Annotated in this window: 56 protein-coding genes, 1 pseudogene and 1 other annotated feature (1 of these 58 running past the window's edge); of the genes and pseudogenes, 11 read left to right on the top strand and 46 right to left on the bottom strand. The window is 42.5% G+C overall.

All coding sequences use genetic code 11. The features are described 5' to 3' along the window. A protein-coding gene (locus AC1DVK_RS01755; RefSeq protein ID WP_089361718.1) for a LutB/LldF family L-lactate oxidation iron-sulfur protein crosses the window boundary here: on the top strand, positions 1–1100 show its 3' portion. Its footprint begins 331 nt before the window's first position; only the last 1100 of its 1431 coding nucleotides appear in the window; its start codon lies off the left edge, out of view; the stop codon is at positions 1098–1100. Next, positions 1094–1798 (top strand): LutC/YkgG family protein, encoded by a 705-nt coding sequence (locus AC1DVK_RS01750; protein WP_289321191.1) that lies wholly within the window; start codon positions 1094–1096, stop codon positions 1796–1798. Before AC1DVK_RS01755 ends, AC1DVK_RS01750 begins: the two co-directional genes overlap by 7 nt. A 60-nt stretch (positions 1799–1858) precedes the next feature. Here the strand turns inward: AC1DVK_RS01750 and AC1DVK_RS01745 are convergent, their stop codons facing one another. Together AC1DVK_RS01745 and AC1DVK_RS01740 are read right to left on the bottom strand one after the other, a co-directional pair. Then, a complete protein-coding gene (locus AC1DVK_RS01745) occupies positions 1859–2944 on the bottom strand; it encodes a M42 family metallopeptidase (RefSeq protein ID WP_318682307.1) in 1086 nt (361 codons plus the stop codon). 64 nt (positions 2945–3008) lie between these two features. Further along, the gene (locus tag AC1DVK_RS01740) at positions 3009–3497 is read right to left on the bottom strand and encodes a dUTP diphosphatase (protein WP_477625715.1); all 489 of its coding nucleotides are present in this window, start codon (positions 3495–3497) and stop codon (positions 3009–3011) included. 109 nt (positions 3498–3606) lie between these two features. Between AC1DVK_RS01740 and AC1DVK_RS01735 the strand changes: the two genes are divergently transcribed. Beyond that, positions 3607–3984, top strand: a complete 378-nt coding sequence (locus AC1DVK_RS01735) for a hypothetical protein (protein WP_061464338.1) — start codon at positions 3607–3609, stop codon at positions 3982–3984. A gap of 54 nt (positions 3985–4038) precedes the next feature. Here AC1DVK_RS01735 and AC1DVK_RS01730 read toward each other — a convergent pair whose 3' ends face one another. The 13 genes from AC1DVK_RS01730 to speD all read right to left on the bottom strand — a co-directional run bounded on the left by AC1DVK_RS01730 (position 4039) and on the right by speD (position 14132). Continuing rightward, positions 4039–4608: a TVP38/TMEM64 family protein gene (locus tag AC1DVK_RS01730; protein WP_061464339.1), complete on the bottom strand. Its 570-nt coding sequence runs from the start codon at positions 4606–4608 to the stop codon at positions 4039–4041. Positions 4609–4668: 60 nt separating this feature from the next. Next, the gene (locus AC1DVK_RS01725; RefSeq protein WP_089361720.1) at positions 4669–4944 is read right to left on the bottom strand and encodes a DUF1294 domain-containing protein; all 276 of its coding nucleotides are present in this window, start codon (positions 4942–4944) and stop codon (positions 4669–4671) included. Positions 4945–5013: 69 nt separating this feature from the next. Beyond that, entirely contained in the window at positions 5014–5373 is a 360-nt protein-coding gene (gene rplT / locus AC1DVK_RS01720) for a 50S ribosomal protein L20 (RefSeq protein ID WP_034309067.1), read from the bottom strand. A gap of 35 nt (positions 5374–5408) precedes the next feature. Next, positions 5409–5609, bottom strand: coding sequence for a 50S ribosomal protein L35 (gene rpmI, locus AC1DVK_RS01715; RefSeq protein WP_034309070.1), 201 nt, complete (start codon positions 5607–5609; stop codon positions 5409–5411). A 34-nt stretch (positions 5610–5643) separates the two neighbouring features. Then, positions 5644–6144, bottom strand: a complete 501-nt coding sequence (gene infC, locus AC1DVK_RS01710; RefSeq protein ID WP_057911473.1) for a translation initiation factor IF-3 — start codon at positions 6142–6144, stop codon at positions 5644–5646. Positions 6145–6242: 98 nt separating this feature from the next. Further along, positions 6243–6379 (bottom strand) — a sequence feature (ribosomal protein L20 leader region). 125 nt (positions 6380–6504) lie between these two features. Next, positions 6505–6999, bottom strand: a complete 495-nt coding sequence (locus AC1DVK_RS01705) for a GNAT family N-acetyltransferase (protein WP_410861170.1) — start codon at positions 6997–6999, stop codon at positions 6505–6507. Between the two features lie 51 nt (positions 7000–7050). Further along, positions 7051–7221 (bottom strand): hypothetical protein, encoded by a 171-nt coding sequence (locus AC1DVK_RS01700; RefSeq protein ID WP_155727366.1) that lies wholly within the window; start codon positions 7219–7221, stop codon positions 7051–7053. A gap of 94 nt (positions 7222–7315) precedes the next feature. Beyond that, positions 7316–9247 carry a threonine--tRNA ligase gene (thrS, locus tag AC1DVK_RS01695; RefSeq protein ID WP_061464342.1) on the bottom strand — a complete coding sequence of 644 codons (1932 nt, stop codon included), beginning with the start codon at positions 9245–9247 and terminating at the stop codon, positions 7316–7318. A gap of 414 nt (positions 9248–9661) precedes the next feature. Then, entirely contained in the window at positions 9662–10498 is an 837-nt protein-coding gene (gene ytxC, locus AC1DVK_RS01690) for a sporulation protein YtxC (RefSeq protein ID WP_477625714.1), read from the bottom strand. A 121-nt stretch (positions 10499–10619) separates the two neighbouring features. After that, complete coding sequence (dnaI, locus tag AC1DVK_RS01685; protein WP_061464344.1) at positions 10620–11558, bottom strand: primosomal protein DnaI; 939 nt, start codon at positions 11556–11558, stop codon at positions 10620–10622. Next, positions 11545–12969, bottom strand: a complete 1425-nt coding sequence (locus AC1DVK_RS01680; RefSeq protein ID WP_477625713.1) for a replication initiation and membrane attachment family protein — start codon at positions 12967–12969, stop codon at positions 11545–11547. The genes dnaI and AC1DVK_RS01680 overlap by 14 nt, the downstream gene beginning before the upstream one ends. 52 nt (positions 12970–13021) lie before the next feature. Next, a complete protein-coding gene (gene nrdR / locus AC1DVK_RS01675; protein WP_034309080.1) occupies positions 13022–13483 on the bottom strand; it encodes a transcriptional regulator NrdR in 462 nt (153 codons plus the stop codon). Positions 13484–13751: 268 nt separating this feature from the next. After that, complete coding sequence (speD, locus tag AC1DVK_RS01670; protein WP_034311443.1) at positions 13752–14132, bottom strand: adenosylmethionine decarboxylase; 381 nt, start codon at positions 14130–14132, stop codon at positions 13752–13754. A gap of 536 nt (positions 14133–14668) precedes the next feature. Between speD and AC1DVK_RS01665 the strand changes: the two are divergent. After that, positions 14669–14900 (top strand): annotated as a pseudogene (locus tag AC1DVK_RS01665) (IS5/IS1182 family transposase); the annotation flags it as partial. 142 nt (positions 14901–15042) lie between these two features. Here the strand turns inward: AC1DVK_RS01665 and AC1DVK_RS01660 are convergent. The 13 genes from AC1DVK_RS01660 to AC1DVK_RS01600 all read right to left on the bottom strand — a co-directional run bounded on the left by AC1DVK_RS01660 (position 15043) and on the right by AC1DVK_RS01600 (position 30734). Then, positions 15043–16080 carry a glyceraldehyde-3-phosphate dehydrogenase gene (locus AC1DVK_RS01660; protein WP_089361725.1) on the bottom strand — a complete coding sequence of 346 codons (1038 nt, stop codon included), beginning with the start codon at positions 16078–16080 and terminating at the stop codon, positions 15043–15045. A gap of 158 nt (positions 16081–16238) precedes the next feature. Then, entirely contained in the window at positions 16239–16838 is a 600-nt protein-coding gene (gene coaE, locus AC1DVK_RS01655; RefSeq protein ID WP_477625712.1) for a dephospho-CoA kinase, read from the bottom strand. A 24-nt stretch (positions 16839–16862) separates the two neighbouring features. Further along, positions 16863–17495: a sporulation membrane protein YtaF gene (ytaF, locus tag AC1DVK_RS01650; RefSeq protein ID WP_089361726.1), complete on the bottom strand. Its 633-nt coding sequence runs from the start codon at positions 17493–17495 to the stop codon at positions 16863–16865. Between the two features lie 79 nt (positions 17496–17574). Beyond that, positions 17575–18405 carry a DNA-formamidopyrimidine glycosylase gene (gene mutM / locus AC1DVK_RS01645; RefSeq protein ID WP_089361727.1) on the bottom strand — a complete coding sequence of 277 codons (831 nt, stop codon included), beginning with the start codon at positions 18403–18405 and terminating at the stop codon, positions 17575–17577. Between the two features lie 19 nt (positions 18406–18424). Continuing rightward, positions 18425–21049: a DNA polymerase I gene (gene polA / locus AC1DVK_RS01640; protein ID WP_477625711.1), complete on the bottom strand. Its 2625-nt coding sequence runs from the start codon at positions 21047–21049 to the stop codon at positions 18425–18427. A gap of 128 nt (positions 21050–21177) precedes the next feature. Next, positions 21178–22110, bottom strand: a complete 933-nt coding sequence (gene hflC, locus AC1DVK_RS01635; RefSeq protein WP_061464352.1) for a protease modulator HflC — start codon at positions 22108–22110, stop codon at positions 21178–21180. Beyond that, positions 22107–23141, bottom strand: coding sequence for an FtsH protease activity modulator HflK (hflK, locus tag AC1DVK_RS01630; protein WP_089361777.1), 1035 nt, complete (start codon positions 23139–23141; stop codon positions 22107–22109). The genes hflC and hflK overlap by 4 nt, the downstream gene beginning before the upstream one ends. Positions 23142–23396: 255 nt before the next feature. After that, positions 23397–25175: a two-component system histidine kinase PnpS gene (pnpS, locus tag AC1DVK_RS01625; RefSeq protein ID WP_477625710.1), complete on the bottom strand. Its 1779-nt coding sequence runs from the start codon at positions 25173–25175 to the stop codon at positions 23397–23399. Continuing rightward, the gene (locus AC1DVK_RS01620) at positions 25172–25891 is read right to left on the bottom strand and encodes a response regulator transcription factor (protein ID WP_061464354.1); all 720 of its coding nucleotides are present in this window, start codon (positions 25889–25891) and stop codon (positions 25172–25174) included. The genes pnpS and AC1DVK_RS01620 overlap by 4 nt, the downstream gene beginning before the upstream one ends. A 255-nt stretch (positions 25892–26146) precedes the next feature. Then, positions 26147–27082, bottom strand: a complete 936-nt coding sequence (mdh, locus tag AC1DVK_RS01615; RefSeq protein ID WP_061464355.1) for a malate dehydrogenase — start codon at positions 27080–27082, stop codon at positions 26147–26149. Positions 27083–27205: 123 nt separating this feature from the next. Next, entirely contained in the window at positions 27206–28522 is a 1317-nt protein-coding gene (gene icd / locus AC1DVK_RS01610; RefSeq protein ID WP_286140741.1) for an NADP-dependent isocitrate dehydrogenase, read from the bottom strand. Between the two features lie 93 nt (positions 28523–28615). Next, positions 28616–29731, bottom strand: coding sequence for a citrate synthase (gene citZ / locus AC1DVK_RS01605; protein ID WP_061464357.1), 1116 nt, complete (start codon positions 29729–29731; stop codon positions 28616–28618). Between the two features lie 541 nt (positions 29732–30272). After that, entirely contained in the window at positions 30273–30734 is a 462-nt protein-coding gene (locus AC1DVK_RS01600) for a DUF441 domain-containing protein (RefSeq protein ID WP_089361733.1), read from the bottom strand. Between the two features lie 194 nt (positions 30735–30928). On the opposite strand from AC1DVK_RS01600, the gene ytvI reads away from it, so the two are divergent. Continuing rightward, a complete protein-coding gene (gene ytvI / locus AC1DVK_RS01595) occupies positions 30929–32056 on the top strand; it encodes a sporulation integral membrane protein YtvI (protein ID WP_477625709.1) in 1128 nt (375 codons plus the stop codon). Positions 32057–32148: 92 nt separating this feature from the next. Here the strand turns inward: ytvI and aceA are convergent, their stop codons facing one another. The 10 genes from aceA to dnaE form a co-directional block, all read right to left on the bottom strand. Next, entirely contained in the window at positions 32149–33432 is a 1284-nt protein-coding gene (gene aceA / locus AC1DVK_RS01590) for an isocitrate lyase (RefSeq protein ID WP_477625708.1), read from the bottom strand. 38 nt (positions 33433–33470) lie between these two features. Then, positions 33471–35063: a malate synthase A gene (gene aceB, locus AC1DVK_RS01585; RefSeq protein WP_477625707.1), complete on the bottom strand. Its 1593-nt coding sequence runs from the start codon at positions 35061–35063 to the stop codon at positions 33471–33473. 399 nt (positions 35064–35462) lie between these two features. After that, positions 35463–35855, bottom strand: coding sequence for an FxsA family protein (locus tag AC1DVK_RS01580; RefSeq protein WP_477625706.1), 393 nt, complete (start codon positions 35853–35855; stop codon positions 35463–35465). Between the two features lie 81 nt (positions 35856–35936). Then, positions 35937–37697 carry a pyruvate kinase gene (pyk, locus tag AC1DVK_RS01575; RefSeq protein ID WP_410861163.1) on the bottom strand — a complete coding sequence of 587 codons (1761 nt, stop codon included), beginning with the start codon at positions 37695–37697 and terminating at the stop codon, positions 35937–35939. A gap of 118 nt (positions 37698–37815) precedes the next feature. Then, positions 37816–38775 (bottom strand): 6-phosphofructokinase, encoded by a 960-nt coding sequence (gene pfkA, locus AC1DVK_RS01570; RefSeq protein WP_061464364.1) that lies wholly within the window; start codon positions 38773–38775, stop codon positions 37816–37818. A 279-nt stretch (positions 38776–39054) separates the two neighbouring features. Further along, entirely contained in the window at positions 39055–40053 is a 999-nt protein-coding gene (gene accA, locus AC1DVK_RS01565) for an acetyl-CoA carboxylase carboxyl transferase subunit alpha (protein ID WP_410861162.1), read from the bottom strand. Then, complete coding sequence (accD, locus tag AC1DVK_RS01560; RefSeq protein WP_410861160.1) at positions 40050–40913, bottom strand: acetyl-CoA carboxylase, carboxyltransferase subunit beta; 864 nt, start codon at positions 40911–40913, stop codon at positions 40050–40052. The genes accA and accD overlap by 4 nt, the downstream gene beginning before the upstream one ends. A 90-nt stretch (positions 40914–41003) precedes the next feature. Continuing rightward, on the bottom strand, positions 41004–41633 hold the full coding sequence (locus AC1DVK_RS01555) for a FadR/GntR family transcriptional regulator (RefSeq protein WP_089361739.1): 630 nt from the start codon (positions 41631–41633) through the stop codon (positions 41004–41006). Between the two features lie 5 nt (positions 41634–41638). Beyond that, on the bottom strand, positions 41639–42880 hold the full coding sequence (gene ystJ, locus AC1DVK_RS01550; protein WP_061464367.1) for an NADP-dependent malic enzyme: 1242 nt from the start codon (positions 42878–42880) through the stop codon (positions 41639–41641). A gap of 112 nt (positions 42881–42992) precedes the next feature. Beyond that, a complete protein-coding gene (dnaE, locus tag AC1DVK_RS01545) occupies positions 42993–46391 on the bottom strand; it encodes a DNA polymerase III subunit alpha (RefSeq protein ID WP_477625705.1) in 3399 nt (1132 codons plus the stop codon). 143 nt (positions 46392–46534) lie between these two features. Between dnaE and ytrH the strand changes: the two genes are divergently transcribed. Both ytrH and ytrI read left to right on the top strand, forming a co-directional pair. After that, complete coding sequence (gene ytrH / locus AC1DVK_RS01540) at positions 46535–46870, top strand: sporulation membrane protein YtrH (protein ID WP_061464368.1); 336 nt, start codon at positions 46535–46537, stop codon at positions 46868–46870. Continuing rightward, positions 46867–47370: a sporulation membrane protein YtrI gene (ytrI, locus tag AC1DVK_RS01535; protein ID WP_089361740.1), complete on the top strand. Its 504-nt coding sequence runs from the start codon at positions 46867–46869 to the stop codon at positions 47368–47370. Before ytrH ends, ytrI begins: the two co-directional genes overlap by 4 nt. 100 nt (positions 47371–47470) lie before the next feature. Here the strand turns inward: ytrI and AC1DVK_RS01530 are convergent, their stop codons facing one another. After that, positions 47471–48409 carry a DHH family phosphoesterase gene (locus tag AC1DVK_RS01530; RefSeq protein ID WP_061464370.1) on the bottom strand — a complete coding sequence of 313 codons (939 nt, stop codon included), beginning with the start codon at positions 48407–48409 and terminating at the stop codon, positions 47471–47473. A gap of 171 nt (positions 48410–48580) precedes the next feature. Here AC1DVK_RS01530 and AC1DVK_RS01525 point away from each other — a divergent pair, with 171 nt between their 5' ends. Further along, positions 48581–48883: a YtpI family protein gene (locus AC1DVK_RS01525; RefSeq protein WP_061464371.1), complete on the top strand. Its 303-nt coding sequence runs from the start codon at positions 48581–48583 to the stop codon at positions 48881–48883. A gap of 32 nt (positions 48884–48915) precedes the next feature. Here the strand turns inward: AC1DVK_RS01525 and AC1DVK_RS01520 are convergent, their stop codons facing one another. From AC1DVK_RS01520 to AC1DVK_RS01510, 3 genes are all read right to left on the bottom strand, one after another. Further along, on the bottom strand, positions 48916–50235 hold the full coding sequence (locus AC1DVK_RS01520) for a DRTGG domain-containing protein (RefSeq protein WP_061466161.1): 1320 nt from the start codon (positions 50233–50235) through the stop codon (positions 48916–48918). Positions 50236–50306: 71 nt separating this feature from the next. Then, entirely contained in the window at positions 50307–50531 is a 225-nt protein-coding gene (locus AC1DVK_RS01515) for a hypothetical protein (protein ID WP_317776915.1), read from the bottom strand. 216 nt (positions 50532–50747) lie between these two features. Beyond that, positions 50748–51428, bottom strand: coding sequence for a metal-dependent hydrolase (locus tag AC1DVK_RS01510; RefSeq protein WP_317776916.1), 681 nt, complete (start codon positions 51426–51428; stop codon positions 50748–50750). Positions 51429–51544: 116 nt separating this feature from the next. On the opposite strand from AC1DVK_RS01510, the gene AC1DVK_RS01505 reads away from it, so the two are divergent. After that, positions 51545–52642 (top strand): M24 family metallopeptidase, encoded by a 1098-nt coding sequence (locus AC1DVK_RS01505; RefSeq protein WP_477625704.1) that lies wholly within the window; start codon positions 51545–51547, stop codon positions 52640–52642. 87 nt (positions 52643–52729) lie between these two features. Here the strand turns inward: AC1DVK_RS01505 and bamE are convergent, their stop codons facing one another. Then, complete coding sequence (gene bamE / locus AC1DVK_RS01500) at positions 52730–53032, bottom strand: outer membrane protein assembly factor BamE domain-containing protein (RefSeq protein ID WP_410861150.1); 303 nt, start codon at positions 53030–53032, stop codon at positions 52730–52732. Between the two features lie 208 nt (positions 53033–53240). Further along, complete coding sequence (locus AC1DVK_RS01495; RefSeq protein ID WP_477625703.1) at positions 53241–53426, bottom strand: hypothetical protein; 186 nt, start codon at positions 53424–53426, stop codon at positions 53241–53243. Between the two features lie 353 nt (positions 53427–53779). Here AC1DVK_RS01495 and AC1DVK_RS01490 point away from each other — a divergent pair, with 353 nt between their 5' ends. After that, entirely contained in the window at positions 53780–54226 is a 447-nt protein-coding gene (locus tag AC1DVK_RS01490; protein ID WP_410861247.1) for a universal stress protein, read from the top strand. A gap of 47 nt (positions 54227–54273) precedes the next feature. Here AC1DVK_RS01490 and argH read toward each other — a convergent pair whose 3' ends face one another. Then, the gene (gene argH / locus AC1DVK_RS01485) at positions 54274–55653 is read right to left on the bottom strand and encodes an argininosuccinate lyase (RefSeq protein WP_477625702.1); all 1380 of its coding nucleotides are present in this window, start codon (positions 55651–55653) and stop codon (positions 54274–54276) included. Continuing rightward, positions 55650–56858 (bottom strand): argininosuccinate synthase, encoded by a 1209-nt coding sequence (locus AC1DVK_RS01480; RefSeq protein WP_061464377.1) that lies wholly within the window; start codon positions 56856–56858, stop codon positions 55650–55652. Before AC1DVK_RS01480 ends, argH begins: the two co-directional genes overlap by 4 nt. 214 nt (positions 56859–57072) lie before the next feature. On the opposite strand from AC1DVK_RS01480, the gene AC1DVK_RS01475 reads away from it, so the two are divergent. After that, complete coding sequence (locus tag AC1DVK_RS01475) at positions 57073–57387, top strand: hypothetical protein (protein ID WP_477625701.1); 315 nt, start codon at positions 57073–57075, stop codon at positions 57385–57387. Positions 57388–57671: the final 284 nt, after the last annotated feature.

The raw sequence follows: 57671 nt of genomic DNA, 5'->3' as shown, positions 1-57671 counted from the left end.
AATCCAAATCGATGGTCACGGAAGAGATCAATTTGAATGCAACTTTGGAAGCAGTTGGCCTCGATGTCGTTGAAACGGACCTTGGTGAATACATTTTACAAGTGGATGATCATGATCCCCCTTCCCATATCGTGGCACCTGCTCTCCATAAAAATAAAGAACAGATAAGAGATGTTTTTAAAGAGAAGCTTGCGTATACGCAAACTGAAAAACCGGAAGAGCTAACCGCCCATGTCCGGGGCATTCTCCGGAAAGATTTCTTAAACGCCGATGTGGGAATTACCGGCTGCAACTTTGCGATTGCGGAAACGGGCTCGATCGGTTTGGTGACGAATGAAGGAAACGCCGATTTGGTCACTGCCCTTCCAAAAACGCAAATCACCGTGATGGGAATGGAACGGCTTGTGCCTACATTCGATGAATTCGAAGTCCTTGTCAGTTTATTGACAAGAAGCGCTGTCGGTCAAAGATTGACCAGTTACATCACCGCACTTACCGGTCCGCGTGATGAAGGCGATGTAGACGGACCTGAGGAATTCCACCTTGTGATCGTAGATAATGGACGTTCCTCCATTTTAGGAACTGAATTTCAATCCGTTCTTCAATGTATTCGCTGTGCTGCCTGTATAAATGTATGCCCGGTCTATCGCCAGGTTGGCGGCCATTCATATGGTTCAATATATCCTGGACCAATCGGTGCTGTGCTTTCACCCTTGCTCGGAGGGTATGATGATTTCAAGGAGCTGCCGTATGCCTCAACCCTTTGTGCTGCCTGTACTGATGCCTGCCCGGTAAAGATCCCTCTTCACGATTTACTGAGGAAGCATCGTGAAGTCATCGTTGAAAAGGAAAAAATGGCGCCATTTACAGAAAAGATGGCCATGAAGGCTTTTGGAATCGGTGCGGCCTCGCCTATGCTTTATAAGTTCGGTTCCAAAATGGCCCCATCAGCGATGTCTCCTTTTAAAACTGGGGATATCATCTCAAAAGGACCGGGACCACTCAAAACTTGGACAGAAAGCCGCGAGTTCCCTGCTCCAGGGAAAGAGAGCTTTCGGGACTGGTTCAAAAATCGGGAAACAGGAGGGAAACCATCATGAATGGAACCATCCACAATGAAGGGACATTTTTAAACAATATAGCCAAAAACCTGGGAAGGGCTCCTATTACGGAAGGCATTTCCGTTCCCGTATGGAAACATGCCCCCCAAAAAGAAGTTTTGAAACATGCGACACCAAATGATCTTGTCGCGGAATTGGAGGAGCAATGTAAACGGGTACATACTCAGTTTCACCTTACCGACTCCAAGCAAGTGCTGCAGTGTTTAAAACAGGTGATCGAGGAACTTGGAAATGGCCCCTTGATCATCCCTAAGGACGATCGATTTTCTGCCTATAAGTTAGAGGATATCTTAAAGGAAAAAGATGTCCATGTATGGGATCACCAAGCAGGGAAAGAAAATATCGAGAAAGCCGAGAGTGCTAACATTGGAATCACATTCAGTGAAATGACACTAGCTGAATCAGCGACCGTCGTCTTGTTCAGCGACAAGGACCACGGCCGTTCCATCAGCTTCCTTCCTTCCTGCCATGTTTCCATCATCCCAAAAAGCACTATCGTTCCGCGAATGACCCAAGCTGCGGCGGCCATTCGTTCGAAAGTAACCCGGGGCGAAATCGTTCCTTCCTGCATTAATTTCATAACAGGACCGAGCAATTCCGCCGATATCGAAATGGATCTTGTCGTAGGCGTCCATGGGCCCATCAAAGCAGTCTATATAATCGTCGAAGATAAATAGAAATGAGGAAAAAATGGAGAGGACCTAATTAGGCCCTCTCCATTTTCATATTTCACTATCTTACTCGTAAATGATTCGATCTACCGCTTCACGGTCCAGCCGTTTGATCACTTCGACAATGAGCTTAACGGCATTCTCATAATCATCCCTGTGAAGCATTGCTGCGTGTGAATGAATGTAGCGTGTGGCAATCGTGATCGCCAGAGCAGGTACTCCATTTGCCGTCAAATGGATGGAGCCGGCATCCGTCCCACCACCTGGAATCGATTCATATTGATAAGGAATATTCATTTCATCAGCCGTGTCGGTGACGAAATCACGTAATCCCTTATGTGCCACCATCGATGAATCATAGATGACGATTTGCGGGCCTTCCCCCATCTTACTCATCGCTTCTTTTTCGGTTACCCCCGGTGTATCACCAGCTATGCCGACATCGACGGCAAAACCGATATCCGGCTGAATTTTGAATGTGGATGTTTTAGAACCACGCAGGCCGACCTCTTCTTGCACCGCTCCAATTCCATAAACTACATTAGGATGGTCGCTATCTTTCAGCTGTTTAAGCACATCAATGGCAATTGCACAGCCAATTCGATTGTCCCAGGCTTTGGCAAGCAGCATCTTTTCATTATTCATGACCGTGAATTCAAAATATGGCACAACCATATCCCCTGGCTTCACACCCCATTCGCTAACTTCTTCTTTGCTTGCTGCACCAATATCAATAAACATATCCTTAATATCAATCGGCTTTTTCCTCGCCTCCGCTGACAGGATATGTGGTGGCTTGGAACCGATAATTCCAGTTACATCACCTTTACTTGTAACGATCGTCACGCGTTGGGCCAGCATGACCTGTGACCACCAGCCTCCTACCGGCTGAAAACGCAAAAATCCTTTATCATCAATCTGGGTAATCATGAAACCGACTTCGTCCATATGCCCCGTAACGACGATTTTCGGACCTTTTGCATCTCCCGTTTTCTTCGCAATCAAACTTCCCAGGCCATCTGTCGATATTTCATCAGCAAATGGTGTTATGTATTCGGTCATCACTTTTCTTACTTCACTTTCATTTCCTGCAATGCCCTTAGCATCCGTTAAATCCCGCAGCATTCTTAACGTTTCATCTAATTGAACCATGTTTTTACCTCCCTATTAATTACATTATAAGAATAATTATACAGAAAATCGATTGCATTAACAATCAGTAGCCTTGCTTTTGCCGTTCATAGTTCACTTCATTTTTACTTACATATGCTTTTTCCACATCCATTGCCGAAAATCCAAGCAACTCCCCTAAATGCAAATACTCAGCAAAAACCTTTTGGAAAGATGACTCTGTCAATTGCGTGCGAAATTCACTGATATAGCCGTAAATGGCAGTAAATTGAGCTGTCAAATCCCTATGCTGCACCTTGAGGGAAGATGGGACATCCGGCACGAATCCCCGTTCGATCCCGAGTGACAAAATGAAATGAATGCCATCCACATATTCAGCTAAAATCGTTTCTTTATCAGATGGGCCTTTTAGACTCCAGAATTTAAAACATCTCGTTTCATTAGCCAGCTCGCCAAGCTCCACTAAAAGGGCAAGTATCTTACGTTCGACCAAGTCTTCAGCACCCAAATCATGCTTGGATTGTATATGCTCATCTAAAGCCGCCTGCATGTCCAATAATTTACCTATGTTCATTATCATCACTACTTTCTATCGTCTTCCTTTAAATTATATCAAATAAATGAAACTTATTAAAAAGCCATACGTAAATGAAGGGAATCACTCTGTTTAGGGAGGTAGCTCCATGGTACTGATCATGCGGTTCATTATTTTGGCTCTCATCATCTTCTTAATATATACAGTCATCAAATACCTATTTAATCCGAAAAGAAAATTAGAGCTGGCACATGAACAGAAAAAATTCTTTTTGCTCGATGATACAGCCAATATACGAAAGAATTTTTTACTGACATACAACGGGGTGATGTTTGAAGGGGAAAAGTATTTAGGTACGACGGAACGCTCCTTTGAAGTCATCTCCATCTTCATATGGCCGAAAAAAGTGGCAGGCCTGAAAGGCTTGAAGCGAAATGACTTTTTAAAAATCGAGGCAGCCATAAAAAAACAATATCCAGATGCCGTCATTGATTGGAAAAGCCCAGTTAAGGAATTTTTGGAATAGTGAAAAATACCGCGCGTTATGAAGAGCCTTGAGAAACGAACTCAAGGCTCCATGTTAATCATGTGAACGGAAAAATTCCTTCCATGGTACGACCGTCTGCTTCTCCCTCAATAAATATAGCAATAAGGTCAATGATAATAAAATAATGACGATCAGAGTCGGACTGAAATCTGCAATATAGTGGCCAAAAACCGTGTATACGAAGGCTACGGGGATATTAGTCATGAAGGATAGATAAAAATAGTTTTTCAATCCTTTATTGGATTCCAATAAGCAAAGCGACAAAAGATAAAAATGTATGAATGGTATTAGTCTCAGTACTGCAATTTGCCGGCTGTTTAGCTTTCGGTTTCCAAACAGCTTATTCTTAAGGCGCAGCAGCTTATCCTTTGTTTTCGGAAATTTGCCGATCACGAAATAAAAGGCCATACTGGACAACGTCAAACCGATTACGGAATATATGGTTCCTAAAGCTGCCCCGAATAAAACTCCGCCGGACATGCAAACCACAATGACGGGAATGAATAAAAATTGCCTTAATAGATGAAAAGTGATAAAGATCAACGGTGCAAACACGCTGCCAGATTGAACGTAGCTCATCACAAGTGTCAGTTTATCATTCATGCTCTCCCTCCAGCTACTCTTTGCTGCTTCTACAAGCATATACATCATACGGGCTACATATTACCATTGTATGAATATCTTAATCAATAAGCCTATTTGAAGAATCATCAATATCGGCAGGCCCCACTTGAAAGCGGCATGCTTCGTCTTATGGCGGAAATGCTTCATCCCAAGAAATGACCCTGTCCCTCCACCTATGACCGCCCAAAACCAAAGTGTCTTTTCGCTGATCCGGTATTCCCGATTACGCGCTTTCCTTTTGTCTACTCCCATTATGGCAAACCCGATGATGTTCGTGATGATCACATATGCTACAATGAACCATGCTACTTGCATCCTCATCCCCTCCTTTAACTATGTAAAAAGCCACCCTCTTGAAAAGAGAGTGGCTGATATCAGTCAGACTTATTTGTCTAATTGTTGTTTAGCAGCAGTTGCTAATTGAGCAAAAGCTTGTTCGTCAGCAACAGCAAGATCTGCAAGCATTTTGCGGTTCACTTCGATACCAGCAAGCTTTAGACCATGCATTAAACGGCTGTAAGAAAGACCGTTGATGCGTGCTGCAGCGTTGATACGAGTGATCCAAAGTTTGCGGAAATCACGTTTTTTCTGACGACGGTCACGGAAAGCATAGTTTCCTGACTTCATTACTTGTTGGTTAGCTACTTTGAAAAGAATATGTTTCGCGCCATAGTAACCTTTAGCTAATTTTATTACCTTTTTACGACGTTTGCGAGTAACAGTACCGCCTTTTACACGTGGCATGTTATTTCCCTCCTATTTAACTCGATAAATCGAACTTATTTAATATTGTCTAGCATATGACGAATACGTTTGAAGTCACCTTTGCTTACAAGGCTAGCTTTGCGAAGCTTACGCTTTTGCTTAGTAGATTTGTTAGCAAATAAATGGCTTGTGTAAGCGTTAGAACGCTTAAGTTTGCCGGATCCAGTCTTTTTGAAACGTTTAGCAGATCCGCGGTGAGTTTTCATTTTAGGCATAAGGTATTCCTCCTCATTACAAATTACTTTACAATTACTTTTCAGCTTTTGGTGCTAAGATAATGAACATGCTGCGTCCGTCCATTTTTGGATGTTGCTCGATTGTAGCCACTTCTTTACATGCTTCAGAAAAACGAACGAGTACACGTTGACCAATTTCCTTATGTGTAATGGCACGTCCTTTGAATCGGATAGAAGCTTTTACCTTATCGCCTTTTTCAAGGAATTTAATACCGTTGCGAAGCTTCGTATTGAAATCATGTTCTTCAATCGTCGGGCTCAAACGAACCTCTTTAAGACTGATGACCTTTTGATTTTTACGTGCTTCCTTGTCTTTCTTTTGCTGCTCGAAGCGGTGTTTTCCGTAGTCCATGATCCGGGCTACCGGAGGCTTTGCATTTGCAGCAACTAAAACTAGATCAAGATTTACACGAGCGGCAATTTCCAATGCTTCGAATTTCGTTTTAATTCCAAGTTGTTCTCCGTTTTGGTCAATAAGACGAACTTCACGGGCTCGGATGCCCTCGTTTACCATCGCGTCTTTACTAATAGTTAGCCACCTCCAAAGATATTGGCGAATACGAATATTTGAATCAATTCGGTCACGCTCACAACTCGCTTACAGGATTTAATCATAATAAAAAAGTGTGGATGCATGCTGCACCCACACTGATAGACTCATTCAGAAAGATCCAAATAATCAAATCATGACCTGTTAACTGCATTGCTTGCGTCAACCAGGTGAGAAGCGGGTGCTTCTTCTTTTCCTCAAACACGTATTCAATTCACTTTAGAAATATATCATAAACACTGATGACTTGTCAAATGCTATTTTATACGTTTTTCACAACAAAATTAATATTATCAGACATTCTGTTATTTGACAATACGTTTTTTAAAGTAATTTAGACAAATAGTATTCGTCATGATAGCTATCATCGAAAAATAATGAGTCCCGTTTCGTTCCTTCTAGTTCAAAACCCATCTTTTTATAAAGGGAAAGTGCCGGTTCATTGTTGGCAATAACGGTCAATTCAAGGCGCCGGATTTCATATTCAAGTGCTTGCTCCTCCATTTTTTGAAACAGCTTCGTACCGACTCCTTTTCCTCTCTCTTGTTCGGAGATGCCGATAACAATTTTGGCAGAATGCTTTGTTCTGCTAAGATTATTGCCCAATAAGATGAGATACCCTATCAAGTTGCCGCCGCTTGCTGCAACGAGGAAAACGGAGCGGGGGCTACTTTCAATTTGCTCGATTTGCCTCTCCAATTTACTCTCCGTTGCTTTTCTTTCTCCCGGATTGTACAACATGAACCCGGAATCTTCAACATGATTGATCAGAGCTGCCAATTTCCCGGCATCTTGCCTTGTAGCCTTTCGAATTTCCATCTCTTCCACTCCCTCTTTTTTTACAGTCCCTACGGATAGAACCATCAAAAGTTAAGAGTTTTCTTTCGCCTTTTTCCTTTTCTCAATGGTGTCCCAAGAATATAGAGCTATCCAAAAAATCAGGACCGGGACAATCGCATATTGCCGATAACCATCCAATAACAATAAGATGATGATGGCAAGGAATGTTGGCCCAAATAGATAAGAAAATTTCTTTTTCATGCTGACCCTCCTTCTGGACATTCACATGATGGTTTCATTTTATCATGCCTTAATTAAAAAGAGGGGCACAACGATATGTGCCCCCCTTTTGCTGTTAACGGCTTACTTCCGCTTTAATCGCTGCAACAAAATCTTCAAAAGCGATTGTTTCCGATTTTTGTTCACCGTATTTTCGTACATTCACACTGCCTTCTTTGGCTTCATTGTCTCCAACAACCAGCATGTACGGGATTTTTTGCATTTGTGCTTCACGGATTTTATAACCGATTTTCTCGTCACGTGTATCCAGGTCGACACGAATGCCTTGCGCTTTAAGTTTTTCCTGCACTTCTTTCGCATAATCCAGGTGCACTTCAGGTGAGACCGGAATCACTTGTGCTTGGATAGGTGCCAGCCAAGTCGGGAATGCTCCCTTGTATTCTTCGATCAAGTAAGCGACGAAACGTTCCATTGTGGAAACGACCCCGCGGTGGATTACAACCGGACGGTGCTGCTTGCCGTCTTCACCGACATAATTAAGATCAAAACGTTCAGGGAGCAAGAAGTCAAGCTGAACAGTGGAAAGCGTTTCATCTTTCCCTAAGGCAGTACGAACCTGGACATCAAGCTTAGGACCGTAGAATGCCGCTTCACCTTCCGCTTCAAAATAATCAAGACCAAGTTCATCCATAGCACCTTTTAACATGCTTTGTGCTTTTTCCCACATGGAATCATCATCGAAATATTTTTCTGTATCCTGCGGATCGCGATATGACAGACGGAATGAATAATCCTTGATATCGAAATCTTTATATACTTCCTGAACCAGGTTCACAACACGCTTGAACTCTTCTTTGATTTGATCTGGACGGACGAATATGTGCGCATCATTCAATGTCATCCCACGTACACGCTGAAGGCCGGAAAGGGCACCTGACATTTCATAGCGGTGCATCAAGCCAAGCTCGGCAATCCGGATTGGCAGTTCGCGGTAGCTGTGGATGCTGTTTTTATAGACCATCATGTGATGCGGACAGTTCATCGGACGCAGGACAAGCTGTTCGTTTTCCATTTCCATGACAGGGAACATGCCGTCCTGGTAATGATCCCAGTGTCCAGAAGTTTTATAAAGGTCCACGCTTCCCATTACAGGTGTGTAGACATGGTCGTAACCAAGGCGTTCTTCCTTATCCACGATATACCTTTCGATTGTCCGGCGGATTGTCGCGCCTTTTGGCAACCACATCGGCAATCCTTGCCCCACTTTTTGTGAGCTCATGAACAAGTTCAATTCTTTGCCGATTTTACGGTGGTCACGTTCCTTCGCTTCTTCGAGGAAACGCAGGTGTTCGGCTAAATCTTCTTTTTTATAGAAAGCCGTTCCGTAAATGCGCTGAAGCATTTTGTTTTTGCTATCGCCTCTCCAGTATGCACCAGCGATGCTCAATAGCTTGAATTCTTTGATTTTTCCAGTTGATGGAACGTGAATTCCACGGCAAAGGTCAAAGAATTCCCCTTGTTCATAGAGCGTTACTTGCTGATCGGCTGGAATCGCATCGATCAACTCCAGTTTATACTCGTCGCCTATTTCTTTAAAACGGGAAATGGCCTCATCACGACTCACTTCGATGCGGGAAATTTCCAAGTTTTCGTTGACGATTTTCTTCATTTCTTTTTCAATCAATGGTAGGTCTTCAGGAGTCAATGATTCCTCCAGATCCATATCGTAGTAAAAACCGCCCTCAATGACTGGCCCTACACCGAATTTGGCGTTTTTATACAACCGTTTGATCGCTTGTGCCATCAAGTGTGCTGTACTGTGACGCAATATTTCAAGAGCATCCGCTGCGTCCTGTGTTACGATTTCGATTGTGCCGTCTTGTTCAATCGGGCGTTTCAAATCATATAATTCACCATTGAATTTTCCAGCAATGGATTTTTTCCTTAAACCAGGACTGATGGATGCAGCGATTTCTTCAGTTGTTGTGCCTTTAGCAAACTCCTTGACCGCTCCGTCAGGAAAAGATATTTTCAGTAATTCAGACATTCCGTTTCACTCCTTCTTATTGTTCAAACAAATTTAAGGGTTTTTGATTCCATTACAACACAAAAAGCCCGCCCCTGTATAAAACAGGGACGAGCTTAGTAATAAATATCATTAACCCGCGGTTCCACCCTCGTTCCATCTTGCTTTTCACGGCAAAACGGCACTTGTAACTTGGTAACGGCAGCTTCCCGTCAGCTCATATTCGCAAAATGCCTGCTTTCCGAGCCGAAGTTTAAAGGTGGTAAGTGTTCCATGCGAATAGGAAGCTTACAGCCTGTTGGCTCCCCTCTCTGATAATCGGCGATTAGAATACCCTTGTCCTCATCATAACTTTTAGTTTTTTAATAGTATGTAGGAAATTATAATTTGTTATACAGTGAAAATCAAGGTTAATTTTCTTTTTACGAAGAAAGATTATTCAAATGCATTTGAAAAGGACGAAAGCGGCAGGACGGTCGCCCGTTCTTCGAAAATCCTTGAAATGGTCTGAATCAGCCCTTCTTCCTTGTCATCGGTATATATGCATAAGTTTTCGGGAGCAATCGATAAAAGCGGGGCAAGTATCACCGTATCAAGAAAAAGTGAACTTTTTGCAAGAAGCCTCCTGTCGATCATACTATTGATTTTTGGACGGTCGAGTTTGCTGAATTTCTGATCATAGAAATGAAAACCATCCCGGTTGACCAAGTGAAGCTTTCTTAATTTCGACTCCTGCCCATGAAGGCAATCACGGAGAGTGGCAATGAAATTTTGATAGTCCTGTTCCAGCTTGTATTCATCAATCGCCTTGACGACATACTTTTCCAAAGTTTGCTGAAATGATTTTAAACGGAAGGTCGTAAAAGAATCGAATGAAAAAGATACCTTTCCAGCCAAGATGCTTTGAAGTCCTTCCTCAATCAATCGTTTCTCCGTACTGAATGCCTCCTCTTGATTCCTGGCTCTTTCCACCTCGATGATTGATGATGCAATTTCAATGATGGCTTCAATTTCTTCCCGTTCCCTATAAAAAAATTTACCGACTATTATTTGCTCCAGAACAGGAAGCGTCTTTTCTTCCAATAAAAAAGAATGAAATGCATCTCGAAGCAGAATTAGCCACTTATCACCTGAAGACTCCGTCAAATCCACATGCATGCCTTGTTGCGGAAGAAATCGAATGTATGCTTGAAATTCTGCCCCCAGTGGATGGACAGAAACGAAATCCAGTAATTTCAATGCCTCTGAATCGTTTTGAAACGAAATTTGCACTACGACATCCCCCCTTCCCCCTTGCTTCTTTTTTCATGTATATGGGGATGGGGACGTGTTTAGAAGTGGGATGGACCTTGTAAGAAGAAAAAAGTGACCTCCATTAAGAGACCACTTTTCTTCATCTTCTCCGATTCACGCCATCAAGCTTGACCGGCTCCGCTAAATATTGAATTCTTTCCAGTACCCTGGCCGCCTTCACTTCTTCCTTTTCACCACGCTGTGAAAAGGTCAGGTGATTCTCCAGGCCATTCATGTCAAAATTCGAAGTGAAAAACGTCGGAAGGTTTTCCAGCATTCTAAATTGCAAAATCGGGCCAAAAACCTCATCGCGTCCCCAGCTTGTCATGGACTCCGCTCCAATATCATCCAGCATGAGGATCGGTGCCGTTTTCACCATCTCAATTTTTTCATTGACCGTATTGTCACCTATCGAACCCTTAAGTTCCCTCAAGTAGTCAGGTACATAGACAATAAGGGAGGAAATTTGCCTTTCTGCAAGTTCATTGGCAATCGCACCTAATAAATACGTTTTCCCAACACCGAATTTACCATATATATATAAGCCTTTTTGCCTTTTGCCTGGTTCATACTCCATAATGAACGACATCGCTTTACTTAAAACACCTAAGCGTTTGTTTTGATCATCCGTTTGAGTGAAGTCGTCAATGGTCGCCTTTAAAATATCCTTCGGCACGTAAAGGCTGCGGATCAATTTTTCACGTTTCCGCTTTTCATCCTCTGCCAATTTCCGCGGGCAGATTTCATAATGCAGATTCAGGGCCTTCCCTTGAACGACCAATTTGGGATAATACCCCTGCATCATATTGATGCAGCCGTCCAAGCTTGGACATTTATCGCACTTATTGCTTTGTGAAGTGAACTCATAAAGCTTCCCCAAGTTTTTTTCGATCATGTCTTCCGTGACCGTCGAACTGTTGGCATTCAAAAATAACCGCACCTGTTCATCTTCAAAAATCTCTTGTTTCAGCTTTTCATAACGCTGTTGAAATTGGTTTGTATTGGCCAATTTATTCAGGGATCTATTAATCTTTTCCATCGTTCATTTCACCTCCTGCTTTCCACTGCTTCCATTTTTCCTGAAGCTCACGTTTCTGGGCATTCAATTCGGGCTGATCCGCATTCAGCTCTTGCTGTGCTTCTTCTTTTTTCTCAAGCCACTCCGGAACCACTTCTTCCCGTATCGTCTTTTTCCGGCCGCCCTTCGCAGCATTCCTGCTCCCTTGAGCCCAGTCCTGATATTTCCGGTGTTCATTTTTAGCTAGTTCCATCGCCTCGATGACGGTGGAGACCTTCAGCCGTGCCCAATGGCCTGCCAATTTTTCCACATAGCCCTTCGTGAACTTCATATCCGTTTTGAGCATGACATATTCAATCAAGACATTGACGACACCAGGATTCAGCTTTTGGTTGATCATCACGCCCTCCACCACTTTCAAATCACCGCTTGATGGCTCTGCACCGCCGGACAATTGCATCAGCCGCTCCCGTGGGGATATCGTCTCCAAATGCCGGATTAGCTCTTGTTCCTGTGTTTTCGGTTCTTCTTTTTGTGTCCGTTCACGAATCGGCTGCACTCGATTGACCAGGGAAGGCATGTCTGCCTGCCGTTCAATCTGATACCAGTCCCTTGCCGCCTTCCTGAGCATTTCCTCATCGATCTCATCATCCAATGAAACGGCATCCATTACTAGTTTTTGCATTTCAAGCGGATCAATGCCATATAAAAAAGCAAGTTTGGCAATCGTACTTTTAATTTTCGGAGTAAAGGCCTTTTTCGGTACGATCGAAGATTTCATCCCGGCTAATAAAAGTTCAAAATCGAATAAGTTGTCAAACCCCGAAGGCTCGACACCATCCGTCCGGTCGATATATTGCTGATCAGGAATGGGGTTCCATTCGTTTTTTGCTTCATCCGTTACATATAAAGAGTCCAAATGATCTGATGAGAATACCTCCGCAAAAGATTTAGTCACACCTTCATATTGATCCGTTAAGATATGATCATCACAAAAGAATCTCTTTAACCGGTTGAATTGTGCTTTACCGATCTTTTTGTATAAATAGATATTCAGCATTCCATCCGTGAAGAACTGTTGGGGGGAAAGCGGCGGATTTATCTCATAGATAAATTCCTTTGTCTCATTTTTCGATTTCTTATATACATTCAACAAACCGATTCCCTCAAGTAAAAGCCGGGCTTCGTAAATATCACCTAACTTAAGGCCGATTGTATTCATTAATTGATAATGTGAGGAGGTTTCCGACCATAGCCTGTTTTCCTCCAACTCACTCCATAACGTCATATATAGGCTAATACAGATAGGTCCAATAAGAGGTTGATAAAGTCGGGTAAGTATTTTCCGATCATAATCATGAAGCAGCCCCGCAGATGAGACCAAATATGAATCAGCTGGGAGCAATTCTTGCCAATGCATTGACATCTCCATTCAAACCTTTCAAAAGATGTAGTGAAAAAAGAGCCAAAGTAAATCTTCAGCTCTACTTTCTTTCTTTATTTATTAAATCTTTCAATTCATCGATAAAGACATTGATATCTTTAAATTGTCGATAGACGGATGCGAATCTAACATAGGCAACCTCATCGACTTCTGCCAGCTTGTCCATCACCATTTCGCCGACACTGTCGCTTTTCACTTCCGATATGCCCTGGTTGCGTAGTTCTTTTTCTACATAACTGGTAATTTGCTCTAGTTCTTTCAAGGGAACCGGACGTTTTTCGCAAGCCCTGATTAAGCCACGCAGGATTTTATCACGACTGAACTCTTCCCGTGTACCGCCTTTTTTCACTACAATGAGCGGTGTTTCCTCCACCTTTTCAAATGTCGTGAATCGAAAACCACATGCCTCACATTCACGGCGTCGTCGAATCGATTTACTTTCATCGACTGGCCTGGAATCGAGCACTCTTGTTCCGTTATATTGACATGATGGGCATTTCATCATTATCAGCTCCGTATTTTATGTAGGACTCCCCTATCTAAATGTTCCCCAAGGAATTACTTTTCTATCTTAATCTTATATTAAAAGGAACGGCCAGTACAAGTAAAAAGTGTAACTTCCAGCAGCAGGCACTTTTTATCACGCACTAGAAGCACCGTTATCAAAGTCTTTGTGCTCTGGGATACTTACCCTTATAAATTGAAGCAAGATCGGATTCATTGCATTAAAAAAGAGATGCACCCATGGCATCTCTGTGTATACGTGTTTTTTATAGGGCACTTATATTGGCTTTTTTCATTTGTACAGGACCTAATCCACGTGGTAATTCTATGTTCTCGCGTGTTTGCGCATTCAAAGCTTCTGCAATATAATCTGCCGCAATATTCGGATCCAAGTTACCGCATGTATAGACATCAATGCTGGCATAGCCGTGTTCAGGAAAACTGTGAATCGTTAAGTGTGATTCAGAAATGATGACAACCCCACTAACTCCTTGTGGAGCAAACTTGTGAAAGGCAACTTCTCGTACCTCTGCACCTGATTTTAAAGCAGCATCAACAAAAATCTTTTCAATCAAATCGATATTGTTCAGTTTCTCAAAGTCACAACCCCAAAGTTCAGAAATGACATGTCTACCCATAGTTTCCATAGTGTAAGCAGTTTCCATATTAAGCTTCCCCCTTACCATGATTAAAAAATAAGTCTGATAACTACCACGGGGGAAAGTTAGTCCAAAGAGGTCCTAACCCTTTAAGTAGCCATCATGCAAACCGCTTTTGAAGAAGTTCACGATTCATAGTATATATGGTTTAAATTTTTTTTGCAACTCCAAATTGAATTTTTGGATAGATAAACTTTTTATGTAATAAAGATATGGGGGAGGTCCGAATGTGGGGCAAATTCTGTTTTCGTGTGTTTATTCAGCGCCATAAGGCAGCCAGAAATTGATGATCAATGAATTAAAAATAGTCTGCTAAAAAAATTCAGCAGATAGACAAACTCGATAATAATTGAGTTTGTCTACTGTTTTTTATGTTTTTAATATTTGGCCGTTTATTGGAACGTGGGGCACTCGCGGTCCGCCATTGCGCCTGTGGGGTCTCCCTTTGACGCGCTTTCCCCGAAAGGAGCCTCGAACACCCGCTCCAATCACTTTGTTTTAAGATAGAATCCTTTAGTCTATTTAAGGCAGAGAACAAGGGGATTAAGGACAGTTCAACTAATCCTGAAGAGTAGCTACTATGTGAAAGATGAACGAACAAAACAAGTTTGCCTATTCGTTTCATGCAGCATCGAACTTCAATGCATTTGTGTTGGGGACGATACGCATGATCGTCATATCTTAGAGCCTCTGGTTGAACCAGTGATTCCAGAAAGTTGGAAAACCAGGAGTGTTTCCGCAGATGCAAAGGAAAAGCACGGTATGCGCTGGGTCACTATTCTCTCTAACTGCTTCAAATCCAATAAAAAATCAAAAAGGTTTCGGAATGTGGCCACTCCGAAACCTTTTTGTCTACAAACTGGGCCCGCTAAAAAATTTAGCAGGCTCGATTTTTTCATTATTTTACTGATAATTCAACTTCGGAAGTTTTTTTCAACTCGGATGCAACTAATTTTACAAGGTCCACTACCCGGTTGGAGTAACCCCACTCATTATCATACCAAGCCAGGACTTTAACTTTCCTGTCACCAATCATCATCGTTGTCAAACCATCGATGATGGCAGAGTGAGGATTAGTTTTGAAATCACTGGAAACCAAAGGTTCCATCGTGAATTCCATGATCCCTTTAAGTTCATTTTCTGAAGCGTCGATGAACGCTTGATTCACTTCATCAATCGTGACATCACAGTTTAAATCCACAACAAGGTCGACTAGGGACACGTTAGGTGTCGGTACGCGTATCGCCATTCCGTGAAGCTTGCCTTTTAATTGAGGCAACACCAATGAGATCGCTTTTGCAGCTCCTGTCGTCGTAGGAATGATGCTTTCCGCAGCGGCACGAGCACGTCTTAAGTCTTTGTGCGGGTTATCGATATTATTTTGATCATTTGTATAAGAATGTATCGTTGTCATTAAACCATTATTAATGCCGAATTTTTCATCAAGCACTTTTGCAACCGGTCCAAGACAGTTAGTTGTACAAGATGCATTGGATATGACATAATGCTTGTCAATTTCCAGAACTTCCTGATTGACGCCCATGACAATGGTAACGTCTTCATTTTTACCTGGTGCTGATAAAATCACCCTTTTTGCCCCTGCTTCTAAATGAAGAGCCGCTTTAGAACGATCATTGAATTTTCCAGTAGCTTCAATTACAATATCTATGTTCATCTCTTTCCAAGGCAATAGCTTTGGATCGCGGTTATTTATCAATTGTACTCGGCGGCCATTCACTACAAGTGAATCATCTTCCGCTATAATGATACCGTCGAATTTACCATGTATCGTATCATACTTTAGTAAGTGTGCTAAAGTTTCAGCAGGATAGCTTGCATTAATGGCAACAATGTCCAAACTCTCATCTAATATGGCCTTTCGGAAAACCATTCTTCCAATTCTCCCAAATCCGTTAATTGCTATTCTTGAATTCATTGTTCGGACCCTCCTGAAAATATTAATGTTATACTTATTACCTCTCACATGTAATTAGTATAACATAATTCAATGGAATTGTGCTAATAAAAATGCGGATTGTTTTATTTTTTCAACACAAAAGGAAGAAACCCGAAGATTTCTTCCTTTTATCACAACTATATGACATGCCATTCGCTAAGCAGGGCCTTCACCTGCTTCTTCGTTTCCTTAATGTCCCCATTATTATCGATGACGGCATCCGCTAAAGCCTTTTTATCAGCCAAGGGCATCTGAGAATGGATCCTGGCAAGCGCATCCTTCTCCGATAGACCATTCCTGTTCATTAAACGTTCCAATTGAACTTGTTCATCGACATATATCAAAAGCGTCTTTTCCACCATGAATGTCAGCTTACTTTCAAATAAGAGCGGAATATCCATGAATACCGTTTCTTCCCCTGCAGCGAGTGCCTCTTCCGTTTTGAGGCGCATCCAATTCCTGACGGCAGGGTGAACGATGCCATTCAATAGCAATCTCTTTTCCTGATCATGAAATATTATCGACCCAAGCTTTACGCGATCTATATTCCCATCCGCCAATAAGATATCTTCTCCAAACGCCTCCACAACTTGATGATAGGCGTCTTCACCTGGCTCAACGACAGCACGGGAAACCAGATCTGCATCTACAATCGTGAATCCGAGTTCCTGTAAATAGAGGCTGACACTGCTTTTCCCGCTGGCGATGCCTCCAGTGATTCCGATGATTTGTCCCATATGCTCCCCCTTTTAAACCATGTATCATAACTTGAATAAGCCGATTATAATTAAAAGTACACCTGGAAGAAAGGTTAAATGCTGGATAACTTTATTATTCGAAAGCAATTTCCCGCTTTGCAGTCCGCTCCAAATGAAAATTGAACTCATAACAGCGATGCATACTGCGAGGATAATCGGTGAAATCCCGATCATGGCTGCTCCGACTCCAGCCCCGAACGCATCCAGTGAAAGTGCAAACCCCAAAACAAGCGCTTCAACCCCCGTAATCGTACCTGATTTATCAAAATCGGCATTCAATGGTTTTTGTAAAATATTAATGGCTACCCCAAGTGATTTAATTTCAAAATTAAAGATGATTTTTTCATGATATCTATCATCTTTCAAATCTTTGTCAGGCCTAAAGTATTGATATACCATCCAGGCACCAAGAAAGATGAGGATGATGCCCCCGGTTTTTTCAGCCGCCCCGATAGATATGAGCTGACTGATGAATTGACCGATGACCATCGCTATGCCTAAACTCAAAGCAGAACAAAATGAAATGACCGCTATTGACTTTAAGGGGATTTTCATCTTCCGCATACCGAAAGTCAAACCTACGCCAAATCCGTCAATACTAACTGCAAAAGCAAGAAAAATAATTTGTAGCCACATCGGAATATTACTCCTTCCCTTCTCGTTGCTACCCTAGTATATGGTAGGAGCCCATCCGATGTGTTTTAAAAAACATTAGTTAAATAAGCGGCTGGCACAACGGGCAAATATGTGTGCCGCGTCCTGCAACAACCAGCTTTTCAAGTGGCGTGCCGCATGTTTTGCATTCCTCGCCCTTTCGTCCATAGACATTCAGTTCCAACTGAAACATGCCGATTTGCCCTTGAGAGTTGAGGTATGAACGAATCGTACTCCCACCCTTTTCCACCGCTTCACCCAATGTTGCAATGATTTCCGCATGCAACTTTTTGATTTCCTGCAAGGATAGTGAAGAAGCTATTCTCTCCGGATGGATACCGGAACGGAATAATGACTCGTCCACATATATATTCCCAATTCCAACGACAACCGTTTGATCAAGGAGAACCGGCTTGATTTTCCTGTTGGTTTTGGCCAATTTCGCACTTAGCCCCTCGACAGTAAAATCTTCAGATAACGGTTCAGGCCCTAAATGCAGCAGCGGCAACTGCTCAAACTCTTCTCCTTTGGCAAATAGGTGCATCGTTCCGAATTTCCGGACATCCCTGTACCGAAGCTCACTGCCATCCGTGAAAGTGAAGATCACATGTGTATGCTTATCGTATGGCTCTTCTTTTGGATGCACCCCGTATTTCCCCTCCATCCTTAAATGCGAAACCATCGAATAATCATCCAAGGTGAAAATGAGGAACTTGCCCCGACGGCCTATACTCTGAATCGTTTGCCCTCTTAAAGCATCCTGAAACTGTTCGACAGGCTCAGGCGCTTTAATGATCTTTGGCCAGAAGACGGACACTTCCTTAATCTCTTTTCCAAGTACGAGCTGCTCTAACGTTCTTTTGACTGTTTCCACTTCTGGAAGTTCTGGCATTACAATCACCTATCTTTTATTATTTGGCATCAAACCATGTTGGCCCGAAAGCATAATCCACTTTAAGGGGCACGTTCAATTCAATGGCATTTTCCATTTCCTCCGGAACGATCACCTTAAGGATTTCGAGTTCCTCGGGAGGCGTTTCAAAAATCAATTCATCATGCACCTGAAGAAGCATTCTCGTTTTAAGCCCTTCACTTTTCAGGCGCTTATTCATATTTATCATCGCAAGCTTGATGATATCCGCGGCACTGCCTTGAATCGGTGTGTTCATCGCTGTCCGTTCGGCAAAGCTCCTAATGTTGAAATTCCTGCTTGTAATCTCAGGTATATAGCGCCTTCTTTGCAGCAAAGTCGTGCTATACCCTTTTTGACGTGCCTCATGTATACTTTCTTCCATATATTCCTGAACACCAGGAAAGCTCCTTAAATACTTCTCGATGAACTCTCCAGCATCTTTTCTCGTGATGCCAAGACTTTGCGATAGCCCGTAGTCACTTATACCATAAACGATTCCGAAGTTGACGGCTTTTGCTTGGCGCCTCATGTTCGACGTGACTTCCTCCGCCTTTACATGGAACACATCCATCGCTGTCCTTGTATGGATGTCCATCCCGGCTTGGAATGCTTCCACCAATCCGCTGTCATTGGCGATATGCGCAAGCACGCGTAACTCGATTTGCGAATAATCCGCAGCAAAAATGATCCAATCCTTTTCGGAAGGAATGAAGGCCTGCCTGATTTTCCTGCCTTCTTCCAGTCTGATAGGGATGTTCTGCAGGTTGGGATCTGTAGAACTTAATCGGCCGGTTTGGGTCAATGCTTGGTTGAACCGGGTGTGCACCTTGTCCGTTTTAGCATTGACCACTTTGAGCAAACCTTCAATATATGTGGATTGCAACTTACCAAGCTGGCGATACAGTAATATTTCCTTAACGATATCATGCTGGCTCTCCAGTTTTTCCAGCACATCGGCTGAAGTGGAATAACCTGTTTTGGTTTTCTTCATGACCGGAAGCTCTAACTTTTCAAAAAGGATGGCCCCAAGCTGTTTAGGTGAATTGATATTGAAAGCCTCTCCAGCCAAATCAAAAATTCGTGCTTCAATGGTTCTTAAGCGAATGGCTAATTCCTGCCCCATGTTTTTCAGCCGGCCTATATCCACCTTGATGCCCTGCCATTCCATATTAGCCAGGATGATCGACAAAGGCAGCTCCAGTTCCGTTAACAGATGATATTGCTCGAACTCTTCCAGTTTATTGATCATCGGTTCTTTAAGAGAAAGGATTGCCTTCGATTTTCTGGCGATATGCTCGCTCAATTCAGCTTGCCCAGGAATCTTGCGTTTTGCACCTTTTCCATAAAAAACATCATCTGTCTCAAGACGGATTGTACCTTGTGTTTTCGTGATTTCGGCCACTTCATCCACTGACTCTGCCGGATCTAGGATATAGGATGCCAAAAACACATCAAAATCGATGCCTTTTATTTCGACGCCTCTATGACGGAGTGCAACAACCGTACGCTTCGCATCGAAAACCGTTTTCTTTTTTGTTTCATCCTCTGCCCAAGTTTTAAATGCCGCGGAACTCAGAGCATCATCTCCATGGAAGTAAAAATGACCTTGTTCATTACTGATGGCTATCCCTATAATATCTGCACGATGATAATTATCTTCTAAAGTTTCAACATATAAAGCACTTTCATCTGCAAACATTCCTTCTGTCATTTCACCCGTGTGAACCTCTATCTTTTCCTGTTCAAGCGGTACACTTTCCGTTACATCCAATTTATCGAGCAAAGTCGAAAAGCCTAGCTCTTTATAGAATGAGATGACTCGTTCCTGATCCATGCCGCTGTACTCAGTCTCGTTTACAGAAACTTCAAGCGGCGCTTCCCTCGTTATTGTTGCCAGCTCTTTACTTAATAGAGCCAGGTCTTTATGTTCCTCTATTTTCTCTTTCAATTTTTGTCCGCTTACCTCATCAATCGACTGCAGGAGGTTTTCCACCGTTTCAAATTGATGCAATAACTTAAGGGCGGTTTTTTCACCAACACCCGGTATGCCGGGAATATTGTCGGAGGCATCTCCCATCAGCCCTTTTAAATCAATGATCTGAAAGGGGGATAGACCGTATTTTTCATGTATATGCTTTGGAGTGTATTCCTCAATTTCTGTAATCCCCTTTTTCGTAATGGAAACCGTCGTACTAGGGGAGGATAATTGTGTTAAATCCTTATCACCGGAAATGACCTTCACCTCAAAACCATCTTTTTCAGCTTGTAAAGACAGCGTCCCGATAATATCATCGGCTTCATAGTTCTCCAGTTCATACCTTTTTATTTGAAAACAATCAAGCAGCTCACGAATGAAAGGAAATTGCTCAGATAATTCAGGCGGCGTTTTTTGGCGACCTCCTTTATATTCTTTAAATGACGCGTGTCTGAATGTCGTTTTACCCGCATCGAATGCAACAAGTATGTGCGTTGGTTTTTCTTCTTCAAGAATGCGGTTGAGCATCATGGTGAATCCGTAAACGGAATTCGTATGTACCCCTTTATCATTATTCAAGAGCGGAAGTGCAAAAAACGCACGGTATGCAATGCTATTTCCATCTATGAGTACTAACTTTTTATCCAATTCCGTCTTCCTCCAGTCATACAGGTTTATGCAGTTTTAGCTTCTATTTAAAAACGCAAAAAGCCGTTCATTTTCTTTCTCTATTCTACCATGAGTAGAAGCGGAAAGAAAAATGACGGCAACGGCGATTATTTAGTATTTCCCATTAACAAGCTGGCATATGGGGAATCCGACGGCAGAACGATGACCGTTTGATCTCCAATCGTTTTTTTGTAGGAGTCAAGAGTCCGGTATAGTTTATAGAATTCGGGATCTTTGGAAAACGACTTATTATAGATTATCGCTGCTTCCCCTTCTCCTTCAGCCCTGATAACTTCTGCATCAGCTTCTGCAGTCGAGAGCAATTCTTTCACTTTACGATCAGTATCCGCAATGATACGATTTTTCTTCGCATCACCTTTGGATAGGTACTCTTGCGCTTTCGATTCCCGCTCTGAAATCATCCTCTTGAAGACGGATGCTTCATTTTCGGCTGGCAGGTCAGTCCGCTTTATTCGGACATCCGTCAGGCTGATGCCATAACTGTCCTTTTGCAGCAGTTCGTTGACTTTTTCTGTTATGCGGTCGTTTAAACTTCCCCTGGATGACTTCTCATCATTGATGATTTCATCATAATTCAGCTGGCCAAGCTCTGAACGAACTGCCGAATAGATGAACTCTTCCATTTTCGTTTCGGCATTCTGTAGCGTCCTTGCATTTGTAATCAATTTCTTCGGATCTTCTATTCTCCATACTGCATAGTTGTCGATCAGCATCCGCTTTTTATCTTTCGTATTGATTTCCGCCTCGGATACATCAGAACTCATCTGATACTTCGGCAAGGTCATGACGCTCTGGATGAATGGCACTTTTACCTTCAAACCCGGGGTTTTGTCAATTCTTACCACTTCACCGAATTGACGGACGACTTTATATTCGCCCTCTTTGACGATATATACATTGGTGAAGATGATTAGCAGCAACGCGAATAAAATAATGAGGAAAATGCCAATTTTCACGTAGCCTCTCCAATGAAAATCACCTTTTTTCAACTCAGAGAAATCTATTATTTTTCCACTCATTGTTTAGCGCCCCCTTCCCCCGCCGCTTTTTCTTCCATTGCATTCCCTTTTTCCGTTTCTCCTTCTGGAGCAGTGGATTCATCAGGTGCAGGCGTTTTTTTCGTTTCCTCTTTTTCAAGCGGGCGAAGCGGCAAGTACTTCATTGTGTTTCCATCATCATTCATGATATAAAGCTCCGCATTCGGCAATACTTCTTCAAGGGTCTCAATAACAAGACGGTCCTTCGTAATCCCCTTATTGCCCTTATACTCACTTAGTAATTTTTCAAAGACCGCTACATCCCCACGGGCAGCTTCCGTACGGGCAGCTTTATCCCCATTGGCCTGTGATATGATGGCGTCTTTTTCCCCTTCCGCTTCATTCATCCGTTTATTTTCATATTTATCCGCTTCGTTTATTTTCGTATTGGCCGTTTCCCTGGCATCCGTTACATTGGTAAATGCCTTCCGGACTTCTTCATTCGGTAACTCCACATCCTGGAGTTTAACCGCAGATATCGAAATTCCGACATCATATTTCTCCATTAGCTGTGACAGCAATCCCCATACATCCGCTTCAATTTGCGCTTTACCGGATGTAAGTGCATCATCTATTTTCGTGCTGCCGATAATGCTCCGTAAGGCAGCTGAAGTCGTATCATATAATATTTTCTCTGGATCATCTGCATTGTATAGATATTTTGGAGGGTCTGTGATTTTCCACTGAACCACTAGGTCGGCTAGCACAATATTTTCATCACCCGTAATCATCTTGGTCTCACTCGGGTAATCCTTCACCTCTCCATCCTCTTCCTTATATCCAAACTTAAGGCTGAATGTTTCTTTCGATAATTTTTCAACCGATTGAATCGGCCAAGGCAGCTTAAAGTGAAGTCCTGGTTCTGTTATCGTCTGCTCCACCTTACCAAACGTCATTATGACAGCTTGATCGGATTCATCAACCGTGTACCAGGTCGATATCGCAACTACACCCAAAATTAAAATTAGAAAGACAAGTCCTATGATCGTATATATCCTTTTTAAGCTAACGATATGTATCACCCCTTCTTTGCCGTTATATCTTATTTACGCAAGAAAGGGCCTAAAGTTTCATGAAAATCAAATATTTTCCTAAGAAAATAGGATAGAGGAATGGTTCCCGGGGAATAAGACAAAATTAAAAGACAGAGACTATGGGTCTCTGTCAATGTTTAACTCCTTGGATGAGGGGTTGTACAAACATTGTACCCCTGCATTATGAAGTCCGTTTTAAGAAATTGTAAAGGACATGTAAATTCACGAAACCCGCTACATCTTTCCTTTTAAGCTTTTATTTAAAGTGACTGTAAAAGTCGTCCCGGTTCCAGGTGTGCTTTCCACGTTGATTTTACCTTTATGGACTTCTATTATATGCTTGACGATTGCCAGTCCAATGCCAGTTCCTCCTGAATCGCGGCTCCTTGCCTTATCGATCCGGTAAAACCGTTCAAAGATCCTCGGCAGTTCTTTTTCTTCGATGCCGATCCCGCTATCTTGAACTGCAATATCAACCGTCTGTTCATTCTCCATGATATTCACGGTGACCCTCCCGCCATTTGGGGTATAGGTCAATGCGTTCGTTATCAAATTAATGAAAACCTGTTTGATCCTATCAGATTCCCCTTCAATGAAAACAGGTTCCTGTGATGCTTTAATTTCAAGCGATACTTCTTTTTCCTTCAGCTTCCCAATAAGCATCTCTTGTATTTCACCAAGGACTTTCGTAATATCCACGACACCTGCTTTCAAAACGAATTCCTGCTGCTCCATTTTTGATAAATTCAGAAGCTCCTGAATGAGCTCTTGCAGCCGATCACTTTCTTTCAAGATAATCGTTAAAAAGTGCTTTGAGGTCTTTTCGTCTTTTAAAGCCCCATCTAACAATGTTTCTGAAAACCCTTTAATAGAAGTGATCGGGGTTCTCAATTCATGGGACACATTAGCCACGAAATCCTTCCGCATTTGCTCGAGCCTTTTCAATTCGGTGATATCATGGAAAATGAGGAGGATCCCCTTCCATTCATCATGATTCCCGATAATGGGAGCCCCGTAAATCTCAAAATGCTTACGTTCTATTGCAAGTGGTATCCTCACCTGGCGTTTTATCGTTTTTTCCGTCCGAAAGATCTCTTCGATTATGGCAATCACTTCCTGATCTTTAATGACCGAGTAATATTCCTGAAACAAAAAAGTAGCGGAGTTTACATGGAAGCTTTTCTTGAATTCCCGGTTGATTAAGGTGGTATACCCTTTACTGTCTATGAGCAAGACACCACTACCGATATTTTCAACAAGTGCTTCCAAACGATCCTGATTCATTTCCCTCGCTATTTCAGTTTCCTGAAGATTCCTCGCCAATATGTTCAAGGAAGTTGTCAGCATTCCGGTTTCATCAGTTTGCCTCCCGAATGTCCGAGTTCCATAATTGCCTTTTGCCAGTTCGATGGCTGCCATAGTGGCCTCCTCGATCGGACGGATATAATATGAAGTGATTTTACTCGCGAGCATGAGAATGATGATCAAGGCAACCCCTAAGCAAATGATCAATATTTGCCACATTTGTTTATTCACTTGATCGATGGCCTCTATTTCATTGCTATGGACGACAAAACCTTCAATCTCGCCATCCTTTTCGACCGTCTTCCAATAAAAATGGAGGTCCGACTCCCCTTCAACCACCTCAAACCCTTCCCCATACTTAAGCCCTTTTTCCAAAGTTATTTTGCGAAGGACCTTGGCATGGCTTTTAAGTATTTCACTTGATGATGTCGAATCGTATAATATTTCCCCACTCGCAGAGAGAATCGTTAAGTTCGAATCTAAAAGGGGTGTCAGTTTTGCCGTCTCCCCTTCTTCCAAAAAGGACGCGATCCCCCCATGCTCTTGAATATATGTAGAAATGAAGAATGTTTCGTTCTGTATGCGCTCATTGAACGTTGTAATATAATAACTTTTGAACAAATGCCCCAATAAAAAGCCCACGGCCATCAGGACGACCATCACCAGCGTGATGAGGGTATATAAGAGCTTTTTACGGTAGGTCGTCATTCTTTTTTAGGCTCCTCAAGCTTATACCCCAAGCCCCTTATCGTTTTGATATATAGAGGTTTTTTTGTATCCTTCTCTATTTTTTCACGAAGATGGCTAATATGCACATCGACGATTCGGGAATCTCCCGCGAAATCATAATTCCATACCGCACTGAGCAGTTGGTCCCTAGTCAATACTCGCCCTTTATTCTTCGCCAAGTATAAAAGTAATTCAAATTCTTTTGGAGTTAATTCTAATTGCTGTTCATCAAAGAATGCTTCGTATCGATCCGGGAATACTTTCAATTCCCCTAATTTCAAGAGACCATCTTCCTGATCATTACCTGACTCACTGCCGTTCGATTGAAACTGTGATCTCCTTAATATGGCTTTAATCCGTGCTACTACCTCCCGCGGACTAAATGGTTTGGTTAAATAATCATCCGCTCCAAGTTCAAGTCCCAGAACTTTGTCAAATTCATCGTCCTTAGCAGTCAGCATCAAGATCGGTATATTGATTTTTTGCTGGCGAAGCTGTTTACATACTTCAAGCCCATCCATTTTAGGCAGCATCAAATCCAATACCACTAAATCGGGGCGTATGTCCACAGCAGCCTGCAGTCCTTGTTCTCCATCCAAAGCCGTGATCACCGAATAGCCTGCTTGTTCTAAATTGTACTGAAGTAAGGTAACTATTGATTGTTCATCATCCACTACGAGAATTTTCTTTGACATTAGATCCCCCTGAATTATGTATTACCCCATAGACCAAATTCTCAGTCTACTCATCCAATTCCATTATAAAGAATATTATATGAAATTTACACATAAAAAAAACGTATTGAAAGTTATTCCTACCTTAAGCAGGGGCTTATCGTCCCCGGATTTGTTCCAAAGCGGATAAAAAGACTGCCCGGAGATGGAAGATGGCCTCGGCCTTCCCTTCCAATATTCCAGGCAGTCTGATCAAGAGATAGTTTTCACCATCTCTTATTGAAGAACTTGCATTACCGCTTTAACTGATTCAACTGATTTTGAAAGTGCCGCTTTTTCGCCTTCAGTCAATTCAAGCTCGATGATTTGTTCAATGCCGTTTGCACCTAGTACAGTTGGCACACCAAGGTAGATTCCTTCGAATCCGTATTCGCCTTCAAGATAAGCGATGGATGGAAGAACGCGACGTTGGTCTTTAAGGATTGCTTCAGCCATTTCCACAAGGGATGCAGCCGGTGCATAATATGCGCTTCCGTTTCCAAGAAGGTTTACGATTTCTCCGCCGCCTGTACGAGTACGAGCCACGATTGCTTCTAAACGATCTTGGGGGATCAGTGTCTCCAAAGGAATTCCGCCAGCATAAGAGTAACGGACCAGAGGGACCATATCGTCACCGTGTCCGCCAAGCACGAAACCAGTTACATCTTTAACGGATAAGTTTAATTCTTGGGCTACGAAAGTGCGGAAACGAGCTGTATCAAGAACACCCGATTGTCCGATAACGCGTTCTTTAGGGAAACCTGATTCTTTGTAAACAGTGTAAGTCATTGCATCTACAGGGTTAGTCAAAACGATGATTGTTGTATTAGGGGAATATTTAACCACTTCTTTAGTTACTGATTTCATAACTTTTTGGTTAGTTTGAACTAAGTCGTCACGGCTCATGCCGGGCTTACGGGCAATTCCAGCAGTGATGATCACTACGTCGGAATCAGCTGTTTCTGAATAGTTGGATGTACCGATGATGTTAGCGTCGAAACCAAGAACAGGTCCTGCTTCCGCCATATCAAGAGCTTTACCTTTTGTAGGGTTTTCAGCTTGCGGAATATCAACTAAAACGATATCACCAAGTTCTTTTTGAGCTGCTAGGAATGCTGCTGTAGCACCAGTGAAACCGGCACCTACTACTGTGATTTTTTTACGCTTAGACATGTTAATTCCTCCTTAAAATATGTGAATATTTTGGAATGCTTTTAACATTTTCATGCACATATATATATAAAGCTCCCTGGAAAAGAAGCCCATTAAGGTACTTTTCCAGAAAGCATTTATAAATTATTTAAGGTTTTTGATAAGCTCGTCAGCGAACTCAGAACATTTAACTTCTGTTGCGCCTTCCATTAGGCGGGCAAAATCGTATGTAACGACTTTAGAAGCGATTGTTTGTTCCACTGATTTTGTGATGCTGTCTGCAGCTTCGTTCCATCCAAGGTGTTCAAGTAAAAGAACGCCTGAAAGAAGTACTGAAGATGGGTTAACTTTATCAAGACCAGCATATTTAGGAGCCGTTCCGTGAGTTGCTTCGAAAATGGCATGTCCAGTTTCGTAGTTGATGTTTGCTCCTGGAGCGATACCGATTCCGCCAACTTGTGCAGCTAATGCATCAGAAATGTAATCTCCGTTCAAGTTCATTGTTGCAACAACATCAAACTCTTTAGGACGAGTCAGGATTTGTTGTAAGAAGATATCAGCAATGGAATCTTTAACGATGATTTTGCCTTCAGCTTCAGCAGCAGATTGTGCTTTGTTAGCAGCTTCAGTGCCTTCAGCATCTTTAATTTTGTCATATTGGTTCCATGTGAACACTTTATCGGCGAATTCTTGTTCTGCAACTTCATAACCCCAAGTTTTAAATGCGCCTTCCGTGAATTTCATGATGTTACCTTTATGAACAAGCGTTAATGATTTACGGCCTTCTTTGATCGCATAGTTAAGTGCAGAGCGAACAAGACGTTTTGTTCCTTCTTCAGAAATCGGTTTAATTCCGATACCTGAAGTTTCAGGGAAACGAATGTTTGTAACACCGAATTCATTTTGTAGGAATTCGATTAATTTCTTAGCTTCGTCAGAACCTTTTGCATATTCGATACCAGCATAGATGTCTTCAGTGTTTTCACGGAAGATGACCATGTCAGTGTCTTCCGGACGTTTAACTGGTGAAGGCACACCATCAAAGTAACGTACTGGACGAAGACAAACGAATAAGTCCAATACTTGACGCAATGCAACGTTCAATGAGCGGATACCGCCACCGATTGGAGTTGTAAGAGGTCCTTTAATAGCGATTAGATATTCGTTAATGACATCAAGAGTTTCTTGTGGAAGCCATTCGCCTGTTTGGTCAAATGCTTTTTGTCCAGCTAAAACTTCTTTCCATTCGATTTTCTTTTCGCCGTTGTAAGCTTTTTCAACTGCTGCGTCTAAAACGCGAGAAGCTGCTGCCCAGATATCAGGACCGATTCCGTCTCCCTCAATATAAGGAACGATTGGATTGTTTGGTACGTTAAGAGCACCGTTAGTAACTGTGATTTTTTGGCTTTGTGTCATGTCTCTTACCTCCGATTCAAATTCAAAGGTTAGATGGCCGGCCATTAAACGAGGCAGGACCACTAACCCTTTTTACTCACATCTATTAATTTACTACAAAATCGATGAAATAAAAAATAATTTTTGAAAAACTTTTAATTAGCGTTCTTCAATCGGTACATATTTTTGCATACCTGGTCCAACATACTCTGCACGCGGACGGATCAGGCGGTTGTTTGAATATTGCTCAAGGATATGAGCGATCCAGCCTGAAGCACGGCTTACTGCAAAGATTGGTGTAAATAGGTCATGCTCGATACCTAAACTATGGTAAACGGAAGCAGAATAGAAATCCACGTTTGGCGGAAGATTTTTTTGACCAGTTACGATTTCATTAATTTTAATGGACATATCATAATATTGCGGTTGTCCAGTAAGTTCAGTAAGTTTTTGGGACATTTCTTTAAGGTGTTTAGCACGTGGATCACCTTTACGGTAAACACGGTGGCCAAAGCCCATGATTTTTTCTTTATTGGCTAATTTTTCGTTGATATATGGCTCAACGTTATCAACTGAACCAATTTCAGTAAGCATTTTCATGACTTGTTCGTTAGCTCCGCCGTGAAGTGGGCCTTTTAAAGCGCCGATGGCAGAAGTTACGCCAGAATAGATATCGGATAATGTAGCCACACAAACGCGTGCAGTGAATGTGGAAGCGTTCAATTCATGGTCAGCATGAAGGACCAATGCTTTGTTGAATGCCTCTTCTTCGATTGCCGTTGGTTCATTACCACTTAACATATATAAGAAGTTAGCAGCAAAGCTTAAATCTGTACGTGGTGCAACCGCTTCTTTTCCTTGACGGATGCGAGCGAAAGTTGTTACCAATGTAGGGATTTTTGCTTGGATGCGGATTGCTTTACGATAGTTAGCGTCTTCATTCATTACATCCGCTTCTTCATCATAAAGACCAAGAAGAGATACAGCTGTGCGAAGAGCTCCCATTGGATGTACTTTATCAATCGGGTATGTTTTGAAATGATTAACCACTTCTGCTGGAATTGCAGCATTTTCAGCAAGTTGTTTAGTTAATTCCTTTAGTTGGCTTTTGTTTGGAAGAGCTCCGTGCCATAAAAGATAGATTACTTCTTCGAATGTTGCATTTACAGCCAAATCGTCGATGTCATAACCTGAATACGTTAATGTGTCATCGATAATGGAGCTTACTGATGAAGTTGTTGCTACCACACCTTCAAGACCTTTTGTTGCTGTCATACTAAATCTCTCCTTTTCCTATATATTCCCCTATACCCTTGCTCATTGCGTATAAATATAGCGCTTCCAAGGAAATTAGCTATTCTGAATACAACCATCTATTTTTTAGCAGAAGACATACATCTTGTATTGAAGCGTTCACGGAATATGCCCCCAACAATAGTAAAATGTACGATAATCTTTTATACGAAATCCTAAAAATAATGCTTGTAGCTATTCCTAGTGAGCGCTTGCTCAATAACTACATCTTTTTTTAAGGTTCCTCAAAAATATCAATGATATTCTGAATCCCATTTTTAATAAAACAGAGCAGTTACATGATTATTATAAACAATAAACACTTTTTTGGGAATGAAAAGCACTTAAAATGTGAAAAAATTATTATTTCATTAGAAAAATTAGCAACATATTCACCTGCTTTTTTTTATGCAATCCAACACGTTTTTTTTGAAAATTTGTCACAAAGCAGAAGAAATGAAACATTAGATAGAAAATTCCCATTCCCAATGTTGACGAGCTCTTTCATCCTCCGCCACTCGCTTTATTTAAAAAAATTAAAGATCTGCATGCATAAATAAGCAATTCCTGCCCCGATTAACGGACCGACAGCTACACCTTTGAATAATGCGACAGCAAGAATCGTCCCAAAAACAAGAGCCGCAGTAATATGCGGATCATGTGACAGGAGTGTAATCCCATTTTTCGCTATAAGTGCAACCGCTATTCCGGATGCAAGCGCAATCCAGGCATAAGGGGATTTAATGGCGTCCCCAAGTTCCTTGAAACCAATCGCCCCATTCGCTATTGGGATGAGTACGGAAATCGTGATGATAGTAACGCCCAAGTTGATTCCTTTCGCTTCTAAATATGGAAACACTTTAGCGTCAAGGCCAATCAGTTTCATGCTCAAAAGAAAACCCGCAGCCATGATCAGTGACATATTTTTCCCAAACCAACCGATTGCTGCAAGTAAAATTAAAAATACGACAGGACCGTTGATCATTCTCCCTTCACCTTCTTTCTTCTTTTTTGTTATTTTAACATAACAAACTCCTCTCTTTCTTTAGAGGAGACCGATTTATGGGGCTATGTATTTTAACGGGAAAAAGTTAAGCAGAATGACGAAAGAATCTTTCCTTTCTTTTCCATCATCGTTACAATTATAATACAAACTTTATGATAGAAGGAGGATATGTCTTGAATCCAGTATATATGTATCGTTTCATTCGTTCTTTACTGGTCGTCGGAGGAATAATTTTAGGTGGAATTGCCTTGTTTTATTTATCTAAGTATACATATCCATTCATTATTGCCATGATAATCGCTTTCTTGATGAACCCCCTGGTCACTTTTTTCGAAAAGAAAGGAAGACTGCCAAGGGGATTGGCTGTATTCATTTCCCTTTTGCTCATTTTCCTTTTATTTGCGGGTCTAATCACCTTACTCGTCACCGAGATCATTTCAGGGACCAATTACCTTGCCGGAGTCATACCACAACACATTGAAACGATCGTGAACTTTATAGAAACATACATCACTTCAACCGTCATCCCTTTATATAATCAAATAGCTGCCATGTTCAATAATTTGGATATCGAACAGCAAGACACAGTCCTCAAGAATATCCAAAATATCGGTGAATCCATCACTACCGGAGTAAGCGGCTTCATTCAAGCGTTCTTGAAGAACATTCCCACAATTATCGGATGGTTTCCAACTACGGCAACAGCACTCCTTTTTACCCTACTGGGCACTTTCTTCATCAGTAAAGATTGGGATACCTTTGGCCTTGTGACAGGAAAAGTGTTGCCTGATAAGATTTTTTCGGGTGCCAAGCGTTTATTCAGGGACTTAAAACGGGCTTTATTTGGTTTTATCCGTGCACAATTCACTCTTGTTTCATTGACGACTGTCACGATTTTAATCGGCTTTCTCATCTTAAGGGTGAATTATTCAATTACCATTGCCCTGATATGCGGACTGGTCGATATCATTCCCTATTTAGGGACAGGGACGATTTTCATTCCTTGGATCATCTTTGAATTCATTGCCGGAAATACAAGTCTTGCAATCGGTTTGTCCGTCCTGTACATAATCGTTGTTGTCCAGCGCCAGTTAATAGAGCCAAAAGTTCTTTCTTCCAGTATTGGTTTGGATCCGCTCGCCACTCTCATCGCCTTGTTCATCGGCTTCAAATTGATCGGTTTCCTTGGGCTGATTGCAGGACCTGTCGTACTTGTCATATTCAATACACTTCAGCGTGCCAATGTCTTTAAGGCCATATGGTCTTTCATCATCGGGCAAGATACAAAGAGAACCACATAAAGTAATCCAGCTTATCTTTATATCTTATAGCATTCTCCCATTCCATATAAAAATCCGCCTCGGGTACGAGGCGGATTTTTGGTTTCAAGCCTTTATTTTGACGTCTCGAATTGTTCTGTTTCAGTAGAACCTGCAAGTGCTGTTGTGGATGATGTTCCACCAGAAATGACTTGTGCCACTTCATCAAAATAACCAGTTCCCACTTCACGTTGATGGCGTGTTGCTGTATAGCCGTCGGGTTCACTGGCGAACTCTGCTTGTTGAAGTTCTGAGTATGCAGCCATACCGCGGTCTTTATAACCAAGAGCAAGATTGAACATGCTATGATTCAATGAGTGGAAGCCAGCAAGGGTAACGAATTGGAACTTATAACCCAATTTACCCAATTCAACTTGGTAGCTGGCAATTTCTTCATCACTTAATTTAGCTTTCCAGTTAAATGATGGGGAGCAATTGTAAGCAAGGAGCTTACCCGGGAACTCTGCATGGATCGCTTCGGCAAAGCGGCGAGCATCCGCTAGATTAGGTTCAGAAGTCTCACACCAGATAAGGTCGGCATACGGTGCATAAGCAAGGCCGCGTGCAATTGCTTGATCAAGACCCGCGTTGGTGCGGTAGAACCCTTCCGGAGTCCTTTCGCCAGTGATGAAAGGTGCATCGACCGGATCGATATCATCGGTGATCAAGTCTGCAGCATCAGCATCCGTACGGGCAATTAAGATAGTCGGTGTCCCCATTACGTCTGCTGCCAATCGGGCGGAAACCAAGTTACGTACTGCCGTTTGGGTTGGCAGAAGAACTTTACCGCCTAGGTGACCACATTTTTTCTCTGAAGAAAGCTGGTCTTCAAAGTGAACACCTGCCGCTCCAGCTTCGATCATGCCTTTCATTAATTCGAAGACGTTAAGGGAACCGCCAAAGCCGGCTTCAGCATCCGCTACGATTGGAGCGAACCAATCGATATCCTCTTTTCCTTCAGCAAAGCTGATTTGGTCTGCACGCTGAAGTGTCTGATTAATGCGTTTAACCACTTGCGGCACGGAGTTGGCTGGATATAAACTTTGGTCAGGGTACATTTGCCCTGCGATGTTAGCATCTGCCGCAACTTGCCAGCCGCTTAGGTAGATTGCTTTTAAACCAGCTTTCACCTGTTGCATTGCTTGGTTACCAGTCAATGCTCCTAATGCATTGATGAAATCCTCTGTATTTAATAGATTCCATAGTTTCTCAGAACCACGGCGTGCCAGTGTTTGTTCAATATCGATGGAACCTCTTAATTTAATAACTTCGTCCGCCGTATAAGGACGTTTAATCCCAGTCCACCGTGAGTCATTTTCCCAGTTTTGTTGTAATTGTTGCGCTCTTTCATTCATCATTATCGTTTCCTCCTAATTTATATTTAATATTTTCAATATTAAGATAATTGTTCATATGCCGGATTGGTTAAGAAATCTGCAAAGTCATCCACTTCAATCAATTCTTCGAATAGTTTAGTAGACTCTTCAAACTTTCCTGACTTGAAAGCTTCTTCCCCTACTTCCGATTTAATGACCTCCACTTCTTCCTCTTTAATCTGATGGAATAATTCTTCGGTTATTTTCCTGCCATCTTCGAGGATGCCTTTTGGATGCCGGATCCATTGCCAGACCTGTGCTCTTGAAATTTCAGCCGTTGCTGCATCTTCCATTAAGTTATTAATGGGCGCCGCCCCCCTGCCGCTTAACCAAGAGGCAATATATTGGATGCCGACGTTAATGTTCGTCCTTAATCCTGCCTCTGTGATTGTTCCTTCGGGCACAGCCAGCAGCTCTTGCGCTGTTACAAGGACATCTTCTCGTTTTCGGAAAATTTGATTCGGTTTTGGAACAAGCAGGTCAAAAACCTCTTTTGCGATGCTTACCATACCTGGATGGGCAACCCATGTTCCATCATGGCCGTCTCTTGCTTCGCGTTCTTTATCTGCCCGGACTTTCGCAAAAGCCTCATCATTCTTAATCGGGTCATTTTTAACTGGAATTTGCGCTGCCATCCCGCCAATTGCCGGAGCATTACGAGTGTGGCATGTTTTGATTGCCAATAAGGAATACGCTCTCATGTTCGGAACGGTCATCGTCACCTGCAGCCGGTCAGGAAAGATAACATCATCCGAGTGACGGAATTTTTTCAGGAAACTGAAGATATAATCCCAGCGGCCGCAGTTCAGGCCTGCAGAATGTTCTTTAAGCTCGTACAGAATTTCATCCATTTCGAATGCGGCAAGTATCGTTTCAATCAAGACCGTTGCCTTAATGGTTCCTTGCGGTATTCTTAAATCGTTCTGTGCATATACGAATATTTCATTCCATAATCTTGCTTCTAGGTGGCTTTCCATTTTTGGTAAGTAGAAGTATGGACCGCTTTGTTTTTCGACCAATGCTTTTGCGTTGTGGTAAAAGTACAGTCCAAAGTCAAAAATGCTGGCTGATATTGGCTGTCCATCCAAAAGGACATGTTTTTCCTCCAAATGCCAGCCGCGTGGCCTTACCTTTAGGACAGCCCTTTTTTCATTCAATTCATACACTTTGCCATTTGGATTTTTAAATGAAATGGTTCCGCGGATTGCATCGCGCAAATTCAATTGACCATCCACGCAATTCTCCCAAGTGGGTGAGTTGGCGTCTTCAAAATCAGCCATGAATACATTGGCACCTGAGTTCATTGCATTAATGATCATCTTACGATCAACCGGTCCAGTTATTTCAACCCTGCGGTCCTGCAAGTCATTCGGGAGTGGCGCAATCGTCCAATCACTTTCACGAATATGCTTCGTTTCTTCAAGGAAATCAGGCAACTTGCCTTGATTCAGCTCTTCCTGTACGCTTTTGCGCCGTTTCAGAAGTTCCTTCCTTCTTTCACTGAAATGCCGTTCAATTCTTTCGATGAATTGAAGAGCCTCCGTTGTAAGTATTTGTTCATATCCTGGCTTAATGTTGCCCGTAATTTGTAAGCCTTTTGCTTCCGTAATCATGTTGCCTCTCCACATCCTTTCCAACTCTTTTATGTTATAATACAGTTGATTTATTTCCTGTTTGTATTATATAACACACTGTATAAATTTGTCACCAGTTTTTTCTAAAAAGTTTCCAAAAAAAGAATTCCTCACATGAAAAAGCCTGATTTATCCATGTTTTCGCGGGATAATAGTTAAAAAATTCTGTTATTATACACTGCTTCACTTTCTTCCGAATTCTTCATTTAATGGTGAAACAGGCAAAACGGATTACATTTAATCTCCCTATGTTTTGTCCAATTTTAGTGAAATGCCATAAAGGCTGCTAATGAAAAAAAACCTTGGTTAATTTTTAAGACTTCTTTTTTCCAGACCAAAAAGGCTGCCTAAAAGCTTGAGCTTTTAGGCAGCCTTATATTATTTATGCCGAATGATGGTGACTTTCCCTTTATTCATCCTGTTCATGATAAACCGGATAACAATCGGTTTGAGGAGATTCCGGGTTGGCGGAAATACAAGGAGCAATCCCATGATATCCGAAATGAACCCCGGGGACAGCAACAGTGCAGCTCCAATAAAGATACAGATTCCATCAACGATTTCATTTCCTGGCATCATTCCGTAACGAATCTGTTCCTGTGCCCTTTTCCATGTTTCCATCCCTTGCCGTTTAGCCAAATAGGCTCCGATTAAACCTGTGGCTACAATCAGGAACACAGTTGGCCAAAAACCAATCATATTGCCTGACAGCAATAGGACAATGATTTCAATCACCGGCATCGCAATGATAAACAATAAAAAATATTTCATCTACATTCCTCCTGCACAGCCCATTTCTGGTGCGGTACATCCATCTTACCTCATTGGCACGGAATCAGCCAAAATTTCGTTTTACAAAACGTTGGCATGTCCATCATAAATGACTCCACGACCTGCATCGACCGTTATTCTTTGCCCATCCGTGAAAACTTTGATCGCGTTTTCCGCCCCAACGATGACCGGAATGCCCAATGTGACCCCTACAACAGCTGCATGGCTTGTCAAACCGCCTTCTTCCGTAATCAATGCTGCACACTTTTCAATCGCTGGCATCATATCGCGGTCAGAACCAATTGTAACAAGTACAGAGCCTTCCGTCACTTTTTCCAAAGCTTCCTTGGCATTCTTAGCTACAACCACTTCACCTTTCGCAGATTTCCTGCCGATTCCTTGAGCCTTCAAAAGAACCTCACCTAACACATGAATTTTCATCAAGTTAGTCGTACCTGTTTCACCAACTGGCACACCGGCTGTTATGACGACTAAATCCCCATGGGACACTAAGCCGGAATGCAAGCTTTCATCAATAGCAGTTTGAAGCATCTCATCGGTAGTCGTCGCTTTGGGACCGATCTGCGGGTAGACTCCCCATGCCAGTGCAAGCCGTCTTGAAACATGATCATTGGAGGTAACGGCAATGATCGGTGCTTTAGGGCGGTATTTAGAAATCATCCTTGCCGTATGGCCACTTTCGGTAGGGGTGATGATTGCTCCGGCATTAAGATTAAGCGCCGTGTGGGCAACGGACTGACCAATTGCATCCGTGACATTATGACGGTTCACTTTGCTTCTGACTGATAATATATCCCGATAATCAAGGGCAGTTTCAGCACGTGAAGCAATGTTATGCATCGTTTGAACAGCCTCGACAGGGTAGGTTCCAGCAGCCGTTTCACCAGAAAGCATGATGGCATCCGTTCCATCAAATATGGCATTGGCTACGTCACTTGCTTCTGCACGGGTCGGCCTTGGGTTACGCTGCATCGAATCGAGCATTTGTGTAGCCGTTATGACCGGTTTCCCGGCATTGTTACATTTTTTGATCATTTGTTTTTGGACTAATGGCACTTCTTCTGCAGGAATTTCCACTCCCAGGTCGCCACGGGCTACCATCAAACCATCTGAAACTTCCAAGATTTCATCAAGCCGGTCTACACCCTCTTGATTTTCAATTTTAGGGATGATTTGAATATGCTCCGCTCCATTCTGCTGCAATAATTCACGCACTTCAAGTACATCGGAAGCCCTGCGTACAAATGAGGCAGCAACAAAGTCGATACCTTGTTCGATTCCAAAAAGGATATCCTGTTCATCTTTCTCCGTTATGCCAGGCAGGTTAACCGAAACACCTGGAACATTCACGCCTTTTTTATTCTTAAGTGTACCGCTATTCAATATTTTGGTACTGATTTCTTTTCTTACCTCATCTATTTTCAACACTTCAAGACCGATCAATCCATCATCCAAAAGGATCTTAGATCCTGGATGGACATCATGCAGAAGCCCTTCATAGGTAATGGAGAATTTTTCAGGTGTTCCCAGGACTTCATTCATGGAAATAATGACATCATTGCCGGCTACCAGCTCTATGGAGTCATTTTCCATATTATTTGTCCGTATTTCAGGTCCTTTTGTATCCAGCAGGATAGCAACCTGTTTACCCGCTTTTTCACCCGCTTCCCTGATATTGCCGATTCTAGCGGCATGTTCTTCATGATTTCCATGTGAAAAGTTAAGCCGAGCTACATTCATCCCCGCTTCTATTAATTGAACCAGCTTTTCTATACTTTCACTTGCGGGGCCAATCGTACAAACAATCTTGGTTTTTCGCATGTGTCATCCTCCTTTAAGGAAAAATCGCCGCCTGCCCACCTTTTAAATGACAGGGGGCGTAGTGTTATAAGTCTCTTCTTTCAAATACCTGCAATTATTATCATTGATCAATACTGATTTAAATGGATAACTCAGAGGATAAATCGTACATTTTCTTGTCAATTGTATGCGGTTTAGCAAGGGCTTCGATGATATCATAATCAACTAGTCGATTTTGTTCTATTCCAACAGCCCTGCCCCCTTTGCCTTCAAGAAGCAATTCAACAGCTTTGGCTCCAAGCCGGCTTGCCAATACACGGTCATTAGCCGAAGGAGATCCTCCGCGCTGGACATGGCCGAGAACCGTTACACGGGTTTCAAATCCTGCTTTCGCCTCAATTTTCCTCGAAATATCAACGGCACTTCCAACACCTTCAGCTACAATGATGATACTATGCTTTTTCCCACGGTCATGTCCGCGGTTCAGCTTCCCAATCAGATCTTCCATATCATATTCGCATTCAGGACAAAGGATCGTTTCCGCTCCGCCAGCCAGGCCGGCCCAAAGCGCGATATCGCCGGCATTTCTTCCCATTACTTCAACCACATAAGTCCTTTCATGAGAAGTTGCCGTATCCCGAATCTTATCGATAGCGTCGATTACTGTATTCAGGGCTGTATCGAAACCAATCGTAAAGTCCGTACCCGGTATGTCATTGTCAATCGTTCCAGGAACTCCGATACAAGGGAAGCCCCTTTCAGTCAAAGCTTTCGCTCCGCGGTAAGAACCATCGCCACCTATTATGACAATGCCCTCGATGCCAAGTTTATTCAGTTGTTCAATCGCTTTAAGCTGGCCTTCCTCTGTCTTAAATTCCGGACAGCGAGCCGTATGTAACATTGTGCCGCCTCGATGAATGATATCCCCGACCGACCCAAGCTCAAGTTTCCTTATATTACCATTTATAAGGCCCTGATATCCATAATAAATCCCGAAGACCTCCATTTCATGAAAAATTGCTTTACGGACAACCGCACGGACTGCCGCATTCATGCCTGGAGAATCTCCTCCACTAGTCAATACACCAATTCTTTTCATAAATGTCACCTCTCTACAGCACTAATCAATTTTAAGCTCATTATATCATTGTACCCTTTTTCAAGCTTCAATAAGCAGTATCTGTTACACTTATGCTCACCTGATGTAATAAGCCTAACCGATTCTCTACAGAAATTGAAGTAAAATGGTGTAAAAATTTACATACTATACACAAACCATATTCTTTACAGGTTTCGGTAATGAATACATATGCACACCATTAAAGGCTGAAAAAACGTGTTGCCCTTGGCAGCACGTTTTTCCTTTTTGCAAAATGTATTATGAATGCTGTTCAACTTCCTTAGGTTTCCCCTCAGATTGTTTTTCAAATTCATATTCACCGATTTTCTTGAATTTCATGTAACGCTGGTTAATAAGGTCATCACTATTCAATGGCAGAAGTTCATTGAATGAACGTTTCAGGATTTCCTTGATGGCTTCTGCCTGTAAATTTGCATCCCGGTGGGCGCCGCCTCTCACTTCAGGAATGATCTCATCGATGACTCCTAAACGGTTTAAGTCGGGAGCAGTGATTTGCATCGATTCCGCAGCCCTCTTAGCCTGAGAAGCATCCTTCCACAGCAATGCCGCAGCCCCTTCAGGAGAAATTACCGAATATGTTGAATTCTCAAGCATAAAAATTCGGTCTCCAACACCAAGTGCCAATGCACCGCCGCTTCCACCTTCACCAATGACAATGCTGATGACCGGCACCTTAAGCCCTGCCATTTCAAAAAGGTTTTTCGCAATGGCTTCACTTTGTCCGCGCTCTTCAGCAGCTTTGCCCGGGAAAGCTCCCTTCGTATCAATGAAACAAATAATCGGACGATTGAATTTTTCCGCCTGTTTCATCAGACGCAAAGCTTTTCGATAGCCTTCCGGATGGGGCATGCCAAAGTTACGGCGGATGTTTTCCTTCGTATCCTTACCTCTTTGATGTCCAATGACAGTCACGGCAAGTCCATCAAACTCTGCGATTCCAGCCACAATCGCTTCATCATCCCCATAATAACGATCTCCATGAAACTCTATGAAGTCATTGAATAATCTTGGAATGTAATCAAGCGTCGTCGGACGGGCTGGATGACGGGCAATCTGAACGCGATCCCACGGTTTTAAATGGTTATAAATATCCACTTCCAGCTTCTCTAGACGCTTTTCCAACGTTTCGATTTCTGCTGTAAGGTCTACGTCAGCATCCTTCGTAATCGCCTTTAGCTCTTTAATCTTATTTCTCAGGTCCGTAACGGGACGCTCGAACTCTAATTCGTAAATCATAACCATTCACCACCCGGGGCATGAATTTTAAGGATCGTCGTCAAAGTTTCTTTCATTTCCGTACGTTTGACAACCGCATCCAATTGGCCGTGCTTCATCAAGAATTCAGATGTTTGGAAGTCTTCTGGAAGCTCTTCATGAATCGTCTGTTCAATGATTCTTCGTCCCGCAAAACCAATAAGTGCTCCAGGTTCGGCTAGATTAATGTCACCAAGTGACGCGAAACTTGCCGAAACCCCACCTGTGGTAGGATGGGTCATCATTGATATGATCAGCCCGCCTTCATTGCTGAACATCTTGAGTGCAGCACTCGTCTTTGCCATCTGCATCAAGCTTAAAACACCCTCCTGCATCCGAGCGCCGCCTGATGCCGTAAAAATGATAAACGGAATCTTCAATTCACCTGCACGTTCAATGGCACGGGTGATTTTTTCACCAACAACGGAGCCCATGCTTCCCATCCGGAAATTGGAATCCATGATGGCTGTTGATACTTGGTACCCATTGATGTTCCCTACTCCTGTAACAACGGCCTCATTAATCTTGGCCTTCTTTTTGTCCTTTTCCAATTTATCCAAGTAATCTGGAAATCCAAGTGGGTTAACTGAAATCATTTCTTTATCAAATTCATTAAAACTGCCGGCGTCGAATAAACATTCGATACGCTCATGGGAAGACATCGAATGATGGAACCCGCAATGCAGACAGACTTTATTGTTTTTCACTAATTCTTTTGTATACATGATTTTTTTACAGCCGGGGCATTTTGTCATAATTCCTTCTGGTATATCTTGTTTCTCCCGATCTAAAGGAACCGTTGCATATTTCTTCTTAGACTTCGCAAATAGCTCTTTAAGCAAGCTTAATCCTCCCTTTACCACCAATTATCTATTATTTGATACTTGGTACAAACTATATCAGAAATTAAAGTAGTATCGTGTAAAAAGGTGTCACTCGTCCTTCGACATATTTCTAATTCTAATAAGATACGTTTCGATGGCTTTTTCTTCATCCCGTTCGAGTAAATATGTAAGAAGTGCCAGATAATCTTCTTTTTTCACATTCCCCTGTACCATCTCTGATGTTCTAGCATAGCTGTTGACAATGCGCCAAATTCGTTCCATCAATCGATTGCGATTCAATATGGCAATTCTTAAGAAGAAATCATCATCATGAAACTCATCCGTCTTGACCCAGACCATTAATCGTTTGATATCCTCAGCTGTAGCGAAAAAGGCGACAATCCGTAAACAGTCAATTTCAATCAGCCTTTTCGTCTCAGCCAAATCTTCTTGTACTTTTTTATCTTGCAAAAAAAAGGTTCCCAGAAGCTCGACTAGCTTATGCTCCTGGAAATCCCTGATAAACGTTCCTTCACCACGCCTTGTTTCTATTAATCCTAATAGCTCTAAGGCACGCAATGCTTCCCGTACAGAGGAACGACCAACATTAAAACGATCCGATAACTCCCGTTCTGATGGGATTTTATCTCCCGGCAGGAGGCTTTCCGCTTCAATCATGCTACGTAGGCTCTCAACGACATCGAGATAAATTTTGGATGAAGAAGTCCGACCTGCCAAATTAATTATTCCTCACTTTTTCCAATGATCGCTAATTTCCTTGTTTTTTCTTTAATTTCCTCGGGATCCATATTAATTCTAGCCACTCCCGTTTCCATCGCTGCCTTGGCAACAGCAGCCGCAACGGCAGGAGCTACCCTCCCATCAAAAGGAGCAGGGATAACGTAGTCTTCGTTCAACTCATGTTCCTCAATTAAACCGGCAATGGCCTCTACAGCAGCAACCTTCATTTTTTCATTGATATGAGTCGCACGTACATCCAATGCACCACGGAAAATTCCCGGGAATGCAAGGACATTATTGACCTGATTCGGGAAATCCGAACGGCCCGTTCCAACAACCTTGGCACCCGCTGCTTTCGCATCCTCCGGCATGATTTCCGGATTTGGATTAGCCATCGCGAAAATGATCGCATCCTTATTCATTAAAGAAACCATTTCTTTGGTTAACGCACCTGCGGCAGAAACACCTACAAATACATCAGCGTCTTGAATGACCGCTTCCAAAGGTCCTGAAATCTTATTGCGATTGGTCACTTTCGCCACTTGTTCTTTTATATCATTCATGCCTGACGAACGCCCCTCATAAATGGCACCCTTCGTGTCACACATAATAATGTCACGAACTCCGTAGCTATAAAGCAATTTAATGATAGCAATACCCGCAGCCCCGGCTCCATTCGCTACCACTTTAATTTCTGAGATTGATTTATTCACAAGTCGTAAGGCATTTACAAGACCTGCAACGGTTACAATGGCCGTACCGTGCTGATCATCATGAAAAACAGGGATATTCATTTCTTTCTTAAGTCGTTCTTCAATTTCAAAACAATTTGGTGCGGCAATGTCCTCTAAGTTAACTCCTCCGAATGTCGGTTCGAGTAATTTAACTGTCTCTACAATTTTATCCACATCCGTCGTTTTTAAACAGATTGGAAAAGAGTCCACTCCAGCGAAACTTTTAAATAAAACGGCTTTTCCTTCCATAACCGGCAAAGCAGCTTCAGGGCCGATGTTTCCAAGTCCCAACACAGCCGTTCCATCAGAAATAACAGCAACAGTGTTCCCTTTCATTGTATAATCATAAACGGTTTCTGGCTTATCGTATATTTCTTTACATGGTTCTGCGACACCAGGAGAATAAGCAAGACTTAAATCTTCTGCATTCCTAACCGGTACTTTTGAAACTGTTTCTAATTTCCCTTGATTCATGCGATGCATATGTAAAGCTTCTTCTCTTAATGACATATTTTCACTCCTAAAACATATTGGGTAACCCATATCTTATATGCTGAAATCTAGTGGTCAGACCACAGCGGCCTGTTTTCAATATAACATAACTGCTTAAGTTGTAAAACAGTTATTCTCGCTTATAAACCACATTACCTTTTCCGACTAAACCAAATAATGCCTGCATCAGACTATCTGTAGGATTGACCCAATCCCAATAAGATAGCTGTACATAGCGGTTTTCCCGCTCGTAAAAAAGCATGACCTTTGTTTCGCCGCTATGCTGCATTAAAATTTTTTTTATTTTTTGCAGTGTGTCCTTCGTTTGCTTGCCAGCCTCAATTTTCAGGAAAACCGTTCCGTTTTGTTCCTCTTTCATCCTTTTCACTTTTTCAAGCGGATATACGTTCCTGATCAGGAGCTGGGTTTTTCCATCCCGTTCTTCCAATGTCCCCTGCAGCATAACGAGTTGTCCATGATTCAAGTCGGCAGAGTGGTTTTTATATACATTGGGAAAAACGACCGCCTCAATGTCCCCCTCTTCATCACTGACGCTCAAAAAGGCCATAACATCGCCCTTTTTTGTCCTTATGGTTTTAACCGACGTAATATATGCGCCAAGTAAGACTTTTGATTCCTTTTTATTGGTAGCCTCGTCTATGGTCAAACAGCCGAAGTACTGAAATAGTTCCCTGTAGCTGGTCACGGGATGATTCGATAGATAAAGCCCCAATGCGCTTTTCTCCAATGAGAGTTTGTGCTCGATAGGAATGGGCTCGACCCGGTTGTATTTCGGTTTGAGTGAAAACCCGCCATCCGAAAACATATCGAATAGATCATCATCTGGATTTACCAATTCCGTATGGCTGATCGCTATGTCCAAACTCGCCAATAATGTTGCCCGGTCTTCACCGAATTCATCAAAAGCACCTGAATGCACAAGCGCCTCCAACACTTTTCGATTTACGATTTTCCCCGAAACGCGCAAACAGAAATCGAATAAATCAGCGAACGTCTTTTGTCGTCTTGCAGCAAAGATTTCTTTCAAAACCGTACCGCCTATTCCTTTTATGGCTCCAAGACTATAGCGGATCCCTTCCTTTTCCGGTAAAAACGGGTATCCGCTCCGGTTAATCGAAGGAGGCAGAACCGTCATCCCTTTCTTTTTTGCCTCACGGATATATTGGGCAATCTTTTCATCATTCCCCACTACCGATGTCATGAGTGCTGCCATGAAATATTCCGGATGGTGGGTTTTCAAGTACCCCAGCTGATAAGCAATGACACTATAAGCAACCGCATGGCTACGGTTGAATCCGTAATTAGCGAAGCGGACGATCAAGGAATAAATCTCATCTGCCGTTTTTTCGGAATATCCTTGTTTCAAAGAGCCGCTCACAAAATGCTGCCGCTCCTGATCCAGCACATCCTTTTTCTTCTTCGAAACGGCACGACGGAGCAGGTCAGCTTCCCCAAGTGAAAATCCGGCGAGGCGAGAGGCAATTTGCATGATCTGTTCTTGATAAACAATGACTCCGTATGTAGGCTCAAGGATATCCTTTAAATCCTGGTGCAGGTACTCAATGGGAGCCAGTCCATGTTTTCGCTCGATGAACAGCGGTATGTTTTCCATGGGACCTGGACGATAGAGGGCATTGACCGCGACAATATCCTCGAATCGGTTCGGTTTCAGCTTGATCAAAACCTTTCGGATGCCATCCGATTCAAATTGAAACACTCCAGTTGTTTCACCTCTCCCTAAAAGGGCTAACGTCTCGGGGTCATCCATCGGGATATGCGACAGGTCCAGTTTTTTCCCCGTTCCCTTGTGGATGTTCTTTAAAATATTTTCGATGAGCGTTAAATTGCGAAGCCCAAGAAAATCCATTTTAAGAAGTCCCAGTTCTTCAAGAAGGTCCATTGGATATTGAGTAAGATGGATGCCGTCATGCCCTCCCTGAATCGGGATATGCTCGGTCAGTGCCTTGTCGCTGATGACGACGCCTGCCGCATGTGTCGAAGCATGGCGAGGCAGCCCTTCAAGCAATAACGCCGTTTGAAAAAGTTTTTGATTCATCTCACTCTCATTAACGAATTCCCTCAGCCTTTTCGATTCCTTGAAAGCTTCAGGAAGCGTGATGCCCAGACGGCCTGGAATCATTTTCGATACCGCTTCCTGTTCCTTTGAATTCAAGCCGAAAACACGTCCTGTGTCCCTTAAAGCAGCCTTGGCAGCTAATGTTCCGAATGTAATGATTTGTGCTACATGAAGTTCCCCATATTTCTTCGCGACATAGGCAATCACTTCTTCACGGCGGTTATCCGGAAAATCAATATCGATATCCGGCATCGAGACACGTTCAGGATTCAGGAAACGCTCGAACAGCAAGGAATGTTCGATTGGATCGACATCCGTTATCGACAGCACATAAGCGACCATCGATCCGGCGGCCGATCCCCTTCCAGGACCAGTCAGGATTTGGTGATCCTTAGCGAATTTCATGAAATCCCAAACGATTAAAAAGTAATCACTGAAATTCATCTTGGTAATTATATCCAATTCATACCGAAGGCGCTCTTCATATTGAATGGATGGCTCAGGAAATCTTTTCCGCAGCCCTTGGAAACAGACAACTTCGAGCATCTCCTCGGCTGTGACTCCATCTTCAGTGGGGTACTTAGGCAGCAGTGAACGATGAAACGGAATTTCAAGATTGCATTGCGCGGCAATATGTAGTGAATTTTCGAGTGCATCCGGCCTGTCATGGAATAGTTCTGCCATCTGAGCCCTGCTTTTCAAATAAAATTGATTGGATTCAAGAACAGTATGCGTCTCATCCGACAGCTTGTCACCATTTCCAATTGCCAGAAGGACTTCCTGAGCGAGTGCATCGCTTTCGTTCAAAAAATAAACCGGATTCGTCGCAACGATCTTTATCCCTAATTCTCTCGCCAACTGACTTAAGGCTTCGATACCTTTCTCTTCGTCCGCAATCGAAAGTCTCTGTATGGATACAAAAAAGTTATCATGACCAAAAATTTGCAGAAATCGACCTGCAGCCTGTTTGGCTCCTTCAGTATTTTCTTCTCTTAATAGCGTTTCTATGTGCCCCTCTGCACCCGGTGTTATTGCTATCAAGCCCCCGGAGTAGGCTTTAAGCCAGTTCATTGGAATGCCTGACGGGGATTTCGTTTTTATGGCACTGCTTATTTTAAGCAGGTTTTGATAGCCTTGCAGATTTTTTGCCAATAAAAGAAGGCCATGTGCCGATTCCTGTTCATCGAGGACATCTGCAAGAAGGCCGACAATCGGCTTTATTCCCTGTTTCTTACATTCTTTATAAAAATAGACCGAACCGTACATAACATTTCGATCGGTTAAGGCAAGACTTGTACAGCCATCCGCTTTCGCTTTGGCCACAAGATCAGTGATCTTCACCGTACTTGTCAGCAGGCTGTATCCGCTCTGAATATGGAGATGAGTATACACGTTTTTTCTCCCACCTTTGTAAGGCATGTTTCTTTTCATTATAGTGTTTATTTCAAAAAAAGAAAATATGTTCTCATTACCAATCCAATTTATCACCCTGATTTTCGCCGACTATCATAATACCTCTGCACTTCCCATATAAATAGAATAGAAGAATATCAAGCAAAAAAGGATGATGATATATGAATGAAGCCTTTTTTCCGGCCTTTATCAACAGCTTTTTCATATCGCTTGGCGTATTGCTTGGAGGCTCGTTAATCGGGGGCCTCGCCGCTTTTTTTACTGGACAAGCTCCAATGACGACTGTGTTCCGGCTATCGGACAGCCTGCGTATATGGGCGATTGTCGCTGCCATCGGGGGTACTTTTGATATGGTCTATAATTTCGAACGCGGCATTTTCCACGGAGAAACGAAGGATATAGTCAAGCAGATCCTATTGATTCTATCTGCACTTGGGGGAGCACAGACAGGAGCACTGATCATCAACTGGTTCACTCAGGAGCATATATCATCATGAGGATTCCTCCCTATCACCGGGCACCCACCTGGCAGCGTTTTTTTGCCGGGGCCGCACTTGGCGGATTGATCAGCTGGGTGATTTTCTTTTATATGTATGGGGTCCAGCAAGAAACACAGATACGGATCATTCATGACCAAAGAGAAGAAGTCAAGGATTTGAACGAAAAAATCGGGATCTGGGAGCAGGATTATAAAAAATTGAATCAGCAAAACGAAGAGATCTTAACGATTCAAGAGGTCGAAGTGACGATTACGAATGGAAAAACATATAGTCTCGATCAGCTGAGTGTCGCGGAGGCGGAGGATGTGATAGAGGACGACCTTTCCTCCCTTCTCGCCAAAGATGTCGTCAGTGTATATAATGGAAAGATGCTCTTGAAAAAATCAATCGAAAATAAAATCGTGACCATCAATAAAAAGCGTTATGACCTTGAAGTCGTGGAAATCATGTTTTATACGAAAATGAACATTGAAATCAAAGTAAAGAGGAGCTCTTGATAAAACCGCTTTCCGACAAAGTCCTTATTATATCCGCAAAGCTAAAAGACCAAATCACTTTGATTTGGTCTTCATGTCATTTCAATCCAAAAATCGTTTTCTAATTCGCTTTATTCAACTCTTCCAAATCGGCAAGGATATTATCCACTTCATCCCAAGAATGGATCGAAGCCCCTGCTGCAAACGGATGGCCTCCGCCGTTATATTTACGGGCAATCGTATTGATGATTGGACCTTTGGAACGGAAACGGACTCGGATTTCTTTATCCTCTTCAATGAAAAAGACCCATGTCTTAACATTTTTAATCGAACCTAGCGAGGAAACGAGCTGAGAGGCCTCCGATGCCGAAGCATGGAATGTTTCAAGTATATCCTTTGTGATGATCATTTTCCCCGTGCCATATGGAAGGATCTCAAAATGCTGCAGAACATAGCCATTCAACCTGACAATGCTTTCATTGACATCATACATCTCCTGATATAATTGCGGACGGGAGAACGAATAGTGAATCAATTCACTGGCATAGGCAAATGTCTTTTCAGTCGTGCTTTGGAATAGGAAACGCCCTGTATCGCCAACGATGCCTGCATATAGAAGGCGTGCCGCTTCATCACTCATCTTCAAGCCTTTTTCTTTACCGAATTGGTAGAATTCATAAATCATTTCACTTGCAGAACTTGCTGAAGTATCGACCCAGCGCATATCCCCATATGGATCTTCATTAGGATGATGGTCAATCTTAATCAGTTTATCCCCCGTCATATACCTTGAATCACAAATCCGGTCGGTATTGGCGGTATCACAAACGATGACCAAAGCACCTTGATATGTTTCATCAGAAATCACATCGAGCCTTCTTAAATAATTCAGTGACGGTTCTTCTTTCCCAACCGTATAAATCCGCTTTTCAGGGAAAGATGCCTTCAGGATTTCCGCCAATCCCCCCTGTGAACCATAAGCATCCGGATCTGGACGGACATGGCGATGGAGAATGATAGTATCATAACGCTTTATATCTGCTAAAATTTCAGCCTTCATATTGATCTCCCCTCAAACTATGTATTATCGAACCTAATAAAGATTTTATATATTTCATTTAATCAAAAAATTGGGGAAATAGGAAGTGTCATCTTGGTTTACTGTGGCATTCTCTTTCATTTCCCGCTACAATAAAAAGGTACATATGTTAAATTGGGGGAATTTTAAACGATGCCTATTCTTGTAACCTTGATCGTTCTTTCACTAGGGGTCTATTTGTTTTATAAGATCAAATCGGTCCGAACCAAAATGCCGATGGAAAAAAAGTGGATTTCAGGGAAGTCTTCCATTGCCCTTGGTGCGTTTGTCGCACTATTCGGAATCAATCAGCTTTTTCTATTCCACTCAACCACCACTTATATCATTTCTGCCGTTTTCATTTCCGTTGGCCTATTCAGCGTTTGGGGAGGCTATAAAATGTATAGATTTTACCTGCCGCATGCAATTGAAGAAGCCGTAAATCAAAAAGGATAATCGAATATCGATTATCCTTTTTGATTTATTTATCATGATCGATCAAGCAATTGGCAGGTTAACATCGCCTTACCGACAAGTTTGCCTTGGTTAAACACCTCGACATCCACTTTTCCGAATTTACGTCCTACATCAAGGACACGCGGATGGATTTCAAGCGTGCTGTCGATCTGAACTGGCTTGATGAAATAAATCGTCATATTTTCCACGACCAAGTCACCGCGCTTATAGCTTCGAAGTGCCCGGTTTGCTGAATCCGTAACCAATGTCGTGAACACACCGCTTGAAATGGTCCCAAGATAATTGGTCATCTGCGGAGTGACGCCATAGTTATACACTTCCTCACCCTTGCCGCGATTCGAAGTCATCACAAGCTGACTTGTGATCGTATCGTCGATCGTTTCGCCGACCTGTGGCTGCCTTTGACTCATTTGCAGTGCCTTCAGTACATCCTGCCTGCTCACGATTCCCTTCAGGATATGACTGTCATTCACGACCGGGATTAACTCAATGCCTTCCCAAACCATCATATGTGCAGAAGATGCTACACTCATTTTATCGCCTACGGTCATCGGGTTTTTCGTCATCACCTTATCAATGAGCGTCAACTCTTCCTGACCCATGATATCTTTTGATGTGACCATTCCTTGAACCTTCATATTGTAATCGACAACAGGGAAACGGCTATGCCCTGATTCCTGATTCAGTTCATGCCAAGTCTGAACCCGGTCACCAACCGTTAAAAAGGTCGTTTCCTGTACGGGCGTCAAAATATCCTCCACCAGCAATATTTCCTTTTTGATCAATTGGTCATAGATTGCCCGATTGATCATCGTTGCAACGGTAAAGGTATCGTAACTTGTAGAAATGACTGGCATCTCCAATTCATCGGCCAACCTTTTAACGGGCTCTTCCGTATCGAATCCCCCGGTGATCAGCACCGCTGCACCCGCATTTAACGCGTGCTCATGGGCCTGGGTACGGTTCCCGACGATCAGCAGATTTCCTGCACCTGTATATCTCATCATGGCATCCAGCTTCATCGCCCCGATGACGAATTTATTTAATGTCTTATGAAGTCCCGTTTTTCCACCCAGAACTTGTCCGTCCACAATATTAACTACCTCGGCAAAAGTGAGCTTTTCAATATTCTCTTTTTTCTTTTTCTCGATACGGATCGTGCCTACCCGCTCAATCGAGCTCACGTAGCCCTGGTTCTCCGCCTCTTTAATTGCCCGATATGCCGTACCTTCACTAACATTCAATGCTTTCGCAATTTGACGGACGGAAATCTTTTCACCAACAGGGAGCCCATCGATATGTTTTAATATTTGTTCATGCTTTGTAGCCAAGCGCTTCACCCTTTTCACGGTATTCCTATTCTCCATTATAAGGTCAAAGAGCCTAGTTTATCAAACAACTACTAGTATTGGCGCAACCTTTTGTATTCCAGCTGGCGTTTTACCTTTTGTTTTTTAGGAGAATATAGTATTCCCGTCAAGTTCCCCGCTACCGCCAACAAGGCAAACAACAACCAGGTTCCGGCAAACAGGCTCTCCAAACCGCCACTTTCCAGCGACAAGCGCGGCACGGCATAATACAGCATCACACCGCATAAAAGCAAACATAGTAATAACCTCTGTTTCATCCAATCCCCCCTTTTTACCATCTATTCATTTTATGCCTGCGAAAGGAAAAAAGACTTGGCTGAATGAACGAGATTTACTTTACGACACCTCTATAAAAATCCAGATTCGTAAAAGGCAATGCTACAAGGATTTCCTTTCATTTCAATCCTCCATCCGCTCCTATACTTCCCGAACGACCCAAACAAAAACGGGAGGCCATGTGGCTCCCGCTCCTTTTATAATTCAATTTCATCCCCGGCTTCCATGATCAGTCCATTCCCCTCTTCAAGCAGGTCAATGAATTTGTTAGGATCCTGTTTGATGACAGGGAAAGTATTGTAATGAATCGGCACGACCTGTTTGGCTTGAAGGAATTTCGCTGCAAGTGCGGCATCTTCCGGCCCCATGGTGTAATTGTCGCCGATTGGCAAAAATGCCAAGTCAATCGGATGTCGCTCCCCGATCAGTTTCATATCGGAATATACCGCCGTATCCCCTGCATGATAGATCGTTTTCCCTTCTATCATAAGTAATACGCCAGCAGGCATTCCTAAATAAATGATTTGCCCATCTCCGTTATTGAATCCCGTTCCATGGAAAGCAGGCGTCAGTTTCACTTTTCCAAATTCGAATTCGAAAGCTCCGCCGATGCTCATGCCGTGAGTCCTAACCCCTTGAGCACCAAGATAGTCGGCAATTTCTGCAATGCCAATGACAAGTGCGTCATGCCTTTTGGCCAATTCGACCGTGTCACCAACGTGGTCATTATGACCATGTGTCAAGATGATCACATCCGGTTTCACATCTTCTACCTTCAAATCGGTCAATTCATTTCCATTGATGAACGGATCGAATAAAATCGTTTGACCATTCGTTTCGACTTTTACAACTGCATGTCCATGAAAAGATACTTTCATTTCTGATGCTCCCTTCCCATACCACTAATTTTTAAATAGCCTTATTAGGCCTTACCCATTTACTATACTTTTAAATATTGCTAAGGTAATTATATCTTATAGTTGGAGGTATCGTCATGAATGAACGTTTGACAGAACTACAAAATTGGCTTCAGGCCAATGAGGTTGAAGCCGCATTACTTACATCCACAGAAAGCATCTTCTATTTAAGCGGGTTCTTTAGTGATCCTCATGAAAGACTGCTTGCACTTGCCATTTTTGCAAATGCCGACCCATTCCTGGTCTGCCCGCAGATGGAAGTTCCGGATGCTAAACATGCTGGATGGAATGGGGATATCATTGGTTATACCGACATTGAAAATCCATGGGAAAAAGTTAAGCAAGCAGTGGTGAATCGCGGGTTAACCATAAAGAAAATGGCCATTGAAAAAGAGCATATGAATGTAGAGCGCTATGAAAAGGTCCAACATCACTTCGGAGCACCAAAGCTCGTTTCAGCAGAAGAAAAACTCCAAAGGATGCGAATGATCAAGTCGGAAGAGGAAATGGTCAAAATCCGTGAAGCATGCCGCCTTGCCGACTTTGCGATCGAAGTGGGTGTCAGCGAAATTCATGAAGGTAAAACGGAAATGGAAATCCTTGCAGCGATAGAATTCGAACTGAAAAAGGCCGGAGTAAGCCAAATGTCATTCTCCACAATGGTCCTGACCGGTAAAAATGGCGCTTCCCCACATGGCACACCTGGGAATACGAAGGTTCAGCGTGGCGATCTTGTCCTCTTTGATCTGGGGGTCGTTCATGAAGGGTACTGCTCTGACATCACTAGAACGGTTGCTTACGGAGATATCAATGATAAACAGGCAGAGATATATGAAACGGTACTTAAAGCACAAGAAGCTGCCGTTACAGCCAGTAAACCAGGTGTATCCTGTTCCGAGATTGACCTGATTGCAAGAAACATCATCAGGAATAAAGGATACGGTGAATTCTTCCCGCACAGGCTCGGCCACGGACTTGGGATCAGCGTCCATGAATACCCATCCTTGACCGAAACGAATACCCTTGAACTTCAATCCGGAATGGTTTATACCATCGAACCGGGTATATATGTTCCAAATGTTGCAGGCGTCAGGATTGAAGATGATCTATTAATCACCGATACCGGCTGTGAGGTTTTGACCAAATATCCGAAGAGCCTGCAAATCATAAAATGATCATGCATTGATCGTTTAATGTAACGAAACCCGGATACCCCCGCCCTCATTAAGGCGGGGGTAACTATTAATCTAATTTCATTTCAACTAATCGGTCCGCAGTTCAAATTTAACAGCTTGTTCATTGCCGTCAAACCAAATGACAAGCCATTCACTATCTATACTTATTATTCCCCTCTCGGCACCAAGGTAATAAACAACATCTTCCTCTTTGAAATATTCCGTTTCTGTTGGAGAACCTAAAAGCGTAATCACTTCTCCTTTTGTCTTTCCTATCAATTCATGATCATTCAGTAAGTCATCAACCAGATATACTCTTCCTTCATCATTATTTAACCATCTTTCGGTGGTGAACCTTGATTCATATTCATTTACCCCTAAAATGACCACACAATAAAGCAGCAGAATAAAGCCAAGGCTTGTAATGGCAATACACTAATTTTAATTTTCCTTTTATTTTGTGAATCGGTATATTTCCATGAAATCCATTGAAAAAATAGCAAAAGAACAAATGGAAGCAGCAGTGCTGATATACTCGTTATACTGATAGAAGCATGTACAACATTAATGAATAAAATAAAAAGGCTGTTTTCACATACTATGTGCTATTTACCAGGTAGTGAGTTGTGGTTGATTTCCCCTCCAGATGCTCGCTTTCCTTGGTGCGGGCGGTGAGCCTCCTCGGCGTAAACGCCTGTGGGGTCTCACCTGTCCCGCTGCTCCCGCAGGAGTCTCGCACTTTTGCTCCAATCAACCTTAAAAGTTTCGTTTTAAAAACAACCATCTTTACGAAAAGAGCCAATAAAAAAGAAATAGATCAACGTATACAAAAGTACGTATAAATATAATGCATAGTTTAATATTCTTGAAACACTCAAAGAAAAAACTCCCCTCTCACGCCCAGCCTTACCATAAATAAACAAATCAAGTGAATAAAAGACATAAGCGGTTTGGTTAAAGCAAAGCTTCTTATTCGGAATAACAAGTTCAACTTTTCTAGAACCCATATTGTTTCATGCTGCGATTTCTTGGGCACTGGCTAAAACATTCGCTAATTTGTTACAATTGAAATAAGACAATCAGGTAAATAATAGTATAATAGGGATGAAATAGAAGGAGGAGATTCACTTGAATAGTATAGATTATAAGAATATTCTAGTAGCAGTGGACGGTTCGGAAGAAGCAGAGTGGGCTTTAAAAAAGGCTATCTATTTAGCAAAACTCAGTGATGCGACCCTATGTCTTGCACATATTGTTGACACAAGGAATTTCCCTACTATCGAAGCATATGATATGACTATCCGTGAACACTCTGAAACCTTTGCCAATGAGCTATTGGAAAAGTATAAAATGGAAGCCATTGCATCCGGGGTTGCAAAAGTCCAAACAGAAGTGGCATATGGTTCTCCTAAAGTTCAAATTCCAAGGGATATTGCCAAAAAACATTCAATCGATTTAATTGTGTGCGGTGCAACTGGCCTTAATGCCGTCGAACGTTTCCTGATCGGCAGCGTGTCGGAAGGTATCGTTCGCCATTCAAACTGTGATGTAATTGTCGTCCGTACGAATAGTGATAAAAGATGATCATAAAAAAGCTCGTTCGCCAAATTGGTGAACGAGCTTTTTCACTGTTATTCACTTACCAGTTTTTCGGCTTTTTCAATCGCCAGCAACACTTGGGCAAAACCTGTACCGCCCGCACTGTTACGGCGTTTAACGGCTTCGTAAGGATTTAATGCATCGTAAATATCATGTCCAAACAAATCGGAGGCTTCCTGTAATTGTTCAATGCTTAGGTCTACTAAATAGCAGCCATTCTGGACACAGAACAATACAAGTTTCCCGACCACCTCGTGTGCCTTACGGAAAGGCATTCCCTTTGAAGCTAGGTAATCAGCTAATTCCGTCGCATTCGAGAAGTCATTTCTTGTTGCTTTTTCCATGACGTCCGTTTTCACTTTCATTGTTGAAATCATGCCAGCAAATATTTTAAGTGAACCAACAATGGTCTTGACCGTATCGAAAACGCCTTCTTTATCTTCTTGCATATCTTTATTATAAGCAAGCGGCAATCCTTTCAATACAGTCAATAACCCCGTTAAATTCCCATAAACCCTTCCTGTTTTACCACGAATCAATTCTGCCATATCAGGGTTTTTCTTTTGCGGCATAATGCTGCTTCCCGTTGAAAACGCATCATCCAATTCAACGAATTGGAACTCCTGGCTTGACCATAGAATGATTTCTTCGCTGAAACGGGATAAATGCATCATCATCGTCGCACTGTTGCTCATGAATTCAATAGCAAAGTCACGATCACTTACCGCATCAAGGCTGTTTTCATAAATCCCCTCAAACCCCAATAGTTCGGCACTGAGGGCACGGTCAATCGGGAAAGTCGTCCCAGCTAGCGCCCCAGCACCCAATGGAGAAACATTAATTCTTTTGAAGCTCTCGGTGAAACGCTGCTTATCACGCTCAAGCATCCAAAAATAAGCCATTAAATGGTGGGCAAATGAAATGGGCTGTGCCCGCTGTAAATGTGTATAACCTGGAATTAGTGTTTCCACATTTTTTTTGGCCTGTCCCAAAATCGCTTTTTGCAGATCATTGATGAGTTCCAGGATCACTTTTGTTTGGTTCCGCATATACAGATGAAGATCTGTTGCAACTTGGTCATTACGGCTTCTGCCTGTATGAAGCTTTCCGCCCACTGGACCAATTTCGCTTATTAGCATACTTTCCAGGTTAAGATGGATATCCTCCATCTCAACCTTAAAAGTCAATTCACCCTTTTCAGCTTTTTCCTGTAAACTTTTCAGTCCTTCAATGATCTGGTCCGCATCTTCTTCAGGTAAAATGCTGCATTGCTTTAACATGGTTACATGGGCTAAGCTGCCTTGAATATCTTCAAGGACAAGTTCCTGGTCAAAGGAGATGGAAGCTCCAAACTCATCTACCCATTCTTCGGCAGACTTGGTGAATCTCCCTCCCCAAAGCTTGCTGCTCACACTGTCACCTTCTTGTTATTGACCATGCTGTTCACTTTCGTTGGAAGTCCCCATAACTTAATGAACCCAACTGCTGCATCATGATCGAATTCGTCCGCTTTTGTATAAGTAGCCAGTTTTTCGTCATATAGAGAGTACTCGGATTTTCTTCCTTCAACAATCGCATGTCCTTTGAAAAGCTTCACACGGACTGTACCCGTTACATTTACTTGTGTTTCTTTAAGGAAAGCGGCCAATGCTTTTTGAAGCGGAGAGAACCAAAGGCCTTCATAAATCAATTCAGTCATTTTCTTCTCGATTACTGGTTTGAAGTGAGCCAATTCTTTTACAAGCGTGATATCTTCAAGCTCTTTATGTGCAGCAATTAATGTCATAGCACCTGGAGCTTCATATACTTCACGGGATTTGATTCCTACTAATCTATTTTCTACGTGATCGATACGTCCAACCCCGTGTTTACCGGCAATCTGATTCAATTCAACAATCAAGTCAGCCAATTTATAGTTTTTGTCATTCAATGTAACCGGTACACCTTGTTCAAAACCAATTTCAATGATGTCAGCAGTATCTGGCGTATTTTCAAGGCTTGTTGTCAGATCATAAGCCTCTTCTGGTGGAGCTGCCCATGGGTCTTCCAGGATTCCGCATTCGTTACTTCTTCCCCAAAGGTTTTGGTCGATCGAGAATGGACTTGCCAAGCCGATTGGAACAGGAATGCCATTTTTAGCTGCATATTCAATCTCCTCTTCACGAGACCATTTCCAATCACGAACAGGTGCAAGAACTTCTAAATCAGGATTCAATGCCGAGATGGATACTTCGAAACGCACTTGGTCATTTCCTTTTCCCGTACAACCGTGCGCAACGGCTACCGCGTTTTCCGCTTCAGCCACTTCCACTAATTTCTTAGCGATCAGCGGGCGTGATAGAGCTGAAACCAATGGATATTTCCCTTCATATAAAGTATGTGCCTGAAGAGCCGTTAATGCGAATTCATCAGCGAATTCGTCTTTCGCATCAATCACATATGAACTGACCGCACCAACAGTGATTGCTTTTTCTTTAATGAAGTCCAAATCTTTCCCTTCACCGACATCCAAGCAGCATGCTACAACTTCGTATCCTTGATCTTGTAACCATTTAATTGCAACAGAAGTATCCAAACCTCCGGAATATGCTAAAACAACTTTTTGATTTTTTCCCATTTTAATCGTCCCTTTCGTGTGAATAAAAATTCACTCAATGTTATTTTTATTCAATCTATGATTAGTACTTTATCATCTTTATAAACGGAATACAAGGGGTATTTTAAAGATTTAGCTAAATAATCCGTTAATAATTTCAGGGAATTCATACATTGGATGCTTTCGCAAGAATATAGTAAACTAAGAGTATGAAAAATCGAAAAGTGGTGGGAATATGAGAGAACTATTTACCTATGATGAACGGCTTGGCATCCCCATTCCTGATTTGAATCTGGAGTGGGATGAATATACAAAAGGCGAGCAACAGCAAATACTCGTACAATGGGAGAAGATCCGCGGGAGCATACCGGACCGCATCAAGGAACTGGAATCCACCATTAACCGAAAGCAGTTTCAGCTCTCCGATGAAAGTAATTTCACCAAATCATGCCAGCTCAATTCCGAAATTGCGGAACTTGCTTCCATCATCAATGATTTATGGCTTTGGTATCGCACCAATCAAGGCGTGAGTGAAAAGATGCATAATTAAGGCCTATTCCATGCAAAAAAAGCCACAGTTTAAAAGAGGCTGCTGAAAAACTCACGTTTTTCTAACTAGTACGGTAAATCAAATTAAAAAAAGACGATTCTCATTCGGTACTTGAATGGAAATCGTCTTTTTTTGCTTCTGTTTGTCACTTTTTTAGGCCATTAATTTCAATATTCTTTTCAAGTTAACGGTGAAAATAGCCATTGCTCCTTGTAATTCCATGCCAAGTAGACCCGAGGATTTTGCAACATCATACCCGTGCCTGTGTTTCAATTCACTGTTTT

Source organism: Peribacillus sp. P4_B1 (assembly GCF_056402395.1).
Note: the sequence above shows the minus strand (reverse complement) of the source record. Positions and strands in the feature narration are given on the sequence as shown.

Bases quoted from the DNA above. Each gene is read 5' to 3' on its own strand.
- AC1DVK_RS01745 (WP_318682307.1), bottom strand. From the start codon at position 2,944: ATGGTTCAATTAGATGAAACGTTAAGAATGCTGCGGGATTTAACGGAT.
- AC1DVK_RS01740 (WP_477625715.1), bottom strand. From the start codon at position 3,497: ATGAACATAGGTAAATTATTGGACATGCAGGCGGCTTTAGATGAGCAT.
- AC1DVK_RS01735 (WP_061464338.1), top strand. From the start codon at position 3,607: ATGGTACTGATCATGCGGTTCATTATTTTGGCTCTCATCATCTTCTTA.
- AC1DVK_RS01730 (WP_061464339.1), bottom strand. From the start codon at position 4,608: ATGAATGATAAACTGACACTTGTGATGAGCTACGTTCAATCTGGCAGC.
- AC1DVK_RS01725 (WP_089361720.1), bottom strand. From the start codon at position 4,944: ATGCAAGTAGCATGGTTCATTGTAGCATATGTGATCATCACGAACATC.
- rplT (WP_034309067.1), bottom strand. From the start codon at position 5,373: ATGCCACGTGTAAAAGGCGGTACTGTTACTCGCAAACGTCGTAAAAAG.
- rpmI (WP_034309070.1), bottom strand. From the start codon at position 5,609: ATGCCTAAAATGAAAACTCACCGCGGATCTGCTAAACGTTTCAAAAAG.
- infC (WP_057911473.1), bottom strand. From the start codon at position 6,144: ATGGTAAACGAGGGCATCCGAGCCCGTGAAGTTCGTCTTATTGACCAA.
- AC1DVK_RS01705 (WP_410861170.1), bottom strand. From the start codon at position 6,999: ATGGAAATTCGAAAGGCTACAAGGCAAGATGCCGGGAAATTGGCAGCT.
- AC1DVK_RS01700 (WP_155727366.1), bottom strand. From the start codon at position 7,221: ATGAAAAAGAAATTTTCTTATCTATTTGGGCCAACATTCCTTGCCATC.
- thrS (WP_061464342.1), bottom strand. From the start codon at position 9,247: ATGTCTGAATTACTGAAAATATCTTTTCCTGACGGAGCGGTCAAGGAG.
- dnaI (WP_061464344.1), bottom strand. From the start codon at position 11,558: ATGGAAAAGATTAATAGATCCCTGAATAAATTGGCCAATACAAACCAA.
- AC1DVK_RS01680 (WP_477625713.1), bottom strand. From the start codon at position 12,969: ATGGAGATGTCAATGCATTGGCAAGAATTGCTCCCAGCTGATTCATAT.
- nrdR (WP_034309080.1), bottom strand. From the start codon at position 13,483: ATGAAATGCCCATCATGTCAATATAACGGAACAAGAGTGCTCGATTCC.
- speD (WP_034311443.1), bottom strand. From the start codon at position 14,132: ATGGAAACTATGGGTAGACATGTCATTTCTGAACTTTGGGGTTGTGAC.
- AC1DVK_RS01660 (WP_089361725.1), bottom strand. From the start codon at position 16,080: ATGAATTCAAGAATAGCAATTAACGGATTTGGGAGAATTGGAAGAATG.
- coaE (WP_477625712.1), bottom strand. From the start codon at position 16,838: ATGGGACAAATCATCGGAATCACTGGAGGCATCGCCAGCGGGAAAAGC.
- ytaF (WP_089361726.1), bottom strand. From the start codon at position 17,495: ATGTGGCTACAAATTATTTTTCTTGCTTTTGCAGTTAGTATTGACGGA.
- mutM (WP_089361727.1), bottom strand. From the start codon at position 18,405: ATGCCAGAACTTCCAGAAGTGGAAACAGTCAAAAGAACGTTAGAGCAG.
- hflC (WP_061464352.1), bottom strand. From the start codon at position 22,110: ATGAGTGGAAAAATAATAGATTTCTCTGAGTTGAAAAAAGGTGATTTT.
- pnpS (WP_477625710.1), bottom strand. From the start codon at position 25,175: ATGACGACCTACCGTAAAAAGCTCTTATATACCCTCATCACGCTGGTG.
- AC1DVK_RS01620 (WP_061464354.1), bottom strand. From the start codon at position 25,891: ATGTCAAAGAAAATTCTCGTAGTGGATGATGAACAATCAATAGTTACC.
- mdh (WP_061464355.1), bottom strand. From the start codon at position 27,082: ATGTCTAAGCGTAAAAAAATCACAGTAGTAGGTGCCGGTTTCACTGGT.
- icd (WP_286140741.1), bottom strand. From the start codon at position 28,522: ATGGCCGGCCATCTAACCTTTGAATTTGAATCGGAGGTAAGAGACATG.
- citZ (WP_061464357.1), bottom strand. From the start codon at position 29,731: ATGACAGCAACAAAAGGTCTTGAAGGTGTGGTAGCAACAACTTCATCA.
- AC1DVK_RS01600 (WP_089361733.1), bottom strand. From the start codon at position 30,734: ATGATCAACGGTCCTGTCGTATTTTTAATTTTACTTGCAGCAATCGGT.
- aceA (WP_477625708.1), bottom strand. From the start codon at position 33,432: ATGATGAATGAAAGAGCGCAACAATTACAACAAAACTGGGAAAATGAC.
- aceB (WP_477625707.1), bottom strand. From the start codon at position 35,063: ATGATTACGGAAGCAAAAGGCTTACAAATTACGGGCAACATTAAGCCA.
- AC1DVK_RS01580 (WP_477625706.1), bottom strand. From the start codon at position 35,855: ATGAAATATTTTTTATTGTTTATCATTGCGATGCCGGTGATTGAAATC.
- pyk (WP_410861163.1), bottom strand. From the start codon at position 37,697: ATGCGAAAAACCAAGATTGTTTGTACGATTGGCCCCGCAAGTGAAAGT.
- pfkA (WP_061464364.1), bottom strand. From the start codon at position 38,775: ATGAAAAGAATTGGTGTATTGACTAGTGGAGGAGATTCTCCAGGCATG.
- accA (WP_410861162.1), bottom strand. From the start codon at position 40,053: ATGATTTACGAATTAGAGTTCGAGCGTCCCGTTACGGACCTGAGAAAT.
- ystJ (WP_061464367.1), bottom strand. From the start codon at position 42,880: ATGTCATTAAGAGAAGAAGCTTTACATATGCATCGCATGAATCAAGGG.
- dnaE (WP_477625705.1), bottom strand. From the start codon at position 46,391: ATGAAAAGAAACATGCCTTACAAAGGTGGGAGAAAAAACGTGTATACT.
- ytrH (WP_061464368.1), top strand. From the start codon at position 46,535: ATGAATGAAGCCTTTTTTCCGGCCTTTATCAACAGCTTTTTCATATCG.
- ytrI (WP_089361740.1), top strand. From the start codon at position 46,867: ATGAGGATTCCTCCCTATCACCGGGCACCCACCTGGCAGCGTTTTTTT.
- AC1DVK_RS01530 (WP_061464370.1), bottom strand. From the start codon at position 48,409: ATGAAGGCTGAAATTTTAGCAGATATAAAGCGTTATGATACTATCATT.
- AC1DVK_RS01525 (WP_061464371.1), top strand. From the start codon at position 48,581: ATGCCTATTCTTGTAACCTTGATCGTTCTTTCACTAGGGGTCTATTTG.
- AC1DVK_RS01515 (WP_317776915.1), bottom strand. From the start codon at position 50,531: ATGAAACAGAGGTTATTACTATGTTTGCTTTTATGCGGTGTGATGCTG.
- AC1DVK_RS01510 (WP_317776916.1), bottom strand. From the start codon at position 51,428: ATGAAAGTATCTTTTCATGGACATGCAGTTGTAAAAGTCGAAACGAAT.
- AC1DVK_RS01505 (WP_477625704.1), top strand. From the start codon at position 51,545: ATGAATGAACGTTTGACAGAACTACAAAATTGGCTTCAGGCCAATGAG.
- AC1DVK_RS01495 (WP_477625703.1), bottom strand. From the start codon at position 53,426: ATGGTTGTTTTTAAAACGAAACTTTTAAGGTTGATTGGAGCAAAAGTG.
- AC1DVK_RS01480 (WP_061464377.1), bottom strand. From the start codon at position 56,858: ATGGGAAAAAATCAAAAAGTTGTTTTAGCATATTCCGGAGGTTTGGAT.
- AC1DVK_RS01475 (WP_477625701.1), top strand. From the start codon at position 57,073: ATGAGAGAACTATTTACCTATGATGAACGGCTTGGCATCCCCATTCCT.